Genomic DNA, 55,024 nt, shown 5'->3' with positions numbered 1-55,024 from the left:
GCGTGTTCGGGACGAGATAGAGCGTGCCGGCGGTCATGCGCGGTCTCCTTGGGGTGCGGCGAACAGCGGATAACCGACGGCGCGCAGCATCCGCGTGAGCGCGATCAGCGGCAGGCCGACGAGCGCCGTCGGGTCGTCGGAGTCGATGGCATCCAGCAGCGCGATGCCGAGCCCTTCGGACTTCGCGCTGCCGGCGACGTCGTACGGCGTTTCCGCGCGCAGGTACGCATCGAGTTCGGCCTCGGGCAGCGAGCGAAAGCGCACGTGCGTGACGACGTCCTCGCTCTGCGTTTCGCCGGTGCGGCTGTCGTACAGGCTGAGCGCGCTGTGGAATTCGACGTCGCGGCCCTGCATCGACAGCAGCTGCGCGAGCGCGCGCTCGTGCGTGCCGGGCTTGCCGATCTGGTGGCCGTCGAAGGTCGCGACCTGGTCCGACCCGATCACGAGCACGCCGTCCGGCGCGTCGATCGTCGCGGCGACCGCGCGCGCCTTCGCACCGGCGAGGCGCAGCGCGGTCGCGGCCGGCGCTTCGTCCGCGAGCGGGGTTTCGTCGAGGTCGGGCGACACGACGTCGAACGGCAGGCCGAGGCGCTCGAGGAGCGCGCGGCGGTAGCGGGAACTGGAGGCGAGAATCAGCCGCGGCGGGCGGCAAACGGTATCCGGCATGGTCGGTTGGGTCGGTGAGTCGTCGGGTGTGGCGCGGTGTTGCAAGGGCGCAAGCATAAGTGATTGACCGCAAAAGGTAAAACAGGTATGCTTTCCCGCTTTTCGTCGGCAGGCTTTCCGCAGTGGTGGCGCCTGCCGGGTCTTCGGAAGTAAAGTACGTAATCGTGCGAGGCGTACGTGGCGTGGATCGCGTACGTGCGCGGCGTCAAATGAGTGGCGCCAGCAAGCCGGATCCCGCAAGTCAGCCTGTAGGCAGGAGCGCAACATGAACACTTCTTCTGGCAAGCCTGCGGCAGCGCTTGATCCGCACGCGGTCGACCTGTTCGAATTCGCCCGCAGCGGGCGGCAGGCAGCGGGTGCCGTGCGCCTGTCGCAACTGCCGCGCATGCTGAACGAAGTGCCGGCGGACGCGCCCGATCGCGACACGGTCTTCACGTGGCAGGCCGAAGGGTTCACCCAGAAGGAGTTGCAGGACGACGGCGCCGATGGGCAGCAGCCGTATCTGCGCCTCGCGGTGCACGGCCATGCGTGGCTCACGTGTCAGCGCTGCATGACCCCGTACGACCAGACGTTCGACGTCGACATGACGTACCGGGTCGTTGCGACCGAAGAAGAAGCTGAAGAATTTCCGCTCGACGACGATGAAGCCGATGTGATCGTGGGCTCACGCCAGTTCGATCTCGTCGACTTGATCGAAGAGGAATTGCTGCTTTCGTTGCCGCTCGTGCCCAAGCACGAGGTTTGCCCGGCAGTTCACGAAAGCCTCGTGTCGGGTGCGAGCGGTCCTTCGGAAGACGCGGACGACGAGTCCGCCGAAGACGAGGACGAAGGCAAACGGCCGAATCCGTTCGCAGCGCTGGAAGCGCTGAAGAAGGACGGGGACGGCAGCAAGAAACACTAAGCAGTTGTGGCGCGGGAAGGCGTAAGGGCTTTGGGCCAGGGTAGTTAAGCGCCGGATCGGGCTGTGTTAGAATCCGGAAAATTATTTAGGAGTTAGTCATGGCAGTCCAGCAAAACAAGAAGTCGCCGTCGAAGCGCGGCATGCATCGTTCGCACGATTTCCTGACGGCAGCGCCGCTGGCAGTCGAGCCGAGCACGGGTGAAGTGCACCTGCGTCACCACGTCAGCCCGAACGGCTACTATCGCGGCAAGAAAGTCGTCAAGACGAAGAACGACTAAGCGTCAAGTCACGCGTTGCGCGCTACGATCGCCGTTCGCGTGACAACTGGTTCGCTTGACACTTTCCTGGCGCAACAAAAAGGCGGCATTCAACTGCCGCTTTTTTGTGCCTGAAATTCGTCGCATTCCATGACCGTAAAGCTCACAATCGATTGCATGGGAGGCGACCACGGCCCGTCCGTGACCGTTCCCGCGGCAGTCAAGTTCGTCCGCGCGCATCCCGATGCGCACCTGATGCTCGTCGGCATCGAAAGCGCGATCCGCGCTCAGCTGAAAAAGCTGAAAGCCCTCGACGATCCCGCGCTGACCATCGTGCCCGCCACCGAAGTCGTGGCGATGGACGACCCTGTCGAAGTGGCGCTGCGCAAGAAGAAGGATTCTTCGATGCGTGTCGCGCTCAACCACGTCAAGGAAGGCGCGGCCCAGGCCTGTATTTCCGCCGGCAACACCGGCGCGCTGATGGCCGTTTCCCGTTATGTGCTCAAGACGCTGCCCGGCATCGAGCGGCCCGCGATCGCGTTCGCGCTGCCGAACCCGACCGGCTACACGATGATGCTGGACCTCGGCGCGAACGTCGACTGCGAGCCGCAGCACCTGCTGCAGTTCGCGGAGATGGGGCACGCGCTCGTCGCCGCGCTCGAAGGCAAGGAGCGTCCGACGATCGGCCTGCTGAACATCGGCGAAGAGGTCATCAAGGGCAACGAGACCATCAAGCGCGCCGGCGAACTGCTGCGCGCCAGCACGCTGAATTTCCGTGGCAACGTCGAAGGCAACGACATCTACAAAGGCACGGTCGACGTGATCGTCTGCGACGGCTTCGTCGGCAACGTCGCGCTGAAGACGTCCGAAGGGCTCGCGCAGATGCTGTCCGACATCATCCGCGAGGAGTTCGGCCGGTCGCTGATGTCGAAGCTGATGGCGCTGCTCGCGCTGCCGGTGCTGATGCGTTTCAAGAAGCGCGTCGATCACCGCCAGTACAACGGCGCGGCGCTGCTGGGGCTGAAGAGCCTCGTGATCAAAAGCCACGGTTCGGCCGACGCCTACGCGTTTGAGTGGGCGATCAAACGGGGTTATGATGCCGTCAAAAACGGCGTGCTGGAGCGCCTCACGCGTGCGATGGCGGACAATTCGGTGTCGCTCGGCGACGGCGAACACGACGCGGGCGGCGCGGGCCCGACGAGCCCGGCCGCAGGCCACCACGCCGAACCTTCCGCTGCGCAATCCTCTAAAGCATAAATGGCCCAATCGACTCTCTATTCCCGCGTGCTCGGCACGGGCAGCTACCTGCCGCCCGACCGGGTCACGAACCAGCAGCTCGCCGACCGTCTCGCGAAGGAAGGCATCGAGACGAGCGATGAGTGGATCGTTGCGCGCACGGGCATCCATGCGCGCCATTTCGCCGCACCGGACGTCACGACGAGCGATCTCGCGCTCGAAGCGGCGCGCCGTGCGATCGAGGCGGCCGATATCGATCCGCAGTCGATCGATCTGATCATCGTCGCGACTTCGACCCCCGATTTCGTGTTCCCCAGCACGGCTTGCCTGCTGCAGAACAAGCTCGGCATCAAGAACGGCGGCGCGGCATTCGACGTGCAGGCCGTGTGCTCGGGCTTCGCCTATGCGATGGCGACGGCCGACAGCTTCATCCGCAGCGGCCAGCACCGCACGGCGCTCATCGTCGGCGCGGAGACGTTCTCGCGCATTCTCGATTTCAAGGACCGCACGACCTGCGTGCTGTTCGGCGACGGCGCGGGCGCGGTGATCCTGTCCGCATCGGAAGAGCCGGGCGTGCTCGGCAGCGCGCTGCACGCGGACGGCAGCTATTCGAACATCCTCTGCACGCCGGGCAACGTCAATCGCGGTGTGATCGACGGCAGCGCGTTCCTGTACATGGATGGGCAGGCCGTGTTCAAGCTCGCGGTCAACGTGCTCGAAAAGGTCGCGATCGAGGCGCTCGCCAAGGCGAACCTCGCGCCCGAGCAGGTCGACTGGCTGATTCCGCACCAGGCCAACATCCGCATCATGACCAGCACCTGCCGCAAGCTCGGCCTGCCGCAGGAGCGCATGGTCGTGACGGTCGACCAGCACGGCAACACGTCGGCGGCGTCGATCCCGCTGGCGCTCGACGCCGCGGTGCGTGACGGCCGCATCCAGCGCGGTCAGCACGTGCTGATCGAAGGCGTCGGCGGCGGCTTCACGTGGGGCGCGTCCGTCTTCCGCTACTGATCCGCGGCGCGCAACTGCTGCGCGCGGATCCCGAACCGGCGCGCCGTTCGTGCGCGCCGTCCGAATCGATTCAATTGGGGACGATATGAAATTCGCATTCGTTTTTCCGGGGCAGGGCTCGCAGTCGGTCGGCATGCTCAACGCATTCGCCGATCTCGCCGTCGTGCGCGAGACGCTCCAGGAAGCATCCGATGCACTCAATCAGGATCTCGGCAAGCTGATCGCCGAAGGTCCGGCCGAAGAGCTGAATCTGACCACCAACACGCAGCCTGTGATGCTGACGGCCGCCTACGCGTGCTATCGCGCATGGCAGCAGGCCGGCGGTCCGGCACCGTCGATCGTCGCGGGCCACAGCCTCGGCGAATACACGGCGCTCGTCGCCGCGGGCGCGATCGCGTTCAAGGACGCGGTGCCGCTCGTGCGCTTCCGCGCGCAGGCGATGCAGACGGCCGTGCCGGTCGGCCAGGGCGGCATGGCGGCGATCCTGGGTCTCGATGATGACACGGTGCGCGCCGTGTGCGCCGAAGCCGCGGAAGCGGGCATCGTCGAAGCGGTGAACTTCAACGCGCCGGCGCAGGTCGTGATCGCGGGCGCGAAGGCGGCCGTGGAGAAGGCCTGCGAGATCGCGAAGGCGAAGGGCGCGAAACGCGCGCTGCCGCTGCCGGTATCGGCGCCGTTCCATTCGTCGCTGCTCAAGCCGGCGTCGGACCAGTTGCGCGACTATCTCGCGAACGTCGACGTGAAGGCGCCGCAGATTCCGGTCGTCAACAACATCGACGTCGCGGTGGTCAGCGATCCGGCCGCGATCAAGGATGCGCTGGTGCGCCAGGCCGCGGGCCCGGTGCGCTGGGTCGAATGCGTGCGGCACATCGCGGGCACGGGCGTCACGCACGTGATCGAATGCGGTCCGGGCAAGGTGCTGGCAGGCCTGACGAAGCGCATCGACGGCAACCTGGTCGGCGCATCGGTGTTCGATCCGGCTTCGCTCGACGAAGCACTGAAGCTGGCGACCGCCTGACGCGGCGCCTTTCCTCAAGAGACGGATATTCGATTCATGGAAAAGACTCTCGATAAACAGGTCGCGATCGTGACCGGCGCATCGCGCGGCATCGGCCGGGCGATCGCGCTCGAACTCGCGCGCCTGGGCGCGACGGTGATCGGCACGGCGACGAGCGAATCGGGCGCCGCCGCGATTACCGCCGGGTTCGCGGAAGCGGGCGTGACGGGCCGCGGCGCGGTGCTGAACGTCAACGACGCGGCGGCAGCCGAAGCGCTGATCGACGCGACCGTGAAGGAATTCGGCGCGCTCCACGTACTCGTCAACAACGCGGGGATCACGCAGGACCAGCTCGCGATGCGGATGAAGGACGAGGACTGGGATGCGGTGATCGACACCAACCTGAAGTCGGTGTTCCGCCTGTCGCGCGCGGTGCTGCGCCCGATGATGAAGGCCCGCGGCGGCCGCATCATCAACATCACGTCGGTGGTCGGCTCGGCCGGCAACCCGGGCCAGGTCAACTACGCGGCCGCGAAGGCCGGCGTCGCGGGCATGACGCGTGCGCTTGCACGTGAAATCGGCAGCCGTGGCATCACGGTGAACTGCGTCGCGCCGGGCTTCATCGACACCGACATGACGAAGACGCTGCCGGAAGAACAGCAGGCCGCGCTCAAGACCCAGATTCCGCTCGGCCGCCTCGGCAGCCCGGCAGACATCGCCCATGCCGTCGCGTTCCTCGCATCGCCGCAGGCCGGTTATATCACCGGCACGACGCTGCACGTGAACGGCGGCATGTACATGTCGTAACGGTTTTCGTTTACCATCCGCGCCGTATCCCGTTTTTCAGGCGGATCGGTGCTTGATCGACCATCAAGCCAACGCGCGTTTTGCCGTCAGCAAACCTGATAAAATGCGCGCACTTGTAAATCTGAACTTTCCCTCGGAGGGGTAATGGATAACATCGAACAACGTGTCAAGAAGATCGTCGCTGAGCAACTGGGCGTCGCGGAAGCCGAGATCAAGAACGAAGCATCGTTCGTGAACGATCTGGGCGCGGATTCGCTCGACACGGTCGAACTGGTGATGGCTCTGGAAGACGAGTTCGGCATGGAAATCCCGGACGAAGAAGCAGAGAAGATCACGACCGTTCAGCAAGCGATCGACTACGCTCGCGCAAACGTCAAGGCGTAAGCGCGTTTCGCGCTTGTCCGCCACGTCGCCGCGATCTTCGCGATTGACGCGCCATCCTGCCGGCTTCGTGCCGGACGGACTAACAGCCACAGGGCTCGCAGGGCTGGTTCCTGTGGCCACTGTGGCTTTTGTTTTTGTCATCCAATAATGGAAAAGAGGTTACCGTGAGCCGCCGTCGTGTTGTTGTTACAGGCCTGGGGCTGATTTCGCCTGTTGGCAATAATGTTGCCGACGGCTGGGCCAATCTCGTCGCCGGCAAGTCCGGTATCGCCACCGTCACGAAGTTCGATGCGTCGAACCTCGCCTGCCATTTCGCGGGCGAAGTGAAGGGTTTCAGCGCCGAGGAGTACATCCCGGCGAAGGAAGCCCGCAACATGGATACGTTCATCCATTACGGCATCGCAGCCGGCGTCCAGGCGATCCGGGACAGCGGCCTCGAAGTGAACGAAGCCAATGCGGAACGCATCGGCGTGCTGGTCGGCTCCGGTATCGGCGGCCTGCCGATGATCGAAGACACGCACCAGACCTACGTCGATCGCGGCCCGCGCCGGATTTCGCCGTTCTTCGTGCCGGGTTCGATCATCAACATGATCTCGGGTCACCTGAGCATCATGTTCGGCCTGAAGGGCCCGAACCTCGCGGCCGTGACGGCCTGCACGACCGGTCTGCACAGCATCGGCCTCGCGGCGCGCCTGATTCAGGCCGGCGACGCCGACGTGATGGTCGCGGGCGGCGCCGAATCGACGGTGTCGCCGCTGGGCATCGGCGGTTTCGCGGCCGCGCGCGCGCTGTCGACCCGCAACGACGATCCGGCCACCGCGTCCCGTCCGTGGGACAAGGACCGCGACGGCTTCGTGCTGGGCGAGGGTGCAGGCGTGATGGTGCTCGAGGAATACGAGGCGGCGAAGGCACGCGGCGCGAAGATCTATGCGGAAGTCTCGGGCTTCGGCATGACGGGCGATGCGTACCACATGACCGCGCCGAACATGGACGGTCCGCGCCGCTGCATGGTCGCGGCACTGCGCGACGCCGGCGTGAACGCGGACGAGGTCCAGTACCTGAACGCGCACGGCACGTCGACGCAGCTCGGCGACAAGAACGAGTCCGATGCGGTGAAGGCGGCATTCGGCGAGCACGCGTACAAGCTCGTGGTGAACTCGACGAAGTCGATGACGGGTCACCTGCTGGGTGGCGCGGGCGGCCTCGAGTCGGTGTTCACGGTGCTGGCGCTGCACAACAACGTGTCGCCGCCGACCATCAACATCTTCAACCAGGACCCCGAGTGCGATCTCGACTACTGCGCGAACACCGCGCGTGACATGAAGATCGACGTGGCCGTGAAGAACAACTTCGGCTTCGGCGGTACCAACGGCACGCTGGTGTTCAAGCGCGTCTGACGCTGAAATCGCTTGACGAGTCCATTCGATGCTCCGGCCGGGCGTCCGCAATGCTTTGCATTGCGGGCCTCGGCCGTGTCGTATGTGGTGCTGGCCGCGTTCGTCGCGGCGGCGGCCGCCTCCGCGTACCTGTTCTGGGCGCCGCGGGCCGGTGCCGCCGCCGGCGCGTGCGTGTCGGCGGCGACGGCCGCGCTGCTTGCCGTGTGCGCCGCGCGGGCCTGTGCCCGCCGGCTGCCGGCCGAGTTGCGGATCGATGCATTCGGGGAGATTGCGGCGTTTGGCCGCACCGGGCGCTTGCTGGCCCGGGGCCGCGTGACGGGCCATGCACATTGGAGCAGCCTGCTGCTCGTGCTGTCGGTCGGGCAGGGCGCCCGGCGCGCGCGGCCGTTGCTGATTCCGGCCGATGCGCTCGACGCCGCGTCGTTCAGCGCGCTGTCCGTGCTGGCGCGTACCGCGGGCACGGCGGGGCGGGCATGACGGCGGCGCGGTTACCAGCCGTAACCAGCGGCCGGCGCCGGAACGCTACAATAACGCTCCGCGTTGCATCCCTAGTTAACGGATTTGTCAGGTGAGTGAAAAAGAAATCGATCAGGCTCTGGTCGAGCGCGTACAGAAAGGCGACAAGGCAGCGTTCGAACTCCTGGTCTCCAAATACCACCGCAAGATCATTCGGCTGATCTCGCGCCTCGTGCGGGATCCCGCCGAGGTCGAGGATGTGGCCCAGGACGCGTTCATCAAGGCGTATCGTGCGCTGCCGCAATTTCGCGGCGAGTCGGCGTTCTACACGTGGTTGTACCGGATTGCCGTCAATACGGCGAAGAACTACCTTGCGACGCAGGGCCGGCGGGCACCGACCTCCACCGAGGCCGATGCCGAGGAAGCGGAAACTTTCTCCGACGCAGACCAACTAAGGGATATCAACACGCCTGAGTCGATGTTGATGAGCAAGCAGATTGCCGAGACGGTTAACGCTGCAATGGCCGTCCTGCCCGAAGAGCTGCGCCAGGCGATTACGCTGCGCGAGATCGAGGGCTTGAGCTACGAAGAGATCGCGGAAATGATGGATTGTCCGATCGGGACGGTCCGGTCGCGGATCTTCCGGGCGCGCGAGGCAATCGCTGCGAAATTGCGTCCGCTGCTCGATACGCCCGAAGGCAAGCGCTGGTAAGCGCGACGGGTGCAACGACGCGGGTCGGGGTCTATTACGGATAGAGTCGTGAAATCACGACGGGGTGTGTGCAAGATGGGGAGCATCATGGGGTCGGTCAATACGCAGTCGCAAGCGTGCTCGCGCAGCGAGCGCCTTTCCGCTCTGGTCGACGGTGAACTGTTCGACGGCCCGGATCACGGGCAGTTTCTGGCTGAGCTCGACCGCGCGGATCGCGCTGCGTGGGCCCATTACCACCTGATCGGCGATGCGCTGCGCTCGGACGAGCTCGCGCTGTCGCCCGCGCTGAGCGTCGCGTTCACCGCGCGCATGTCCGCCGCGCTCGAAAGCGAGCCGCACCTGCTCGCGCCGGCCGCCGCGCCGGTCGCGCGCAAGCTGCTGTCGCTGCGCCGGCGTGTCGTGCCGGCGTTCGCGGTGGCCGCCGCGGCAGCCACGCTGACGTGGATCGTCGTCCCGCAGATGCAGACGGCCGGTGTGCCGGGCGCCGTCCAGGTCGCATCGGCAGGCGCGCCGCAAGGCGGCAACCTGCAGCGCGTGACGGTTGCGCAGGCATCCGCGCAGCCGGGCCTGCAGGACGTCAACATCATCCGCGACGCAAGTCTCGACCAATACCTTGAAGCGCACCAGCAATTCGCGCAGCAGCCCGTCGTCACGGGCTCGATGCCGCTGATCCGCGCTGCCGTGACCACCACGCCAGGCCAATAAACCCGATGCGGACATTGCAGTTGAATCACGCCATCTCCGGATGGAAGCGGCTGCCGGCTCTCCTGCTTTGCGCAGCCGCCCTGTTGTCCGTTCAGTCCCTGCCTGCCAGCGCCCAGCAACCGGACGATCCCGTCGCGACCCGCAAGGGTGCGGCGGACTGGCTCGACCGCATCCAGCAGGCGGCGCAGCAGCAGAGCTACGAGGGTACGTTCGTCTACCAGCGCGGCGCGTATGTCCAGTCGTCGCGCATCGCGCATGTGGCGTCCCGCGACGGCGAGTTCGAGCGGATCGAGTCGCTCGACGGCAAGCCGCGCAAGGTGCTGCGGCATAACGACGAGCTGTACACGTTCGTGCCCGAGCGCAAGCTGTGCGTGGTCGAGCGCCGCCAGACGCGCGATTCGTTCCCCGCGCTGCTCGGTGCCGGCGGCGAGCACGTGATGTCCGTCTACGACGCGAAGCTGCTCGGCAAGGACCGTGTGGCCGGAATCGACGCGCAGGTGGTCGAACTCGTGCCGAAGGACGCGTACCGCTTCACCTACAAGTTGTGGGCCGACGCCCGCACCGGGCTGCTGCTGCGTTCGCAGACGCTCGATGCGAGCGATCACGTGCTCGAGCAGGTCGCGTTTTCGCAGCTGCAGACGGGCGGCGCGACCGGTGACAAATCCGCGATCGCGGCCGGCATGCGCAACCTGAGCGGCTGGACGGTGGTCCGCCCGCCGGTCGCGGCGGTCGACATGGAGGCGCAGGGCTGGCAGATCGCGCCGACCATCGCCGGCTTCCGGAAGATTCGCGAGGTGCGCCGGCCGATGGCCGCGCGCGACGCCGGCGATCCGCCGATTCCGGTCGACCAGGCCGTCTTCACCGACGGCCTCGCGACGATCTCCGTCTTCATCGAGCCGGCCGAAAAGAATACGCGCAAGGAAGGCGCGGGCAGCACCGGCGCGACCCACGTGCTCGTGAAGCGTCGCGGCGACTACTGGATCACCGTGCTCGGCGAAGTGCCGCCGGCCACGTTGCAGCAGTTCGCGTCTGCCATAGAATACAAGGCTTCCAAGTAACGCTACGGCTTCCGACATGACGAAACTCACGCTGCGCAAAGTGTTCGCGGCGGCGGTGCTGTGTGCCTGCCTGCCGCTCGCCCCGCATACCGCGGCCGCGGTCACGCCTCCCGCTGCCAGCCTTCCCGATTTCGCCGATCTGGTCGAAAAGGTCGGGCCGGCTGTCGTGAACATCCGGACCACCGCGAACGTGCCGACGCCCGGCCCGCGCGGCGTGCTCCCGCCAGGCTTCGATAATGGCGACATGTCGGAATTCTTCCGGCGCTTCTTCGGCATTCCGCTGCCGCAGGCGCCCGGCAACGGTGGTGGCGGCGGCAATGGCAATCCGAAGAACGCGCCGGCGCCGGACAATCCGCCCGACACCGAGCAGAACCGCGGTGTCGGTTCGGGCTTCATCGTGTCGGCTGACGGCTACGTGATGACCAACGCGCACGTCGTCGACGACGCGGACACCATCTATGTGACGCTGACCGACAAGCGCGAATTCAAGGCGAAGCTGATCGGCGTCGACGATCGCACGGACGTCGCGGTCGTCAAGATCCAGGCGTCGAACCTGCCGGTCGTCGCGATCGGCGATTCGAACAAGGTGCGCGTCGGCGAGTGGGTCGTCGCGATCGGTTCGCCGTTCGGCCTCGACAACACCGTGACGGCCGGTATCGTGAGTTCGAAGAGCCGCAACACGGGCGATTACCTGCCGTTCATCCAGACCGACGTCGCGGTGAACCCCGGCAACTCGGGCGGCCCGCTGATCAACATGCAGGGCGAGGTGATCGGCATCAACTCGCAGATCTACAGCCGCACCGGCGGTTTCATGGGCATTTCGTTCGCGATCCCGATCGACGAGGCGATGCGCGTGGCCGACCAGCTGAAGGCGACCGGCAAGGTCACGCGCGGCCGCATCGCGGTGGCGATCGGCGAGGTGACGAAGGACGTGGCCGACTCGATCGGGCTGCCGAAGGCGGAAGGCGCGCTCGTCAGCAGCGTCGAACCGGGCGGTCCGGCCGACAAGGCCGGTATCCAGCCGGGCGACATCATCCTGAAGTTCAACGGCCGGCCGGTCGATACGGCGTCGGATCTGCCGCGCATGGTCGGCGACACAAAGCCGGGCACCAAGGCGACCGTCAGCGTGTGGCGCAAGGGTCAGGCGCGCGATCTGCCGATCACGATCGCCGAGACGCCGGCCGAGACGACGGCGAAGGCCGAGCAGCGCAAGAGCGCGCCGCAGAAGCCGCGCCAGGCGAATTCGCTCGGCTTGACGGTCAGTGACCTTTCCGCGGATCAGCTGAAGTCGCTGAAGCTCAAGAACGGCGTGCAGATCGACGGCGTCGACGGCCCGGCGGCCCGAGCGGGGCTGCAGCGCGGCGACATCGTGCTGCGCGTCGGCGACACCGACATCACGAGCGCGAAGCAGTTCGCCGACGTGACCGCGCAGCTCGATCCGCAGAAGGCGGTCGCGGTGCTGGTGCGGCGCGGCGACAACACGCAGTTCGTGCCGGTGCGCCCGCGCCCGGTTCAGAAGTAACGCGCCGATGTTCACGCTCTACGGCCGCGGCTGGTGTCATCTGTGCGACGACCTGCGCGATGCGCTGGCGCCGGTGGCGGCCGAATTCGGCGTCGCGGTCGACTACGTCGACATCGATGCGGATCCGGCACTCGTTGCGCGTTACGACGAGGACGTGCCGGTGCTGTTGCTGGACGGCACGGAAGTGTGCCGCCACCGGTTCGACGAGGCGAGGGTGCGCGGCGCGCTCGCGGCCCGGCGCTGAACACGGCTCCGCTGCCGGCCGGCCGGCAGCGCGTTGCGCGGGGCTTCCGGCGGCGGACCCGCCGGCCAGGGCCTCCGGCGGGGCGTCCCTGACCGGGCGTCCCAAATTACCGCCCGGCAAAGGCCTTTTCGGCTAAAATAAGCCGTTTTTTCACCGACTTACAAGGCGTGCTCCGCAGTCGTCGAGCGCGCCTTTTTCGCTTGATCGGCACTGAATGGATCATATTCGCAATTTCTCGATCATCGCGCACATCGACCATGGCAAGTCGACGCTCGCGGATCGCATCATCCAGGTATGCGGCGGCCTCGCCGACCGTGAAATGGAAGCGCAGGTGCTCGACTCGATGGATATCGAGCGCGAGCGCGGCATCACGATCAAGGCGCAGACGGCTGCACTGAGCTATCGCGCCCGCGACGGCAAGGTCTACAACCTCAACCTGATCGATACGCCGGGGCACGTCGACTTCTCGTACGAAGTCAGCCGTTCGCTGTCCGCGTGCGAAGGTGCGCTGCTCGTGGTCGACGCGAGCCAGGGCGTCGAGGCGCAGACGGTCGCGAACTGCTACACGGCGATCGAGCTCGGCGTCGAGGTCGTGCCGGTGCTGAACAAGATCGACCTGCCGGCCGCGAACCCCGAGAACGCGATCGAGGAAATCGAGGACGTGATCGGCATCGACGCGACCGACGCGACGCGCTGCAGCGCGAAGACGGGTCTCGGCGTCGAGGACGTGCTCGAAGCGCTGATCGCGAAAGTGCCGCCGCCGAAGGGCGATCCGGCCGCGCCGCTGCAGGCGCTGATCATCGACTCGTGGTTCGACAACTACGTCGGCGTCGTGATGCTCGTGCGGATCGTCAACGGCACGCTGCGTCCGAAGGACAAGATCAAGATGATGGCGACCGGCGCGCAGTATCCGGTCGAGCACGTCGGCGTGTTCACGCCGAAGTCGCGCAATCTCGACTCGCTGTCGGCGGGGCAGGTGGGCTTCATCATCGCCGGCATCAAGGAACTGACGGCCGCGAAGGTCGGCGACACCGTCACGCACGCGACCAAGGCGGCCGCCGAGCCGCTGCCGGGCTTCAAGGAAGTGAAGCCGCAGGTGTTCGCGGGCCTCTATCCGGTCGAGGCGAACCAGTACGATGCGCTGCGCGAATCGCTCGAGAAGCTGAAGCTCAACGATGCATCGCTGCAGTACGAGCCGGAAGTGTCGCAGGCACTCGGCTTCGGTTTCCGCTGCGGCTTCCTCGGGCTGCTGCACATGGAAATCGTGCAGGAGCGACTCGAGCGCGAGTTCGACATGGACCTCATCACGACCGCACCGACGGTCGTCTACGAGGTCGTGCAGAGCGACGGCTCGACGATCATGGTCGAGAACCCGGCGAAGATGCCGGAGCCCGGCCGCATCGCCGAAGTGCGCGAGCCGATCGTCACCGTGAACCTGTACATGCCGCAGGACTACGTCGGTTCCGTGATCACGCTGTGCGAGCAGAAGCGCGGCTCGCAGATCAACATGCAGTATCACGGCCGCCAGGTGCAGCTCACGTACGAAATCCCGATGGCCGAGATCGTGCTCGACTTCTTCGATCGCCTGAAGTCGGTATCGCGCGGCTACGCGTCGATGGACTACGAGTTCAAGGAATACCGTTCGTCGGACGTCGTGAAGGTCGACATGCTGATCAACGGCGACAAGGTCGACGCGCTGTCGATCATCGTGCACCGGTCGCAGTCGCAATACCGCGGTCGCGAGGTCGCCGCGAAGATGCGCGAGATCATTCCGCGCCAGATGTACGACGTGGCGATCCAGGCCGCGATCGGCGCGCACATCGTCGCACGCGAGAACATCAAGGCACTGCGCAAGAACGTGCTCGCGAAGTGCTACGGCGGCGACATCACGCGAAAGAAGAAACTGCTCGAGAAGCAGAAAGAAGGTAAGAAACGCATGAAGCAGGTGGGTTCGGTCGAGATCCCGCAGGAGGCGTTCCTCGCGATCTTGCGCGTCGAAGACAAATAACAGGACTGATCCTTTTATGAATTTTGCGCTGATTCTTTTTGTGCTCGTCGTCGTGACGGGCGTAGCGTGGGTGTTGGACAAACTGGTGTTCCTGCCGCAGCGGCGCAAGGCGGCCGACGCGGCGATCGAGGAGTTCGATCGTCAGCAGTCGCGTATCGACAAGCGTTTCGCGGACGAAAACGCGGGGCAGACGCGTTCGAAGCTGCGCGACGAAAAGCTGCGCCAGCCGTGGTGGCTCGAGTACACCGCGAGCTTCTTCCCGGTGATCCTGGCCGTGTTCGTCGTGCGTTCGTTCATCGTCGAGCCGTTCAAGATCCCGTCGGGCTCGATGGTGCCGACGCTGCTGGTCGGCGACTTCATCCTCGTCAACAAGTTCGAATACGGCCTGCGCATGCCGATCACGAACACCAAGATCACGCAGGGCAGCCCGCTGTCGCGCGGCGACGTCGTCGTGTTCCGTTATCCGAAGGACGAGTCGGTCGACTACATCAAGCGCGTGATCGGCCTGCCGGGCGACACGGTCGCTTACCAGGACAAGCAACTGACGATCAACGGCCAGCCGGTGCCCGAAACGCCGCTGCCGGATTTCTTCGACGACGAGCGCCAGAACTACGCGAAGCAGTTCGAGGAAACGATCGGCACGAAGAAGAACGCGATCCTCAACAATCCCGCCGTGCCGCCGTTCGTGATGGGCGCCTACGACTATCCGTATCGTGACAACTGCACGTACAACAGCCGCGGCGTGATCTGCAAGGTGCCGCCCGGTCACTACTTCATGATGGGCGACAACCGCGACAACAGCGCGGACAGTCGCTACTGGGGTTTCGTGCCGGACAACAACATCGTCGGCCGTGCGTTCTTCATCTGGATGAACTTCGGCGACCTGAAGCGCATCGGTTCCTTCAACTGACCGTATTCGATTCACACGCAATGCGCGACGCACGGGCCGCGTCGCGTATTGCCGAACTACTTTAAGAACCGGCGGCAACACCGCCCCGTCACGCCTTTTCGCGTCCGGCCGTGCCGTTTCGGCCCGACCGGCGCCCGCGTTATACTCCTGCACATGCCCCTATCCCAGTTGGAAAGCCGGCTGCGCTACGAATTTCGCAATGCGGAATTGTTGCGCCAGGCTTTGACCCATCGCAGTCACAGTGCCACGCACAACGAACGGCTCGAGTTTCTCGGCGATTCCGTTCTGAATTGCGCGGTGGCCGCCCTTTTGTTCCAGCGTTTCAGCAAGCTGGACGAAGGCGACCTGTCGCGCGTGCGCGCCAACCTCGTCAAGCAGCAGTCGCTGTATGAAATCGCTCAGGCCCTGAATATTTCCGAAGGGTTGCGGCTGGGCGAGGGCGAGTTGCGCAGCGGCGGCTTCCGTCGCCCGTCGATCCTCGCGGACGCGTTCGAAGCCATCATCGGGGCGGTATTCCTCGATGGCGGCTTCGAAGCCGCCCAAGGGGTCATCAAGCGCCTCTATATCCCGATTCTCGACCACATCGATCCGCGCACGCTCGGCAAGGACGCGAAGACGCTGCTGCAGGAATACCTGCAGGGGCACAAGATCGCGCTGCCGACCTACACGGTCGTCGCGACGCATGGTGCGGCGCACAACCAGCAGTTCGAGGTCGAATGCACGGTGCCGAAGCTCGACGTGAAGGTGTCGGGCTCCGGCGCGAGCCGGCGGGCGGCCGAGCAGGCCGCCGCGAAGAAGGCGCTCGACGAGGTGCTGGCAGCCGCGCCGATGCTGGCTGCGAAGCCGAAGCGTTCGAAGAACGCACGCGGGTCGAAGCATGTCGAGCCTGAAATCGTGCCCGGCGTGAAGGGTGTGCAGGAAGCGCTCGACCTGCGTTCTCCGGAACGCAAGGAGCGTGCGGCGGCGCGCGACGCGAAGGCGGCCGCTGCCGCGTCCGCAGCGGCCGATGCCGGCGCACAGCCGGGCGACCGGCCGGCGCAGGCGCCGATGGCCGCGATTCGCGCGGCGCATGTCGATACCGCCGCGGACAAGGCCGACCGGCCCGCGAAACCGACGGCCGACAAGCCTGCCGACAAGGCGACCGACAAACCGTCAGACAAGCCCGCGGATCGCAACGAACCCGGCACGCGCGCGGCCGACAAGCCTGCCGAACGCGCCGACAAGCCAGCCGAAGGCGCGCCCCGTGCAGCCGACAAGCCGGCGGGGCAGGCGACCGATCCGGCCGTGTCGCCCACCGACAAGCCTGCTGCCGGTTCCGACGCCGCTTCGCGTGCGACGCCGCGCGCCCGCGACGCCGCGGCGCCCGGCCCCGAGGCGCCGCAGGGCGGCGCAAGCCTCGCTGCCGCGCAGGCGCGCGTGGCCGATGCCGATCACTGAATTGCCCATCGATCGTGCCGCGCGTCGCGCGGCCGTTTCCGAACCTGTCTCCCAAACGATATGAACACTCCCGCTCCTACCGGTTTCCGTTGCGGCATGATCGCGATCGTGGGCCGCCCGAACGTCGGCAAGTCGACGTTGATGAACGCACTCGTCGGCCAGAAGATCAGCATCACGTCGCGCAAGGCGCAAACCACGCGCCATCGCATCACCGGCATCAACACGTTCGACGACGCGCAATTCGTGTTCGTCGACACGCCGGGCTTCCAGACCCGTCACAGCACCGCGCTGAACCGCTCGCTGAACCGCGCGGTCACGTCGACGCTCACGTCGGTCGACGTGATCCTGTTCGTGATCGAGGCCGGCCGCTTCGGGCCCGACGACCAGAAGGTGCTCGACCTGATCCCGCCCGGCATGCCGACGCTGCTGATCGCGAACAAGATCGACCGCGTGAACGACAAGGCCACGCTGTTCCCGTTCATGCAGAAGGTGAGCGAGCTGCGCGAATTCACCGAGCTCGTGCCGCTGTCGGCGCAGAAGCCGGAAGACATCAAGCGCCTGCTGGACACGATCAAGCCGTACCTGCCGGAAGGCGAGCCGATCTACGGCGAGGACGAGCTGACCGACCGCAGCTCGCGCTTTCTCGCGGCCGAAATCCTGCGCGAGAAGGTGTTCCGCTGGACCGGCGACGAACTGCCGTACACGAGCACCGTCCTGATCGACAAGTTCGAGGAGGAAGGGCGCCTGAAGCGCATCTTCGCGACGATCCTCGTCGAACGCGATTCGCACAAGGCGATGGTGATCGGCAAGAAGGGCGAGAAGCTCAAGCAGATCAGCACCGAGGCGCGGATGGACATGGAGAAGCTGTTCGACGGCCCCGTGTACCTCGAGACCTTCGTGAAGGTGAAGAGCGGCTGGGCCGACAACGAGGCGGGGCTGCGCGCCTATGGGTACGAATGACGCGCTGACGTCGACCGAAGATGCGGTGACCGCCGGCGCGAACGACGCGCCGTTGCCGGCACCGCCCGAACCGCCGCGTCGCAAGGCGCGGCGCGCGACCTCTCGCACGTCCGATTTCCGCGTCGCCGAGCAGCCGGCGTTCGTGCTGCACAGCTATCCGTACCGTGAAACGAGCCTGATCATCGACGTGCTGACGCGCGATCACGGCCGGCTCGCGCTCGTCGCGAAGGGCGCGAAGCGCCCGCACTCCGCGCTGCGCGGCGTGCTGCAGACGTTCCAGCCGCTGCTGCTGTCCTGGTCGGGCAAATCCGAAGTGCGCACGCTGACGGGCGCCGAATGGGTCGGCGGGATGCTGCCGCTCGGCGGCGACGGGCTGCTGTGCGGCTTCTACGCGAACGAGCTGCTCGTGAAATTCTGCGCGCGCGAGGATCCGCAGCCGCCGCTCTTCAATCATTACGTGCTGACCTTGACGCGCCTCGCGCACGGCGAGCCCGCGGTGCAGGTGCTGCGCTCGTTCGAGCGCGTGCTGCTGCGCGAGACCGGCTATGCGATGGCGCTGAACCGCACGGTCGCGCGCCGGGCGGTCGAGCCCGATCGCCGCTACGTGTTCGATCCCGAGCGCGGCGTGCGCAATGCGGACGACGACGTGCCGTCGCACTGGCCGGTGATTACCGGACAGACGTTGCTCGACATGGAGCAGGACGATTACCATCGAGCCCAGACGGTTGCGCAAAGCAAGACGCTGATGCGCTTCCTGCTGAACACCTATCTCGGCGGTACGCCGCTTGCCACGCGTCAGATCCTGATCGACCTGCAAAACCTATGAGCTTCTTCCTGACAACGCCCACCGTCATCGACCTCGGCGTGAACATCGACCACGTCGCGACGCTGCGCAACGCGCGCGGCACGGCCTATCCCGATCCGATCCGCGCGGCGCTCGCCGCCGAAGAGGCCGGTGCGGACGCGATCACGCTGCACCTGCGCGAGGACCGCCGCCACATCGTCGACGCCGACGTGCGCACGCTGCGCCCGCTGCTGAAGACGCGGATGAACCTCGAATGCGCGGTGACGGCCGAGATGCTCGACATCGCATGCGAAGTGCGTCCGCACGACGCGTGCCTCGTGCCCGAGAAGCGCGAAGAACTGACGACCGAAGGCGGTCTCGACGTCGCCGGCCGCTTCGAGGCCGTGCGTGCGGCATGCAGGCAGCTCGCCGACGCCGGCGTGCGCGTGTCGCTGTTCATCGATCCGGACGAAACACAGATCCGTGCCGCGCACGAAGCCGGCGCGCCGGTGGTCGAGCTGCATACCGGCCGCTATGCCGATGCGCACGACGAAGGCGAGCAGCAGCGCGAATACGAACGCATCGTCGCGGGCGTGCAGGCCGGCGCGCAACTGGGCCTGAAGGTCAACGCCGGTCACGGACTGCATTACACGAACGTGCAGCAGATCGCCGCGATCGACGGCATCGTCGAGCTGAACATCGGCCACGCGATCGTCGCGCACGCGATCTTCGCGGGCTGGGACAACGCGGTGCGCGAGATGAAGGCGATCATGGTCGCCGCGCGTGTGGCCGCGCTGCATGGCGGCGCGCACTGACGATGCATTCCGTGCGCGCGCGCTTCGCTCGTCACCCGGCGTCGTCCGTGCGTCACGGCGGGCGCTGACATGGCGATCTACGGCATCGGTACCGACATCGTCCAGGTGAGCCGCATCGCGGCCGTGCTCGAGCGCACGGGCGGCCGGTTTGCCGAGAAGGTGCTGGGCCCCGACGAGCTGCGCGTGTTCCATGCGCGCCGCGCGCGCTCCGAGGCGCGCGGCATCGCGTTTCTCGCGACGCGCTTTTCCGCGAAGGAAGCGTTCTCGAAGGCGATCGGGCTCGGCATGCACTGGCCGATGACGTGGCGCGCGCTGCAGACCCTCAACCAGCGCAGCGGCGAACCGTACGTCGTCGCGTCGGGTGAACTGGCCGACTGGCTCGCCGCGCGCGGCATCACGGCGCGCGTGACGGTCAGCGACGAACGCGACTACGCGGTGTCGTTCGTGGTCGCCGAGACCGACGCAGCGCCGCCTGCACCCGCACCTGTTTCCCGAACCACTCCCTGACGGACTTTCCGATTCGATGAAAACGACTCCCGGCCCGGTCATGCTCGACGTCGTCGGCACGGCCCTGTCGCGCGACGATGCGCGGCGCCTTGCGCATCCGAACACCGGCGGCGTGATCCTGTTCGCGCGGCATTTCCAGAACCGTGCGCAGCTCACCGCGCTGACCGACTCGATCCGCGCGGTGCGTGAGGACATCCTGATCGCCGTCGATCACGAAGGCGGCCGCGTACAGCGATTCCGCACCGACGGCTTCACGGTGTTGCCGGCGATGCGTCGCCTCGGCGAACTGTGGGACCGCGACGTGCTGCTCGCGACGAAGGTCGCGACCGCGGTCGGCTACATCCTGGCGGCCGAGCTGCGCGCATGCGGCATCGACATGAGTTTCACGCCGGTGCTCGATCTCGACTACGGGCACTCGAAGGTGATCGGCGATCGTGCGTTTCATCGCGACCCGCGCGTCGTCACGCTGCTCGCGAAGAGCCTCAACCACGGGCTGTCGCTCGCCGGCATGGCGAACTGCGGCAAGCATTTCCCGGGGCACGGCTTCGCGGAAGCCGATTCGCACGTCGCGCTGCCGACCGACGACCGGCCGCTCGACGCGATCCTCAAGCAGGACGTCGCGCCGTACGACTGGCTCGGCCTCGCGCTGACCGCGGTGATTCCCGCACACGTGATCTACACGCAGGTCGACAAGCGGCCGGCCGGCTTCTCGCGCGTGTGGCTGCAGGACATCCTGCGCGGGCAGCTCGGCTTCACGGGCGCGATCTTCAGCGACGACCTGTCGATGGAGGCGGCACGGGAGGGCGGCACGCTCACGCAGGCGGCCGACGCGGCGCTCGCCGCCGGTTGCGACATGGTGCTCGTCTGCAACCAGCCGGATGCGGCCGAAGTCGTGCTGAACGGCCTGAAGGCGCAGGCGTCGGCCGAGTCGGTGCGGCGCATCAAGCGGATGCGGGCGCGCGGCAAGCCGCTCAAGTGGGACAAGCTGATCGCGCAGCCTGAGTATCTGCAGGCGCAGGCGCTGTTGAGCAGCGCACTGGCGTAAGCGGGAAGGGCGGCGCGAGGCTGCCGGTCCCGTTGCCGAAGCAAAAAAGCCGCGCTTTTGCGCGGCTTTTTCCATTGACGGCGAAGCGCGGGGCGACACGTCCTTGCGCAACTAACCGTCAGCTCCGGTCGGCGCCCCGAACAACGGCGGCCCGGTCAGTTGACCTTCATCCGCTGCAACTTGTTGTACAGCGTCTTGGGGCTGATGCCGAGCAGCGTCGCCGCGCGATGGCGCGTGCCGCCGACCGCGTCGAGCGTCGCGCGGATCAGCAGATCCTCGACGTCGGACAGCGGGGTGCCGACCTTGATCTGCACGCTGCTGCCGTTCAGCGCGGCGCCGGCCGCGAAGCTTGCCTCGCCCGCGCGCAGCGTTTCGATGAAATCGCCGGATGCGTCATAGGCGAAGCGCACGCGCTCCTGGAGTTCGCGCACGTTGCCGGGCCATTCGTAGGACACGCATTCGCGCACGAAGCCCGGCGCCGCGCGCTTGTCGGTCGTGCTGCGGCCGGTGCCGCGCGCTTCGCGGTTGAGGTCGTCGATCAGCGCGTCCGCGATGGCGAGGACATCGCCGTCGCGTTCGCGCAGCGGCGGCATCGTGATCGACGCCGCATCGAGACGCAGCCACAGATCCTCGCGCAGCATGCCGTTCGCGACCGCCTCGCGGGCCGGGCGGCGCGTGGTCGCGATCAGCCGGAAGTCGCTCGCGATCGAGCTCGTGCCACCGATCCGCATGAAGTTCTGCGAGTCGAGCGCATGCAGCAGCGCCTCCTGCAGCACGAGCGGCAGTGCGGTGATCTCGTCGAGGAACAGCGTGCCGCCGCCGGCCTGTTCGAACAGGCCCGACTCGCGCCGCTCGGCACCGTCGAACGCGCCGCGTTCATGGCCGAACAGCACGCTGTCGAGCGACGCGCCGTGGCGTCCGGCCTGGGCGATCGTGCGGCAGTCGAACGACACGAACGGCCCTTTGCGGCGCCGGCTCAGGTCGTGCAGCGTGCGCGCGGCCAGCTTCTTGCCGGTGCCGGCTTCGCCGGTGAACAGCACGGCCGTTTCGGTGCCCGCGTTGTGCTCGATCATGTCGTACACGTGCTGCATCGCCTCGCTGCGGCCGACCAGCGCGCCGAAGCGGCCGAGGTGGCGCAGCGACGCGCGCAGCGTCCGCACTTCGTCGATCAGTTCGTAGGGGCGCGGAATCCGGGCCAGCAGGCTGCGCAGGCGCGGAATGTTGATCGGCTTCAGCAGGTAGTCCCAGATGCCGTGACGCAGGCCTTCGATCGCGCTCTCGACCGTCGCGTTGCCCGTCAGCACGATCACCGGCAGCGAGCCGTTCGGTTGCTGCTGCGGCAGGTGCTGGAGCAGGTCGAATCCGCTGCCGTCCGGCAGGTTCAGGTCGACCAGGACGACATCGGGAATCGAGCGGCCGAGCGCCGTGCGTGCCTCGGCGAGCGACGTGGCCGTGTCGACCGAGAAGCCGTCTGCGGCGAGCAGCGCGGTCAGGCCGGACAGACTGTTGGGATCGTCTTCGACAATCAGGGCGTGTGGCATGGTGGACGCGAGTCGAGTCAAGAGAGGCGGGCTGTCGGCCATCGAGCCGGCCGCAGCCGCATGTCAGATTAAAAACTGATTTTATGCCCCGCTGAACGCCTGACGTGCATTATTTCTTTCACGCTATAAAACAGTTACCGATGATACAAATTGAATACCTTTAATGCTGGATTTCGTGCTGTCCATGGTGCCGACGCCCGCTGCTGTTGACGCCAGACAAACAAAAAGCGCCCCGAAGGGCGCTTTGTTCGATCCGGCAATCGCAGGCGATTACGCGCGGCTGCGATATTCGTTCGTACGCGTATCGATTTCGATCTTGTCGCCGGTATTGCAGAACAGCGGCACTTGCAGTTCGAAGCCCGTTGCGAGCTTGGCGTTCTTCAGCACCTTGCCCGACGACGTGTCGCCCTTGACGGCCGGTTCCGTGTAGGTGATCTCGCGAACCAGGATCGTCGGCAGTTCGACCGAGATCGCCTTCTCGTTGTAGAACACGACTTCGCACGCCATGCCGTCTTCGAGGTAGTTCAGCGCTTCGCCCATCATTTCCGCTTCGACTTCGTACTGGTTGTAGTCGGCGTCCATGAACACGTACATCGGGTCGGCGAAGTACGAGTACGTCACTTCCTTGCGGTCGAGCACGACGACGTCGAACTTGTCGTCAGCCTTGTAGACCGATTCCTGGCCTGCGTTCGTCAGCAGGTTCTTCATCTTCATCTTGACGACGGCGGAGTTGCGGCCCGACTTGTTGTATTCCGCCTTTGCGATGACCCATGCTTCGCTGCCGATCTGCACGACGTTGCCTACGCGGAGTTCCTGTGCGGTCTTCATAAAAACTGTCCTGATCCAATCAAATAAATAGGTGCCTGAGCGTTGCGCAACGGCTGACGGCGCAAGCGGCGGTGCGTTCCGGTAGGTGCCAAGAGCCCCAAACGCGAGCGCTTGCGTGGTCAGCCGTCGGATAACCGCTTATTTTAACTGAGATTTTGCGTATTCCGCCAGCTTTCCGGCGAGATCGCCGACGCTCGCCAGCGCGTCGGCCCAGCGCGCCGCGTTCGCGTCCAGTGCGGCACGATGTTGCAGCAAATCGGCCCAGTCGGGCGTGCCGGCGCCGTTCCATGCATGCCAGAAGCGCCCGAGTGCCGCGCGCGATGCGTCGGCGAGGCCGGCCGACAGATGCGCGAGCGCGGCGTCGAGCTTCGGCAGGTGCGCATCGTCGGCCTGCGGGTAGATGTGCCATACGAACGGCTTGCGCGCCCATTGCGCGCGGACGAACGAGTCCTCGCCGCGCACGAAGTTGACGTCGGCCACCCACAGCAGCGGGTCGTAGTCGGCCTGCGGGACGAACGCGAGCCCGTACGCGGTCAGATTGCCGCGGCTTGCACGCGCGCCGGCGCCGAACGATTCGACCCCGAAGAAGCGGGCGACGGCCGGCGACACGCGGCCGGCGGGTACGAGCGCGACGACGGGCGACGGGCCGTCGCGCCACTGCGCGAGCAGCGCGTCGACGCCCGGATTCTCATACGCGAACAGGCTGACGACGGTCGTGCCCGGCGCCGGTGGCGCGTCGCCCGTCGCATGCCGCCACCAGGCGGTGCGCGCCGCCGCGTCGGCTTCGAAGGCCGTGCGGCGCGCGTCGAGGTCGCGTTCCTTCAGCACGCCGCCCGTGCCGGCCGACAGTCCCGGGAAGAAGAACGTCTTCAGCAGCGGATAGCGCGGATGCGGCGACGGCCGCAAATGGAAATCGGCGACCCAGTCCTCGGCGCTCAGGTATTCGAGGTTGATCCACACCGGGCGGCGCGCGCGGCGCGCCATCGCGGCGAGATAGGCGCCGGGCAGCTCGCACGCGAAGGCCTCGATCACGACGTCGGCGATCTCCAGTGCGTCGCCGACTTCCGCATGCCAGTGTTCGATCACGATGCCGTCGAGCGTCTGCCGCCCGGCATCGGGATCGACCCCCGGCAGCAGCCGCGCGAACGTGCGCAGGTCGTCGATGAACAGGCGCACCTGCCAGCCGTGCTCGTGCGCGAGCTGGCGGGCGAGGCGCCAGCACACGCCGATGTCGCCGAAGTTGTCGATCACGGTGCAGAAGAGGTCGCACGCGATCGGTTCGTCGGGCGCGAGCGGCGCAGCGGAGGCAGGGGAGGCGGGGGCGGTGCGGGGCATCGAAGCGGACCGGTGAATGCTCTAAACTGGCGATTCTAATGGACCCGTTCCGCGCCACAAGGCACCCGAATCGCGCATGACATCCCCAGAAGCCGCCGACACCCCGTTCGAACCGAAGAAGATCCTCGTGCAACTGCCGCACATGCCGGGCGTCTACCGCTACTACGATGCGGCGGGCGCCGTGCTTTACGTCGGCAAGGCGCGCGACCTGAAGAAGCGCGTCTCGAGCTATTTCACGAAGACGCAGCTGTCGCCGCGCATCGCGATGATGGTCACGCGCATCGCGCGCATCGAGACGACCGTCACGCGCTCGGAGGCGGAGGCGCTGCTGCTCGAGAACAACCTGATCAAGGCGCTCGCGCCGCGCTACAACATCCTGTTTCGCGACGACAAGTCGTATCCGTACCTGAAGCTCACCGCGCACCGCTTTCCGCGCATGGCGTACTACCGCGGCTCGGTCGACAAGCAGAACCAGTATTTCGGGCCGTTCCCGAGCGCGTGGGCCGTGCGCGAGAGCATCCAGATCCTGCAGCGCGTGTTCCAGCTGCGCACCTGCGAGGATTCGGTCTTCAACAATCGTACGCGGCCGTGCCTGCTGCATCAGATCGGGCGCTGCACGGCGCCGTGCGTCGGCGCGATTTCCGAGGACGACTACGCGATCGACGTGTCGAACGCCGCGCGCTTCCTGCTCGGCCGGCAATCGGAAGTGATGAAGGAACTCGAGCAGAAGATGCACGCGTTCGCGGCCGAGCTGAAGTTCGAGCAGGCGGCCGCCGTGCGCAACCAGATGAGCTCGCTCGCGACGGTGCTGCACCAGCAGGCGATCGAGGTCGGCAGCGACAGCGACGTCGACATCCTCGCGGTGGTCGCGCAGGGCGGACGCGTGTGCGTGAACCTGGCGATGGTGCGCGGCGGCCGGCATCTCGGCGACAAGGCCTATTTCCCGGCGCACGTCGAAAGTGCGCTGACGCTGGCCGAAGGCGGGCTCGGCGACGAGGCCGAGGGCGAGGCCGACGCAGCGGAGGCTGCCGACGACACCGCTGCGGCGTTGCCCGAGCGGCCCGCGGAAGACGCTGCCGCCGCGCGTGACGCGGGCGCGTCGGTGGAGTCCGAGGTGCTCGATGCGTTCATCGCGCAGCACTATCTCGGCAATCGCGTGCCGCCCGTGCTGGTCGTGAGCCACGCGCCCGCGAGCCGCGACCTGCTCGAGCTGCTGTCCGAGCAGGCCGGTCACAAGGTCTCGCTGGTGCGGCAGCCGCAGGGGCAGCGGCGCGCGTGGCTGTCGATGGCCGAGCAGAACGCGCAGATCGCGCTCGCGCGGCTGCTGTCCGAGCAGGGTTCGCAGCAGGCGCGCACGCGCGCGCTCGCGGAAACGCTCGGCTTCGAAAGCGACGATCTCGCGACGCTGCGGATCGAATGTTTCGACATCAGCCATACGATGGGCGAGGCGACGCAGGCGTCGTGCGTCGTCTATCACCATCACAAGATGCAGTCGGGCGAGTACCGTCGCTACAACATCACCGGCATCACGCCGGGCGACGATTACGCGGCCATGCGGCAGGTGCTGACGCGCCGCTACGAGAAGATGGTCGAGCAGGCCGCGCAGGCGGCGGCCGCCGACGATGCGGCCGGCATCGACGGCGAATCGACGCGCCAGGCCGAGGCATCGAGCCTGCTGCCGAACATCGTGCTGATCGACGGCGGCAAGGGGCAGGTCGAGATCGCGCGCCAGGTGTTCACCGAGCTCGGGCTCGATACGTCGATGCTGGTCGGCGTCGCGAAGGGCGAGGGGCGCAAGGTCGGTCTCGAGACGCTCGTGTTCGCGGACGGCCGCACGCCGCTCGAACTCGGCAAGGAGAGCGCCGCGCTGATGCTCGTCGCGCAGATCCGCGACGAGGCGCACCGCTTCGCGATCACCGGGATGCGCGCGAAACGGGCGAAGGCGCGCCAGACCTCGCGGCTCGAGGAGCTCGAAGGGGTCGGTGCGAAACGCCGGCAGCGGCTGCTTGCGCGGTTCGGCGGGCTGCGCGGTGTCGTCGCGGCGAGCGTCGAGGAGCTGGCGAGCGTCGACGGCATCTCGCACGCGCTCGCCGAGCAGATCTACAAGCAGCTTCACTGATCCGGCCGTGCGACCGGCCACGCCCGAGCGCGATCTCGCGTTCTTGTGGCAGGCCGGTCGACACGGCACAATTGCGAATCCTTTACTGACCCGCATGCCATGCCGTTCAATTTCCCGATTTTCCTGACGTGGGTACGGATCGTGCTGATCCCGCTCGTCGTCGGCGTGTTCTATCTGCCGGACACGGTGATGGGCGGCGCGCACCGCAACCTCGCGGCGGCGGCGATCTTCATCCTCGCCGCGCTGACCGACTGGTTCGACGGGTTTCTCGCCCGCAAGTGGAACCAGACGTCGTCGTTCGGCGCGTTCCTCGATCCGGTCGCGGACAAGCTGATGGTGACGGCCGCGCTGCTGATCCTCGTGCAGATTTCGCGGGTCGATGCGGCGATCGCGCTCGTGATCGTCGGCCGCGAGATCGCGATTTCGGCGCTGCGCGAATGGATGGCACAGATCGGTGCGTCGAAGAGCGTCGCGGTGAACCAGCTCGGCAAGTTCAAGACCGCGTGCCAGATGGTCGCGATTCCGATGCTGCTGTACTACGGCCCGCTGCCGCTCGGCATCGCGACGATCGACACGCGCGTGTGGGGCGAGTGGCTCATGTACCTCGCCGCGGTGCTGACGATCTGGTCGATGCTGTACTACATGAAGCTCGCATGGCCGCAGATTCGCGAGCGCGGCGGCGCGTGATCGGCCCCGCACGGTCGGTTTGCAGTTTTTTGGAAAAAGGGCTGGAAAAGCCCTTGACACACGAATGTGCCTTCGACATAATCTCGCTTCTCCGCTGCACGACGAAGTAAGTGTGTGACGGGGAAGCAGTAGAAGTAGCGCAGCAATACGCGGGAGTAGCTCAGTTGGTAGAGCGCAACCTTGCCAAGGTTGAGGTCGCGAGTTCGAGACTCGTCTCCCGCTCCAGATTTTTTCTGGCAGCGTGTTGTACGGCAAAGCGCTGCAGATGCAGGACACATGCGGGAGTAGCTCAGTTGGTAGAGCGCAACCTTGCCAAGGTTGAGGTCGCGAGTTCGAGACTCGTCTCCCGCTCCAGATTTTTCTGGCAGCGTGTTGTAAGGCAAAGCGCTGCAGGTGCAGGACAATGCGGGAGTAGCTCAGTTGGTAGAGCGCAACCTTGCCAAGGTTGAGGTCGCGAGTTCGAGACTCGTCTCCCGCTCCAAGTCATGGGGAAGCCACGCTTCCCTTTTTATTTGATGGACTGATGGTCCTCGAATAAGAAATCTGTCGCTTGCCTCAACGGCATCCGGACAGTCCGCTTTTGGCGCGATAGCAAAGCGGTTATGCAGCGGCCTGCAAAGCCGTTTAGGCCGGTTCGACTCCGGCTCGCGCCTCCAGCAAGAAAAGAAAAGCCCCGCTTCGGCGGGGCTTTTCTTTTTTCAGCGCTCGATCCGCGCGGCTACTCCGCCGGATACGTCAGCGTCACCCGCTCGCACTTCGACGTGCTCTTGCCGTCGTAGTCGTAAATCGCGAGCAGATGCCGGCCCTTGCTGTTCAGGATCGGCAGCGTGATCGTCCTGCGATTCGGATTGTTGCCGTCGGCCGGTTCGTCTAAAACCTGTTTGCGAATTTCCGATTCGAGATCCGACGGGGTGTCGATGCCGTTTTCCGGACCGCGGCTGCGGCCGCCCGCGTCATCATGCGCGTGCCAAACATTCGGCGATGCCGATCAGCCATCGACCGGCCGAGCCGGCGTGTCGAGCCTCAGCTGATAGAACGCCGCATCGAGCCAGCGGCCGAACTTGAAGCCCGCTTCGGTGATCGTGCCGGAGTGCACGAAGCCGAGGCGCGTGTGCAGCGCGACGCTGCCGCCGTTGGTCGCATCGATGCAGCCGACCAGCACATGCACTTCGGCTTCACGCGCACGCCGGATCAACTCGCGCAGCAGCAGTTCGCCGAGCCCGCGGCCGCGATGGTCGCGGTGGACGTACACGCTGTGTTCGACCGTGTACTTGAACGCGGGGAACGCGCGGAACGTGCCCCAGCTCGCGAAGCCGACCAGCGTGCCCGATTCATCCACCGCGCCGACGACCGGAAAACCGCCGGCGCGCTTCGTCGCGAACCACGTGACCATCGCTTCCGGCGGGCGCGGCCGGTAGTCGTACAGCGCGGTCGAATTCACGATCGCGTCGTTCAGGATGTCGAGGATGGCCGCGGCATGCTCGGCCTCGCTGCAATCGATCAGGCGCACGTCTTCGCGCGGTTTCGGGGAATTCATGCGGGCTCCTGCGCCTGTCGGCCTTGAACGGATGAAACACTCCGCGCGCCGGCGGCGGCGGGGACATCGCAGATCGCGACGACATAGCGCGCGACGTGCGACGACGGATTGCTGAAAATCAGCGGCTGATCGACGCGCATGGCCAGACAGTCGCCTTCGTGAAGTTCGTGAAGCAGGTCGCCGCACGTGACGTCGACGCGCCCGTGGATGACCCATATTTGTTGATGCAGCGCGCTTTCGCGCCCGCCGGAGTCGTACGCGACGTGCGCGCCGGGCGGGAAATCGACCTCGACGAGCTGGATCGGCGACGGCCAGCCGGGGGGCGACAGATTGCGCCGCACGTAACCGGACGCCGGATCGCGCCATTCCGCCTGCTGCGCGCGCCGCACGAGCGGTTGCGCGGGCGCGTCGTCGCGATCGCCGCCGAACAGCCCGGCCAGCGACACGCCGAGACCGGCCGCGAGCTTGTCGAGCACGACGGCCGTCGGGCTCGCCGACGCGCGCTCGATGAGCGAGATCATCGAGCGGCTGACGCCGGAACGCGCGGCGAGCGCATCGAGCGTGTAGCCTCGTAGCGTGCGCAGCTCGCGCACGCGCCGGGCGATGCGTTCGTTGATGCCGGTGTCGTCGGCAGGGGCGTTGACTGGTTCTTTCATGATGGATTTATTTTCCAGCAAGTTGGAATTCGATGTCAACGGGACCCCGGATCGGCGATTCGCAGGCAGCCCGGCGCTTGCCCGGCGACCGGAGTGAGCGTAATATACGAAACGACTATATTTCGTTTAATTAGAGACATATGGGAATCATCAAGATATCCGAGCACATGCACGAACGGCTGCGCTCGACCAGTACCGCGCTGAGCCGTTCGATCAATGCGCAGGCGGAGCACTGGCTGCGCGTCGGGATGCTGGCGGAACTCAATCCGTCGCTGTCCTACGGCGATATCTGCCGGCTGCTGATCGAGACCGAAGCGCGCGGCGGCGATGCCGGCGGCACGGAATCGGTCGTCGCCCACGGCATCGAGCAGGTGGCGTAATGGCGAGGCGCGAAATCCCGATCCGCGGTGCCGCGGAAATCGCCAAGTCGCGCGAGGCCGCGAAGCTCGCGTCCCAGGTGCTGACGATGATCACCGAACACGTGAAACCGGGCGTCACCACCGACGAGCTCGACGTGCGCTGCCGCGAATATATCGTCGACGTGCTCGGCGCGATCCCGGCGAACATCGGCTATCACGGCTATCCGAAAACCCTGTGCACGTCGGTCAATCACGTGGTCTGTCACGGCATTCCGTCGTCGCGGCCGATGCGCGACGGCGACATCGTGAATCTCGACATCGCGGTGATCAAGGACGGCTGGTTCGGCGACACGAGCCGCATGTACTTCGTCGGCGAGCCGGGCGAACTCGCGCGGCGCCTCGTCGCGACGACCTATGAGGCGATGCATGCGGGCATCCGCGCGGTTCGTCCCGGCGCGACGCTCGGCGACGTCGGCTATGCGATCCAGCAGGTCGCGCATCGTGAGGGATTCAGCGTGGTCCGCGAGTACTGCGGACACGGGATCGGCGACGTGTACCACGACGAGCCGCAGGTGTTGCATTATGGCCGCCCGGGCACCGGCGTGCCGCTGCGGCCGGGGATGATCTTCACGATCGAGCCGATGCTGAATGCGGGCAAGCGCGATACGCGCGTGCTGGCGGACGGCTGGACGGTCGTCACGAAGGATCATTCGCTGTCCGCGCAGTGGGAGCACATGGTCGTCGTGACGGAGCAGGGCTTCGAGATCCTGTCGGACGACGTGAGGCCGCCGGCGTTCGCGGCGCTTTCCGGCACGCACGCGGCCTGACGCGCGGCGCGCAGCGACGCAACGAAAACGGGCCCCGCGTGAATGAGCGGGGCCCGTTTTCGTTGGCGGCCAAGCGGCGCGATCAGCAGGCTGCGGCCTCCGCAGCCGCCGCCGGCAGCGTCACGCGGCTCGACCGCGCGCCTTCTGCCACGCGTGTTCGACGAACACGCGGCACAGCGCTTCCATTCCGTTGCGGTCCTCGTCGTCGAAACGCGCGGCGACGGGGCTGTCGACGTCCCACACACCGATCAGCGTGCCGTCGGCAGCGACCAGCGGCACGACGATTTCCGATTCCGACGCGGCATCGCAGGCGATATGGCCGGGGAATGCATGCACGTCGCGCACGACCTGCGTCTCGCGGGTCTGCGCAGCCGTGCCGCACACGCCCTTGCCGAGCGCGATCCGCACGCACGCGGGCTTGCCCTGGAACGGCCCGACCACGAGTTCCGAACCGTCGAAGAAGTAGAAGCCGGCCCAGTTCAGGCGGTCGAGCGAGTGATAGACGAGCGCGGAGAAGTTCGCGGCGTTCGCGGTCAGGTCGCGTTCCGATTCGACGAGCGCGCGTGCCTGCTCGACGAGCGTCGCATAGAGTTCGGCCTTGGAGGCGTGAGGGTCGGTGGACAGCGTGAACATGGCTGAAAGGCGAAAAGAGGTTGTGAACAGCGGGGTTGTGAAAACGGCGTGAAAAGCGCGATGCGCGTCCCGCAGTCTACGGCACGCGCGGCCGGTCTGCAGCGTCCGGTTCGCGACGCACACGCCGAAACGCCGAACGCGGGGTGACCGCCGTGGCGATGCCGCTCAATCGGGCTCGAGTTCGGCGAACCGCTCGGCCAGGAAATCGAGCAGCGCGCGCACCGCGGGCAGCAGCCCGCGCCGCGACGCGAACACCGCATGCACGATCTCGCGGCGCGGCGCCCAGTCCGGCAGCACGGTCGCCAGTTCGCCGCGCGCGACTTCGTCGCGCACCATCATCGTCGGCAATTGCACGACGCCGACCCCCGCGACGGCGGCCGCGCGCAGCGCGAGCATGCCGCCCGTGACGAGCCGCGGCTGATGGTGGATTTCCGCCTGCGCGCCGTCGGGGCCGCGTAGCCGCCACACGTGCGTGGCCTGCGGCACGCCGTGATCGAGGCTCGGCAGGCGGGTCAGGTCGGCGGGGACGGCCGGCACGCCGCGCTCGCGCAGCAACGCGGGGCTCGCGACGAGGCACTGGCCGCGCTCGGCCAGCACGCGCAGCGCGAGATCGCTGTCCTCGAGCGGCGGCGGGCGCACGCGGATCGCGACGTCGATCCCTTCGCCGACCACGTCGACGCGCCGGTTGGTCGCTTCCAGGTGAATCTCGACGCGCGGGCATGCGACCATGAACGCGGCGATCATCGTGCCGACCAGCGAATCGAGCAGCACGACCGGGCAGCTGACCCGCACGATCCCGCGCGGCTCCTCGTGCAGCAGCGCGATCGCCTCGTCGGCGGCGTCCGCCTCGACGAGCATCGCGCGACAATGCGCGTAGTAGGTCTGGCCGACGTCGGTGACGGTGAAACGGCGCGTCGAACGCTGGATCAGCCGCATCCCGAGCCGCGCCTCGAGCAGCGCGATGCGGCGGCTCAGCTTCGACTTCGGCATGTTCAGCGCGCGCCCGGCCGGCGCGAAGCCGCCGTGCTCGACCACCTGCACGAAGTAATAGAGATCGTTCAGATCCCGTTCGTTATCGTTCATGAAATAGAACGCTGAGTGCGATTTTGGCAGTCTACCGGATCGATCGTTCCACCTCTATATTCCTACTCAGGTTGCGAAACACGTGTTTCGCCGCAATTCGGAGAAGGCAAATGAAGAAGATCCAGGGTGTGTACAGTGCGCCGCGCGGTCATTGGGTCGGCGACGGTTTCCCGGTGCGTTCGATGTTCAGCTACCAGTCTCACGGGACGCACCTGAGCCCGTTCCTGCTGCTCGACTACGCGGGTCCCGCGAACTTCGAGCCGGCTTCGGCACCGCGCGGGGTGGGCCAGCACCCGCACCGCGGGTTCGAAACGGTGACGATCGTCTATGACGGCGAAGTCGCGCACCGCGACTCGACCGGTGCGGGCGGCGTGATCGGCCCGGGCGACGTGCAGTGGATGACGGCCGCAAGCGGGATCCTGCACGAGGAATTCCACTCGGAAGCGTTCACGAAGCGGGGCGGTCCGCTCGAGATGGTGCAGCTGTGGGTGAACCTGCCCGCCGCCGACAAGATGGGTGCGCCCGGCTATCAGACGATTCTGGACGCGGACATCCCGGTGGTCGAACTGCCGGACGGCGCAGGTCGCGCGCGGATCATCGCGGGCGAATTCGACGGCCGGCGCGGCCCGGCCCGCACGCACACGCCGATCGACGTGTGGGACGTGCGGCTCGCAGCCGGCGGCCGTGCGCGGTTCCCGATCGCCGAAGGGCGCACACTCGCGGTGGTTGTGCTGAGCGGTACGCTGCTGGTGAACGGCGAGACGGTCGCCCGCGAAGCGCAGTTCGTGCAGTTGAGCCGCGACGGCCGCGACGTCGAGATCGAAGCGAACGGCGACGCCAAGCTGCTGATCCTGAGCGGCGAGCCGATCGATGAGCCGGTCGTCGGTTACGGGCCGTTCGTGATGAACTCGCAAGAGGAAATCCGGACCGCGATCGACGATTTCAACAACGGCCGCTTCGGCCAGATGCCGGCATGACGGACAGGCCCCGCGCGATGCGGGGCCTTTTTTTCACGCGCGGAAGGGCGGCACGCGTGCCGGGTGCGCTTCGAGGCATAATCGACGGTTGCCGCGCGCCGGCCGGCGCGCCCGAATCAGGACCGACCATGAATGCTTCCGCACCCGCCGCATCTCTGCATGCCGACGATCTCGACTGGCACTGGAAATTCTTCGACGCGCTGACGGCGCGCGAAGTCTATTCGATCCTCGACGCGCGCAGCGCCGTGTTCGTCGTCGAGCAGAACTGCGTCTATCGCGACATCGACGGTGCGGACGAGGCTGCGTGGCACCTGGCCGCATACGATCCCGCGGGCCGCCTCGCCGGTTACCTGCGCGTGCTGCTGCCGGATGCGCAGCACACCGACGTGCGCATCGGCCGCGTGCTGACGACCGCCGCGTTTCGCGGTGCGGGCCTCGGTAACGCGCTGCTCTCGCGCGCGCTCGGGCACATCCGCGCGCAGTGGCCGGATGCGCAGGTGAGCCTGCATGCGCAGGCGCACCTGCAGCGCTTCTATGGGGCATTCGGCTTCACGCCGAGTTCGGACGTGCACGACGAGGACGGCATCCCGCACGTGTGGATGACCAGCGCGCGCGGCTGACGCGCGGCGCGCCGTCAGTGGGCGGCGCGCGTCACCGGCGGGCGTGCCGCGTGCAAGGCTGCAGCCCGCTCTTCGATCAAGCGGCCGCGCGCGGACAACCGCAACCAGTGCCGCAGCGCGATCAGCGCGCCGATCACGCTCATCATCGAACCCGGAATCCACAGCAGCAGGCCGCCGATCTGCTGGTCGCGCAGCGGGCTGAGCCACGTGAACGCGCGTCCGCAGATCGAGTAGATCGGATACAGCTCGTGCGGCGTGAAGAAGATCAGCGCGCCGAGCGCGATCTGCGGCGGAATCGCCGCGACGACGATCAGGATCCGGCGGCCCGGCGACAGCCGCGCGGGCGGCGCGGGACGCGGATCGACGACGAGCCACCAGAACAGCAGCCCGTCGATCACCATGCTCCAGTTCATCACGCGATACAGGCGCCAGTCCAGCATCGCGACGAAATGGATCGGCGACAGCAGCCAGAAATAGATCAGCCCGACGAACAGCACGACCGCGACGACCGGATGGAACACCACGTCGAGCGTCGCGCGCACGGGTGCCCACGCGAGCGCGGGGCGCACGAAGCGCTGCCGCCAGCGAAACGGGATACCCGCGCGGATCGCGGCGCCCGGGTAGGCCAGTGCGATGAAGAACGGCCCGAGGTGATGCAGCACCAGGTGCTGCGCGCGGTGCAGGAAGAATTCGTGCTCGAAGAAGTAGTCGAGCCGCGTATGCAGTGCGATATAGAGTGCCGTCAGCCCGAGCCAGAACGAGAACTGCCGCAGCGGCGACACCTTCGCCTTCTTCACGCCGCGCGCGAACAGCACGGCGGCCGCCAGCACCGCGATGACCACGGTCGGCGACGGTTCCCACGGATCGAGCCAGTACAGGACGTTCATCGCGCGCGCATCACTTCGCCTTGGCCGGCGATTTCACGGCGAACGGCGTGTCGACCGTTTCGCCGTCGGAGAACTTCAGGCGCAGGCGCACGGTGTCGCCGGGCTTGATCGCGTGCTTCGGTTCCTCGAGCATGAAGTGATAGCCGCCCGGTGCGATGTCGACCTTGCCGCGCGCGGGGATCGTCAGCTTGTCGACCATTTCCATCTTCTGCGTCGAGCCGTTCGACACGGTCTGGTGCAGCATCGCCATCCCGTAGTCGGGGCTGTCGACGTCGACGAGATCGACCGGCTTGTCGCCCGTGTTGACGAGCGTCACGTAGCCGCCCGCGGGCAGCCGGTTCGGCAGCCAGCGCACCCATGCATTCTGCGCGGTGATCGCGCCCGCGGCACAGGCTTGCGCAGCGGTGCACAGCGCGGCAAGGAGGGCGAACGTCTTGAGAGTCGTCTTCATGTCGGAGTTCGGAATTCAGGAGGAGGTGGAGGCAGTGTCGATGATCCGGCGGACATCGGCGGCGATCGCGTCGGGCGAATCGCGGTCGGTCGCGAGCAGGCGCGCGCGGCCGGTCGCGTCGAAGATGTACACGGCCGAGCTGTGCGTGACTTCGTAGCCGCCGGACGGGTCGCGTTTTTCCATCTGGTACGCGACCCGATAGCGTTTCGCGAGCGATTCGATCTGGCCGTCGGTGCCGGTCAGGCCGCGCGCGTGTGCGGCATCGAACGCGGCGACGTACGACTGCATCGCCTGCGGCGTGTCGCGCGCGGGATCGACCGAGACGAACAGGATGCGCACGCCGTTCGCCTGCGGGCCGAGCTTCGCGAGCACTTCCATCAGCCGCGCCATCGTTTCGGGGCAGACGTCGGGACAGTGCGTGTAGCCGAAGTAGACGAGCGCGATGTGGCCGCGAAACGCGTTCGCGTCGACCGTGCGGCCGTCGCCGCCGGTGAGCGTGAACGACAGGTCGGGCAGGTGGCCCGTGACGTTGGTCAGGCGCCAGCTCGGCTCGTCGTGCGTGCAGGCCGCGAGCGCGACGGCGGCGGTCAGCGCCGCGGCCGTGCGGACGAGGCGGGTCAGGCTGAGGAAGCGCCAGTGCGGCGCGGGACGGGCAGACGACATCCTGGGGCTCGATCGGACGGAACGGTCGTCGGCCGGCGCGGCGCCATGCGTCGCGCGGCCGGCGGTTGCCGACTGTAGCGCAATTCCCGCGCCCGCGTCCTTTCGAAACCCGTACGGCACGGGCGAGCGGGGCAATATGTCGCAGTTGACGCGGGCGGCGGCGCGAGGCAAGCCCCGCACCGGTTTCGCCCATCTCGGTACGCAGGCGCGGTAAGATGCGCACAATTCCATTCTCGCAGCGGCGGCCCCCGCGTTGGCAGGCCGCTCTCAGACCATCGAATCGATGCAATCCGTTCCGGCTTCCCTGTCCCTGACCGATACCGCGTTCTTTTTCGACTTCGACGGCACGCTCGTCGAGCTGGCGCCGACGCCCGACAGCATTCACGTGCCGCCGTCGCTGCTGACGCTGCTCGATGAGCTGCGGCGCCGTTCGCACGGTGCAGTCGCCATCGTGTCGGGGCGCGGCATCGACAACCTCGACACGTTCCTGAACATGCCGGACCTGCCGATCGCCGGCCTGCACGGCGCCGAGCGGCGCGACGCGAACGGCGACACGCAGCGCATCGGCTTCAACGACGAACGGCTGCTGCGCATCGAGCGCGAACTCGCGGCCGTCGTCGACCGTCATCCGGGCATGCTGCTCGAAATCAAGGGCGCGGCCGTCGCGCTGCACTACCGCAACGCGCCCGAGCGTGAGCCGGTTGCGCGCGCAGCGGCCGAGCGCCTCGTCGCCGAATACGCGGATGCGTACGTGCTGCAGCCCGGCAAGATGGTGTTCGAGATCAAGCCGAAGGGCGTCGACAAGGGGCGCGCGCTGGCCGCGTTCCTCGACGAGCCGCCGTTCGCGGGCCGCGTGCCGCTGTTCGCGGGCGACGACCTGACCGACGAGAAGGGCTTCGCGGTGGTCAACGCGCGCGGCGGCCTGTCGATCAAGGTCGGCGCGGGCGAGACGTCGGCCCGCACGCGGCTCGACTCGGTCGACGCGCTGCACGTGCAGATCGCCCGCTGGCTTGGCGCGGAGCTGCAGGGCGCATGAGTCGACTCATCATCGTTTCGAACCGCGTCGCCCCGATTTCGGAAGGCGAGCCGGCGGCGGGCGGTCTCGCGATCGGCGTCTACGATGCGCTGAAGGAGACGGGCGGCATGTGGTTCGGCTGGAGCGGCGAGGTGGTCGCGTCCGGTGCGCCGCAGATCCGCATCGAGGAGCGCGGCCCCGTGACGTTCGCGACCGTCGGGCTGTCGCGCCGCGATTACGACCAGTACTACCGCGGTTTCTCGAACGCGACGCTGTGGCCCGCGTTCCATTACCGCGCGGACCTGATCCAGTACGACCGCCACGAGTTCGACGGCTACGGCCGCGTGAACGTCTGGCTCGCGCAGCAGCTCGTGCCGCTGCTGCAGGACGACGACGTGATCTGGGTGCACGACTATCACCTGATCCCGTTCGCGCGTGCGCTGCGTGCGGCCGGCGTGAAGAACCGCATCGGCTTTTTCCTGCACATTCCGTTTCCGGCCGCGCAGGTGCTCGTCAACGTGCCGCCGCATCGCGAGCTCGTCGAGTCGCTGTGCGCGTTCGATCTGCTCGGCTTCCAGACCGAGCCGGACCTGCGCGCGTTCTGCGACTACATCGAGTTCGAGGCCGGCGGCGAAGTGGCGCGCGAAGGGCACACGGTGCGCGTGAGCGCGTTCGGCAACACGCTGCGTGCGGCCGCCTATCCGATCGGCGTGTATCCGGACGAGATCGCGTCGCTCGCGCAGGCGGGCGAGCACGGCAAGGCCGCGCGCATGGCCACGTCGCTGCGCGGGCGCCAACTGATCATGAGCGTCGACCGGCTCGATTATTCGAAGGGGCTCGTCGAGCGGTTCCGCGCGTTCGAGAAGTTGCTGGAGCACCAGACCTCGATCCGCAACCGCGTGTCGTTCCTGCAGATCGCGCCGTCGACGCGCGCCGACCTGCGCGCGTACCAGGACATCCGCCTGCAGCTCGAAGCGGAGTCGGGGCGCATCAACGGCCGCTATGCGGAGCTCGACTGGGCGCCGATCCTCTACATTCATCGCCAGTACGATCGGCAGGTGCTGGCCGCACTGTATCGCCTCGCACGCGTGGGCTTCGTGACGCCGCTGCGCGACGGGATGAACCTGGTCGCGAAGGAGTACGTGTCCGCGCAGAATCCGGACGATCCGGGCGTGCTGGTGTTGTCGCGCTTCGCGGGCGCCGCGCGCGAGCTGACGGGCGCGTTGATCGTCAATCCGATCGACATCGACGGGATGGCAGATGCGCTGTCGCAGGCGCTGACGATGCCGCTCGCGGAGCGGCGCGCGCGTTATGCGGACATGATCGCGCAGCTGCGCGAGAACAACGTGTCGGTGTGGCGCGACAACTTCCTGCGCGACCTGCAGCGCGTGTGATCCGCGTGCCGCGCGGCGACGGTCGCGCGGCGCCATGAAAAAAACCGCCGTGCTTCGCGCACGGCGGTTTTTTTATCGGCTGCCAGGACGGGATGCTGCCTGGGCGGCGTCAGGCCACGCGTTCGCCGGTCGGCGCGGTGCCGTCGGGGGCGTGATGGCGGCCGTGCTGCTTCGCGAGCAGGTCGCGGTACAGGCCCGGACGGTTGCGCAGCACGTCGGGGCTGCCGTCGTCGATCACCTTGCCGTTGCTCATCACGATGATCCGGTCGAAGTTGCGCAGCGTCGACAGCCGGTGCGCGATCGCGATCACCGTGCGGCCGACCATCAGGCGGTCGAGCGCGCTCTGGATCGCTTCCTCGGATGCGCTGTCGAGTGCGGACGTCGCTTCGTCGAGCAGCAGGATCGGCGCGTCCTTCAGGATCGCGCGCGCGATCGCGATGCGCTGGCGCTGGCCGCCCGACAGTTTCACGCCGCGGTCGCCGACGATCGTGTCATAGCCTTCCGGCATCGCCTCGATGAACTCCGAGCAGCGGGCGTCGCGCGCGGCGGCGAGCACTTCCTCGCGGGTCGCCTCGGGGCGGCCGTACGCGATGTTGTCGTAGATGGTCCGGTGCAGCAGCGAGATGTCCTGCGGCACGAGCGCGATCGCATGGCGCAGGCTGTCCTGCGTGATCGCCTTCACGTCCTGGCCGTCGACCATCACGGCGCCGTCCTGCGTGTCGTAGAAGCGCTGCAGCAGCGCGAGCACGGTCGACTTGCCGGCGCCCGACTTGCCGATCAGGCCGACGCGCTGGCCCGGTTCGATATGGAGATCGAAGTGATCGAGGATCGCGCGGCGATGCGGATACGCGAACGTCACGCGTTCGAAATCGACGCGGCCGCCCTTGGCCGACAGCGGCTGCGCGTCGGAGCGGTCCGGCATCCCGTGCGGCTCGAGCAGCGTCTTCACGGCTTCGGACAGGCGTGCCACGTGCTGCGTGACGTCGACGAGCGCGACGGCGAGGTCGCGGGTGCCGTGCAGGATCGTGAAGCCGAGCGAGCTGACGAGCACGATGTCGCCGGAGGTCGCGCGGCCCTGGTCCCACAGCCACAACGCCCAGCCGAGCAGGCCGGCGGACAGCATCGCGGTGATCACCGCGTGCAGCAGGCGCAGCTTCTCGAGGTAGAACAGGCTTTGCTGGCGCGCGTCCATCTCGGCCTTCACCGTCGCGCCGAAGCGCTTCTGTTCGCGCAGCGTCATCCCGAATGCGCGCACGAGGCCCATGTTGCCGATCACGTCGACGAGCTCGCCGTCGACCGCGGCGGCCTTCGACGCGAACGCGTGATGGCGCGCGGAGCCGCGCCCGGCGAGCTTGAACAGCACGACGGAGAGCACGGCCGAACAGCCGAGCAGGCCGGCGGCCATCAGCGGGTTCACGACGATGATCATCAGGATCGCGCCCATCACCGCGATGCACGGCGGCAGCACGTTCCACGCCATCGTGTTCTCCGACGTATAGACGGCGTTCGACGTGGCGGTGATGCGGCTCGCGAGCGTGCCCGGCTGCTTTTCCGAGTAGTAGGTCGGCGAATGGCCGATCAGGTACTGGAACAGGTCGCGCCGCAGGTCGCCGGTGACCGCGACGAACGTGTGCGCGGCGGCCCAGCCGCCGACGCGCCACAGCAGGTTGTCGGCCGCGATCAGGCCGACGAGCAGCGCGAACGCGCTCCACAGCGGGCCCGGATGATGGCGCCCGGTCGCGAGCACGTCGATCAGGTGCTTGATCGCGTATTGCGAGCCGAGCGCGCAGCCGACGGCGGCCAGCACGCTGCAGAGCACGACCAGGTGCGCGACCGGATGCAGGCGGATGTAGCGGAACAGGAACGCGATCGGCCGATGCGCGTAGCTCGACAGCTTCGCGTTGTGGGCGTTGCGCTGGGCAGGGGTGAGAGATTCCAAAATATGCGTGCGGTGATTCGGTGGTTGAGCGGATCGTCAGGATCGCAGCCCACGGCCGCCCGGACTGAATAATCCGGCATTGTAAACAAGGCCGTGCATTGCGCAGCGCGAATCTTGCCTTGGTCAGGGGCGCGCGATCAATTTTGAGATAAAATCCGGCATCCGTCCTGCCGCGTGCACCGGAATCACGATGCCGGCCGTGGCGGATGACTCGGAACGCCAAAAAGAGCCTTCCACTCTAGAACGGACACCCAAGTCCGCGGGTTGCAAAGTGTTGCGCCTTTGTAACAAAGCAAAGAGTTTGAAATGTTGTGCGCCGTATCGGGATTAACCCTAGATAATCGGCTCCGGGTTCGATTCCAGGTTTTTACGAACCCCTGTCAACGGGTCTTCGTTTCAAACGTTCTATGCCTGTCGCGTCGCCGACGCTCCTTGAGCAGCGCGGGTTCGACGCCCCCGGCAGGCTGATTCGTCCGATTTTTCGGATGAAATGCATCCAGCCCGGACCGCCGGCAGGTTGCCGACCCATACCTGGTTTTTAGCCGATTTTTTAGGAGTTACGCATGCGAATCGCCCAAATCGCTCCGTTGCACGAAGCGGTGCCCCCGAAACTGTACGGTGGTACCGAGCGAGTGGTGTCCTACCTCACCGAAGCACTTGTCGAGATGGGGCATGACGTCACGCTCTTCGCGAGCGGCGATTCGCAAACGTCGGCGAAGCTCGAAGCGTGCTGGCCGCAGGCACTGCGCCTCGACCCGACGATCCGCGACGTGATGGCTCCGCACATGCTGCTCCTCGAGCAGGTGCGCCGCCGCGCGGAAGAGTTCGACGTGCTGCACTGCCACATCGACTACTACCCGTTCTCGCTGTTCTCGCGCCAGCCGGTCCCGCATCTGACGACGATGCACGGCCGTCTCGACCTGCCGGAACTGCAGCCGATCTTCAATGCGTTCAGCGACGTGCCGGTCGTGTCGATCTCCGACAACCAGCGCATCCCGCTGCCGCAGGCGAACTGGTTGTCGACCGTGTACCACGGCCTGCCGGAAAACCTGCTGACGCCGATCCCGAACGTGAAGCCGAGCTACCTCGCGTTCCTCGGCCGCATCTCGCCGGAGAAGCGCGTCGACACCGCGATCCGCATCGCCGAGCAGGCCGGCCTGCCGATCAAGATCGCCGCGAAGCTCGACAAGGCTGACCGCGCTTACTACGAAGAGAAGATCAAGCCGCTGTTCGCGCTGCCGCACGTCGAGTACATCGGCGAAATCAGCGAGTCGGAAAAGACCGAATTCCTGGGCAACGCGCACGCGCTGCTGTTCCCGATCGACTGGCCGGAGCCCTTCGGCCTGGTGATGATCGAGGCGATGGCGTGCGGCACGCCGGTGATCGCGTTCAAGCGCGGCTCGGTGCCGGAAGTGATCGAGAACGGCGTGTCGGGCTTCGTCGTCGAAGACGAACTGTCGGCCGTCGCGGCGCTCAAGCGCCTCGATACGCTGCCGCGCGAGAAGGTGCGCGCCGCGTTCGAAGCCCGTTTCTCGTCGAAGGTGATGGCGCAGAACTACGTGAAGGGCTACGAGGAGCTGCTGCGCCAGAAGCGCCGCACGGTGCTGCGCGAAGTCAACGCAGGCTGATGCCGGGCCGCCGGCCGCACCGCGGCTGAGGTCCAGTCATCGACGCCCCGTCCGGGTCTCCGGCGGGGCGTTGTCACATCTGCGGCGCGGATCTGTTGTATTCTCGCCGCGCCCGGCGCCGCGAACGGCCGCGGAAGCGGTCCGGCACGCCATCCGGCCGTCTGTCCAGACGGTAATGTCCCTATAATGGCCGTGCCGTGAAATCCGGCCCCGCACGAACATCGAGAGGAGAGCAGTCTTGGCGAGAACGAAAACCACGCGCGCAGCACCGGCCCCCGGCGCCGGCGTGATCTTCGCGTTGCGCGCGATCGGTCTCGTGCTGCTCGCGCGCTGGCTGTTCTCGATGTCCCAGATGGGCTATCGCGCGTCGCTGTCGGCGATGGTGTCGTCGCCCTGGGCGTTCGTCTATCTCGTCCTGATCTTCCTGCTGCTCGCGCTGCCGGGCGCCGTCGCGCGCGCCGAGCGGCCGTTCCATCCGCTGCCGCAGTGGCTGCGCCAGGCGCTGCGGGTCTTCGCGCTGATCGGTTTCCTGTTCGCCGTGTGGTCGATCGGCGCGTTCGCGTGGGCGGCCGGCTGGCGCCGCGCGCTGCACGCGGTGACGGCGACCAACGGCTGGCTCGTCGCCGCGCCGGCGCTGTATGCGGCGATCGTCTGGATGTGCCGCCCGCGGCCGCTGTGGCGCACCAACGTGGCCGCGCGCCGCTTCGCGGTCGGCCGCTACGCGATCTCGCTCGACACGCTCACGCGTACCGCGATCGTCTGGATGGAGAGCCGCAAGGTCGGTCAGTACGACGCGCGCGAACTGTCGGTGCGCTGGCCCGGCCGGGTCGCGCCCGCCGCGGGCGAGCAGGGTGCGCAGCCGGCCGCCGTGCCGCCGCGTCGCGGCAGCCTGTTCCGGCGGCCGAAGGTGGAGCTGCTGTGGGATTCGCCGGCGGCCGTCGGCCATAACCGGCAGATCGTGATGCGCGCGCCGCTCGCGACCGAGGGCGACCGCGTCGCGGTGCTCGCGCTCGACGCGGCGCTCAAACAGATCGTCTGACAAGGCCTGCGCGGCGCGCGGGCGACAAGGAGGCGCAATGATCGTCCGCTGGTTGCTGGCAGCCGTTCACCTGATGGCATTCGGCGTCGCGTTTGCCGCGATCGCGGGCCGCAACCGTGCGCTGCGCCGGGTCATCGCGTCGGCGCAGGCCGCCGACCTGCCCGGCGTGTTCAAGGCCGACGCGGCCTGGGGATTGTCCGCGCTGGTACTGATCGCGACCGGGCTCACGCGCGCATTCGGCGGCTTCGAGAAGGGCTCGGCGTACTACCTTCATGAGCCGCTCTTTCACCTCAAGATGACCGCGCTCGTGCTGATCCTGCTGCTCGAGATCGTGCCGATGCTCGGGCTGATCCGCTGGCGCATCGCCGCGCGGCAGCAGCAGATGCCCGATCTGGGCCGCGCACGGACCTATGTGCGGATCGGCCACTGGCAGGCCGTGCTCGTGATGGTGCTCGTGCTCGCCGCGTCGGGGATGGCGCGGGGGATTGGGCTGGCCGGGTAGGTGCGGCCGGCTAGGTGCGGCCGGCTAGGCCCGGCCGGCCGCGCATGTCGACCGGGCGGACCCGCCGCCCGTTTCGTCCCGCGCTCAGCGCACGAGGCAGGGGCGCTTGTTGTTGAACGTCCACCCCGGAATCAGATACTGCATCGCGGCCGCGTCGTCGCGCGCGCCGAGCCCGTGCTGCTTGTACAGTTCGTGCGCGACCGCGACCGCCTCCATGTCGATGTCGATGCCGAGGCCCGGACGCTTCGGCACTTCCACGAGCCCGTTCTCGATCTTCAGCGGCTCGCGCGTCAGCCGTTCGCCGTCCTGCCAGATCCAGTGCGTGTCGATCGCGGTGACCTGGCCGGGCGCGGCGGCCGCGACGTGCGTGAACATCGCGAGCGATACGTCGAAGTGGTTGTTCGAATGCGAGCCCCACGTGAGGCCCCAGTCGCGGCACATCTGCGCGACGCGCACCGAGCCCTGCATCGTCCAGAAGTGCGGATCGGCGAGCGGGATGTCGACCGCCTGCAACTGCACCGCGTGGCCCATCTGGCGCCAGTCGGTCGCGATCATGTTGGTGGCCGTCGGCAGCCCGGTCGAGCGGCGGAATTCGGCCATCACCTCGCGGCCCGAATAACCGTTCTCCGCGCCGCACGGATCTTCCGCATACGCGAGCACGTGATGCAGGTCGCGGCACAGCCGCACGGCCTCGTCGAGCGACCACGCGCCGTTCGGATCGAGCGTCACGCGCGCTTCGGGGAAGCGCTCGGCAAGCGCCGTCACGGCGTCGACCTCGCGCGCGCCTTCGAACACGCCGCCCTTCAGCTTGAAGTCATTGAACCCATAGCGCGCATGCGCGGCTTCGGCGAGGCGCACGACCGCCTCGGGCGTCAGCGCGGCTTCGTCGCGCACGCGGGTCCAGTCGTCGGTCGCGCCGCGGCCGTCGCGATAGGGCAGCGCAGTTTGCGTGCGATCGCCGATGTAGAACAGATAGCCGAGCATCTCGACGCGCTCGCGCTGCTGCCCTTCGCCGAGGAGGGCCGCCACGGGCACGCCGAGATGCTGGCCGAGCAGGTCGAGCAGCGCGGCTTCGAGCGCGGTGACCGCGTGGATCGTGGTGCGCAGGTCGAAGGTCTGCAGGCCGCGGCCGCTCGTGTCGCGATCGGCGAAGGTGCGCCGCACGTCGTTGAGCACCGCATGGTAATTGCCGACCGGCTGACCGACGACGAGCGCGCGCGCGTCCTCCAGCGTGCGGCGGATGCTTTCGCCGCCCGGCACCTCGCCGACGCCGGTCCGGCCCGCGCTGTCCTTCAGGATCACGAGGTTGCGGGTGAAGAACGGGCCGTGCGCACCGCTCAGGTTGAGCAGCATGCTGTCGTGGCCGGCGACCGGAATGGCTTGCAGGTCGACGATGCGCGGCGTGTCGTGGGAAGGCGAGGCAGTGACGGCGTTCATGGCGGCGATGGCAAAAGAGTGGGCAATGCCGTGCGGCAAAATCTTTGCTGCGCGCGGCGGGAGGTGCGATCATTCGACAACCGACGTGCGCGGTGCGCAAGCCCCGCATGTCGACAGCAACCCGAAAGGATGGGGGCGACCCGCTCGATGCCGGTGTCGCGACAGGCCGGAGCACGCGCGCAAGCGCGCTTCGATCGGTCGCGAAACCGGGCGCCGGCAGCCGCGCAGAAGCGCGAATGCCGGCCGATCGCGAACCACGGGACCGGGGGCAGCGCTGGAGCGCCAGCCTCGGTCGACAGGAGATCCGTGTCGCTATCATCAGTCGTCGGATGACTTGTGACGCAGTATAATGAATCATCGGCGTTCGCTCAAACCCCGCGTAAACCCTCGGCTCACATTACGATCATTCAAAAAGGAACCGGCCTCATGTCCGTGCCCACGCTTCCCGCAGCGCCGCGCCGTCGCGCACGCAGCCTCGCACAAGATGTCGTCGACGCGCTGACCGCGCAGATCGAAAACGGCACGCTGCGTCCCGGCGACAAGCTGCCGACCGAAACCGAAGTCATGGCGGCGCAGGGCGTCAGCCGTACGGTCGTGCGCGAAGCGATCTCGCGGATGCAGGCGAGCGGCCTCGTGGAGACGCGCCACGGCATCGGCAGCTTCGTGCTCGAGCCGGCGCGCCGGCAGACGCTCGGTATCGATCCCGCGACCATCACGACGCTGCGCGACGTGCTGGCGGTGCTCGAGCTGCGCATCAGCCTCGAAAGCGAATGCGCGAGCCTCGCCGCGCAGCGTGCGAACGATACCGACCTCGCCGCGTTGCGGCGTGCGCTCGACGCGATCGCGTCGGGGGCGGGCGGCGGCCGCGACACGGCACCACTCGATTTCCAGTTCCACCTGCAGATCGCGCAGTCCACCGGCAACCGCTATTTCGTCGACATCATGACGCAGCTCGGCGCGTCGATCATTCCGCGCACGCGCGTGAATTCGGCGCGCTTCGCCGGCGACGACCTCGAGCGCTATGTCGCCCGGCTCAATCACGAGCATGAAGACATTTACGAGGCGATCGCGCGTCACGACCCGGAAGCCGCGCGCGCCGCGATGCGCACGCACCTGACCAACAGCCGCGAGCGGCTGCGCCGTGCGCACGAGGCGGCCGAGGCGGAACGCGACACGCAGGCCAGCTGACGCGTGGCCGCTGACATGGTCTGCGCGGCGCCGCAGGCCTTGACGAATATCCCCGCAACATCAGTCATCGTATGAGATCGGTGCGATTGCGCCGATCGTTTTAGCGCCGGCTGCGGATCGTCCGGTCACCTGCATCGTGGGAGGGGCGCCGGGGCGGCGTTCCCGCCGTCGCCCGCGCCCCGGGCGCGGCCCGGCTATCCGGACCGCCGATCCTGCCCGATCAGCCCCCCTTCGTCACGATGGTCTTCCACGCGCCGCTCTTCACCTGGTACAGCGTCGACATCCCGCTCTTCAGCGAGCCGTCGTTCGCGAACGAGATGCGGCCGGTGACGCCTTCGAAGTCGACCCTCTTCAGCGCCGGGCGATAGACCTTTGGATCGGTCGAGTTGGCCGCCTGCATCGCCTTGATCGCCGCCCATGCCGCGTCGTAGCCGAACTGCGCGTACGACAGCACGTCGACGCCGAAGCGCTTCTTGAAACGCTGCTCGAAATCCTTGCCCTGCGGCAGCTCGTCGAGCGGCCGTCCGTATTCCCACGCCATCGCGCCTTCCGCGGCCGGGCCGGCGATCTTGATGAACTCGTTGTCCTTCACACCGCCGCCGCCGACGAACTGCGCGTTCAGCCCGAGCTGGCGCATCTGCTTGATGAAGTTCGCGGCGAGCGAGTCGAGACCGCCGAAGAAGATCAGGTCGGGGTTCTTGCCCTTCAGGCTCGTGATCTGCGCGCGGAAGTCGACCGCCTGGTTGCTGGTGAACTCGCGGCCGATGATGTTGCCGCCGGCCGCCTTCACGGCCTTCTCGAACTCGTCCGCCTCACCCTGGCCGAACGCGGTGCGGTCGTCGATGATCGCGATGCGCTTCGCCTTGGTCACGTCGACCGCGTACTTGCCCGCGTTGCCGGCGTTCTGGCCGTCGGTCGCGATCACCATGAACATGTTCGCGAGCCCGCGCGACGTGAGCGTCGGGTTGGTCGCGGCCGGGTCGATCACCGGAATGCCGGCCTTGTCGTAGACCACCGACGCCGGAATCGTCGTGCCCGAGTTGAAGTGGCCGACCACCACCGACACGTTCTGGTCGACGAGCGCCTGCGCGGCCTGCACGCCGATGCGCGGGTCGGCCTGGTCGTCCTGCACGACCAGGTCGAAATGCACGGGCTTGCCGGCGATCTGCACCTTCTGCGCGGCGGCGTCGTCGAGCGCGAGCTGCACGCCGTTCTGGAGATCCTTGCCGTAGCCGGCGTTCACGCCGGTGAGCGGCGCGGCAAAGCCGACCTTCACGTCGGACGCGTCGGCGGCCTGGGCGGCGTGTTGCGAGAGAAGGGCTACCGCGGATACGACCGATACCGACAACAGGGAATGACGGAATGTCATGTTCGTTCCTCTTGTTCTAACACCAGCGGGTGGGTACCGCACGCAGCCGGCGGGCCGGGCGCGTGCGACGGGCGGGCGGTTCGACCGCTTCTCGGAATCGGACGTGGAGGTCGGCTTGCTGATGCTTCCCGGAAAGGACCTCCCGTCAGGCTCTGCGAGGAGCCCCGATCGTCTCGATATATAGGTCGCCGATATGCGCGGGTCTTGGCAATTTGCCGCGCATTCGATGCGGATTTGCGCATAGCTTCCGCGCGAGCGCGGGCGGCCGGTATCGGGAGTTTCCCGTCACGAACGGACGGGAGGCGGGTGCGGGCGCGCGGCGCAGCCCCCGGCGGGGCCGCGCCGCGTTCGCCGTCGTCAGTCGGACAGGGCGTCCGACGCGGCTTCGGCGTCGTCATGCGACGCGCTCGTGCGGATCGCCGGGTCGCTCGTGCTCGGGCGGCCGGTCTCCACGTGGCCCGCGAAACGGCGCAGGAAACCGAGCGGGCGGCCGTCGCTGACGGTCAGGTCGTACCAGCCGTGGCTGCCGCGCAGATCCCAGTAGTCGTCGACGTGCGTACCCGGCTTGAGGTCGAACTCGCGCGCATGGCCGTGGCCGTATGCGCTCGTCACCTTGAGCCGCACGGCCTGGTGGCCGCGGTTCATCAGGCGCAGCGTGATGTTGCCGTTCGCGACGTCGTAGCCGTAGATCACCTCGGGATTGACGCTCGCGGGGACGACCGCCGCTGCCGCGGGGCTGCGGAAGTGGCAGTAGAAGCCGTTCGGGCCGTACACGTCGAGGTCGTACAGGCCGAGCGACGGCGCCGGGCTCCACAGGTCGGAAACCCGCTTGCCGGCGTCGACCGTGTAGGTCCACGGGCCGTCGACACGATTGCGCGCCTGGACCTGGAACGCCGCGCCCGCGGTGCCGGTGTTCGCGAAGGTCAGCCGGAACTGGCCGCTCGCATTGTCGATCCGGCCGTGCACGAACAGTTCGTACGGCAGCGCGCGCGCCGGACGCAGGCCGGCCTCCTGCTTCGGCAGATGCTGGACGACCGGCGGCACCGGGATGTAGTCGGGGTGACGGTTGCGGTCGGGCGGCGCGTAGCCGCTCGTGTCCGGGAGCTGCGGCCAGCTTGCGTCGGGCGTCGCGAAGTCGAACGCGGACGTCAGGTTGCCGCACACCGTACGGCGCCACGGCGACACGTTCGCCGCGGTGACCGCGTACTGCGCGCCGAAGCGTGCTTCGATGAATTGCAGCAGCGACGTGTGATCGAAGGTCTGCGAGCAGACCCAGCCGCCCTTGGTCCACGGCGACACCACCAGCATCGGCACGCGCGGCCCGAGCCCGTACGGGCCGGCCATGTGCGACGCGTCGCCGGCGAATGCCTCGTTGGTCGTCGCGACCGTCGACAGCCCGTTGTCGCGCGACTGCGGTGCGAACGGCGGCGGCACGTGGTCGAAGAAGCCGTCGTTCTCGTCGTAGGTGATGAAGAGTGCGGTCTTGCTCCACACGTCCGGATTCGATACGAGCACCTTCAGCACCTGCTCGATGTACCACGCGCCGTAGTTCGCCGGCCAGTTCGGGTGCTCCGAGTACGCTTCCGGCGCGCAGATCCACGACACCTGCGGCAGCGTGCCGTTCTTCACGTCCTGCTGCAGCACGTCGAACAGCGTGCCGCCGGCGCTGATGTTGGTGCCGGTGCGCGCCTTGTCGTACAGCGGCGTGCCGGGCAGCGCACTGCGGTACTGGTTGAAGTAGAGCAGCGCGTTGTCGCCGTAGTTGCCGATGTACGGGTTCTGCGTCCAGCCCCACGAGCCGTTCGCGTCGAGCCCCGTGCCGACGTCCTGGTAGATCTTCCATGACACGCCGGCCTGCTCGAGCACTTCCGGATAGGTCGTCCAGCCGTAGCCCTTTTCCTCGTTGCCGAGCACCGGGCCGCCGCCCGTGCCGTCATTGCCGACGTAGCCGGTCCACATGTAGTAGCGGTTCGGGTCGGTCGAGCTCGGGATCGCGCAGTGGTACGCGTCGCAGATCGTGAATGCGTCGGCGAGCTGGTAGTGGAACGGGATGTCGTCGCGCTTCAGGTACGCCATCGTCGTGGTGCCCTTGTTCGGCACCCACTGGTCGTAGCGGCCCTTGTTCCATGCGGCGTGCATGTCCTGCCAGCCGTGCGGCAGGTCCTGCAGGAACTGCAGGCCGAGCTTGTCGGCGCCCGGGTGGAACGGCAGCAGCTCGGCCGGGCCGACCGGCTGATGGAACACCGACTTGCCGTTCGCGAGGCGCAGCGGGCGCGGGTCGCCGAATCCGCGGACACCACGCATCGTGCCGAAGTAATGGTCGAACGAACGGTTCTCCTGCATCAGGATCACGATGTGTTCGATATCGCGGATCGTGCCGGTACGGCGGTTCGCGGGGATGGCGAGCGCATCGCGGATCACGGGCGGGAACAGGTTCAGCGCGGCTGCGCCGGCGGTGCCGGCGGCGACGCGCAGGAAGTCACGACGGTTCGATCGGGTCATGGTCGTTATCGTGCGTTAAAGGGGGGAGCCGGTTGGCGGGACATGCGGAAAATGGACGCGCCCCGTGGCGCAGGATGCGGCTGCGCCGGGTCGTGCCGCCGCGAGCATAGCGAGAAATCGGTGTCATTCATGTGAAGTCCGGAAACGTTTGCAGGCGCGGCGTTGAACGGACAACGGCCGACGGTCGCGGTGCAACGGGCAGCGGGGACGCGGATAGCGGGAAAGCGGACAGCGGGACAGCGGACAGCGGGAAAGCGGGAAAGCGGGAAAGCGGGAAAGCGGGAAAGCGGGAAAGCGGGAAAGCGGGAAAGCAGGAAAGCAGGAAAGCAGGAAAGCAGGAAAGCAGGAAAGCAGGAAAGCAGGACAGCAGGACAGCAGGACAGCAAATGGCGCTTGACGCGCGCCTGCGATGCGGATGCAGCGGCGTCAGGCGTCCGTCACCCACGCGCCGAACCATTCGCTCGGGCGCGCGATTTCGTCCTGCGCGGCGACGAGTTCGAGCTCGTAGCGGCGTGCGTCGTAGGTTGCCTTCACGACCGCGTGCACCGCCGCGAGCGTGTGCTCGAACGCGGCGCGCACCGAGTCGCCGCGCAACCGGCGCGCGACGAAAATGGCGCTGGTGAGGTCGCCGACGCCGACCGGATGGCGCGGAAACGCATACAGCGGGCGCTGGCCGATCCACGCTTCGGTCTCGGTGACGGCGAGCATGTTGAAGCGGTCGGCCGGGCTGCTGCGGTCGTGCAGGTGCTTGACGAGGATGATTTTCGGGCCGCGGCGGATCAGCGCGCGGCACGCGTCGACGGCTTCGGCGACGGTCTCGATGCGCCGCCCGGCGAGCTTCTGCAGCTCGGTGTGGTTCGGCGACATGCCGTCCGCGAGCGCCGGCATCTCCGCGACGATGAATTCCTCGACGCCGGGTTCGGGGCGGATGCCGCCCGTCTGGCCCATCGCCGGATCGCAGAAGTACCACGCGTTCGGGTTCATCGCCTTCACCGAGCGCACGATCTCGACCGTCGCGCGCGCCTGCGCCGGCGAGCCGACGAAGCCGGACAGTACCGCGTCGCAGCGCTTGAGCGCGCCGATCGCGGCGACGCCGTCGACCAGCTGCTCCATCTTCGCGGCGTCGATCGCGCTGCCGGCCCAGTGGCCGTACTGCATGTGATTCGACAGCTGGACGGTGTTGAGCGGCCAGACGTTGACGCCGAGGCGCTGCATCGGGAACACGGCCGCGCTGTTGCCGGCGTGTCCGTAGATGACGTGCGACTGAATGCTGAGGACGTTTTTCATGAGCGTTCGCCTGCAGGCGTTTCAGGGTCTCGTCACACGATACCCGAGTTCGTCGCGTGCGCGGAAGTCGCTCGGCCGACGAGTGTTGCGCGCCGTCGTCAGCCCGACCGCGTAGAATCGCGGGGCGTGAAGCCGCCCGGCTGACCGCGTGCATTTCCCATTACCGTGAGCGCCATGCCTTCGAATTGCAAGATGTTCTCCCTCGCGCGCGCGGCCGTGCTCGGCGCGAGCGTCGCCGCCGCATGCGCGACGTCGGTCGCGGCCAACGTCCCGGCACCGGCCGGCAACGACGGGCCCGCGTACGGCCCTCGCCTGGAAGGCTTCGCCTATCCGGAGCCGGTGCATCGCTACGCGTTCGTGTCGCAGCGCGACACCCTCGAGATGATGTACATGGACGTGCAGCCGGCGCACCCGAACGGCCGCACCGTCGTGCTGCTGCACGGGAAGAACTTCTGCGCGGCGACCTGGGAAGACACGATCGGCGTGCTGAGCCGCGCCGGCTATCGCGTGATCGCGCCGGACCAGATCGGCTTCTGCAAGTCGTCGAAGCCCGAGCGCTACCAGTACAGCTTCCAGCAGCTCGCGCGCAACACGCATGCGCTGCTCGAGTCGGTCGGCGTGAAATCGGCGACGATCGTCGGCCATTCGACGGGCGGGATGCTCGCGATGCGTTACGCGCTGATGTACCCGAAGGCGACCGAGCAGCTCGTGCTGGTGAACCCGATCGGCCTCGAGGACTGGAAGGCGCTCGGCGTGCCGCCGCTGTCGGTCGACTACTGGTACGCACGCGAGCAGAAGACGACGGCGGACGGCATCCGCCGTTACGAGCAGGCGACCTACTACGCGGGCAAGTGGGCGCCGTCCTACGAGCGCTGGGTGCAGATGCTCGCCGGCATGTATCGCGGCTCGGGCCGCGACGCGGTCGCGTGGAACTCGGCGCTGATCTACGACATGATCCTCACGCAGCCGGTGGTCTACGAACTCGGCGCGATACGCGTGCCGACGCTGCTGCTGATCGGCGACAAGGACACGACCGCGATCGGCAAGGACGTGGCGCCGCCGGACGTGCACGCGAAGCTCGGCCGTTACCCGGAACTCGCGAAACGCACGCAGGCGGCGATTCCCGGCGCGCAGCTCGTCGAATTCCCGGCGCTCGGGCACGCGCCGCAGATCCAGGATCCGGACGCGTTCCACAAGGCGCTGCTCGACGGGATGGGGGCGGTGCACCCGCAGTGACGCGCAGGCGGGCGCACCCGCCTGGGTGGGCCGCCCGCCGGGTCAGCGGGTTTCGTTCGCGAGTTCGTCGCGGATCTGCGCGGCCAGCTCGAACGAGCGCACGCGCGCGGCGTGATCGTAGATCTGCGCGGTGATGATCACCTCGTCCGCGCCGGTTTGCGCGATCCGGTCGCGCAGCTTGTCGCGCACCGTGTCGCGCGAGCCGACGGCCGCGAACGACAGCGCATGCGCGACGTTCGCGAGTTCGAATTCGCTCGCCTCGAGCGCGTCGACGGGCGGCGGCAGCTTGCCGGGCGTGCCGCGGCGCAGGTTGATGAACTGCTGCTGCAGCGACGTGAAGAGGCGCCGCGCCTCGTCGTCGGTATCGGCCGCGAACACGTTGACGCCGACCATCGCATGCGGCTTCGGCCACGCGGCCGACGGCCGGTACTGCGCGCGATAGACTTCGAGCGCGCGCATCAGGTAGTCCGGCGCGAAGTGCGACGCGAACGCGAACGGCAGCCCGAGCATCGCGGCGAGTTGCGCGCTGAAGAGGCTCGAACCGAGCAGCCACACGGGCACGTCCAGCCCCGCGCCGGGCACCGCGCGCACGCGCTGGCCGGGCACCGGTTCCGCGAAGTAGCGCTGCAGTTCGGCGACGTCGTCCGGAAACGAGTCGGCGCTGCCGATCAGGTCGCGGCGCAGCGCGCGCGACGTGGTCTGGTCGGTGCCGGGCGCGCGGCCGAGCCCGAGGTCGATGCGCCCCGGATACAGCGACGCGAGCGTGCCGAACTGCTCGGCGATCACGAGCGGCGCATGGTTCGGCAGCATGATCCCGCCCGAGCCGACGCGGATCGTCTTCGTCGCACCCGCCACGTGGCCGATCACGACGGCCGTGGCCGCGCTCGCGATGCCGGGCATGTTGTGATGTTCGGCGAGCCAGTAGCGGCGATAACCGAGGCGCTCCGCGTGCTGCGCGAGATCGACGGTGTTGCGGAACGCCTGCGCGGCGTCGGCGCCGGCGGGAATGGGGGCGAGATCGAGTACGGAAAACGGAATCATCGGGTGGCCTTCGGAAGGGAGGGGCGCGGTGATGCGCATGCGCAACAGATGGCGATGATTTTGCCAAAGGGTTCCGGAACGCGCTGGCGACGCGCGGATACCCATGCGCCTTTCAGGGGCGCAAGGTGGCGCGGACAACTGTTGCAAAAATCAATCTAATCGCCGAATAATTACCGATCTTTACGGCGATTGGGCATGTCTTCGCATCGACATACAAATTTCCACGAAACGTTTGATTTTCAAGACTGCAATCCGCCTGCAAAGTGCTTACGCTAACGTGAACGAGGTGGCACCGGAATGGTTCCCCGGCCGCACAGCTTTGCCGAAATCGCAGTAGTCCGTTTCGCGTGGTGCCAAGCGCGGGGTGGCGCGGGCTGCTAAAATCCGGCGCCTGTCCATGTTGTGCCGACGGTAGCCATTAGAATCTTCCCGCATCCCGTCCGGGCATCGCGCGAGGATGTGCCACGCGATGCCGGGCATGGCCGCTTTCGGGGAAATGGGCCGTGCCTCCCCATTTACACAGACGCTGCTGGAACAAGGAGTCGGGTCGTGCCCGCGTTCGTTGCTGTCGGAATACCCAATCACGTTCAACCCGGTTCGATCGGTCGGCAGGGCGCCCGCGTCGCCGGAGGGCGTCGCGCATGACGCCGACCGTCACGCTGCTCGACTGGCTCCTGACCGTGTTCACGCTGGCTGCGGCCGGCTATGCGTTCGTCGCGGCGTTCGCGCCGCGCCCGCGCACGCCGCGCACCGCCGCGCGCGACGGTTTCGAGCCCGTCAGCGTGCTCAAGCCGCTGTGCGGCGCCGAGCCGCACCTGTACGAGAACCTCGCGACGTTCTGCGAACAGCGCCACCCGCGCCATGAAGTGCTGTTCGGGGTCGCGTCGGCATCCGATCCGGCGGTCGCCGTGGTCGAGCGGCTGCGCGCCGACTATCCGGAATGCGACATCACGCTCGTGATCGACGCGCGCGTGCACGGCAAGAACCTGAAGGTCAGCAACCTGATCAATCTCGCCGAACGCGCGAAGTACGGCCGCATCGTGATCGCGGACAGCGACATCGCGGTGAAGCCGGACTATCTGGAGCGCGTGACGGCGCCGCTCGCCGACGCGTCGGTCGGGGTCGTCACGTGCCTGTATCATGCGCGCAGCGTCGGCGGGTTCTGGACGCGGATCGGCGCGCAGTTCGTCGATGCCTGGTTCGCGCCGTCGGTACGGATCACGCACCTCGGCCGCTCGAGCCGCTTCGGCTTCGGCGCGACGCTGGCGCTCACGCGCGACACGCTCGACCGGATCGGCGGTTTTCTCGCGTTGAAGGACGAACTGGCCGACGACTTCTGGCTGGCCGAGCTGCCGCGCCGCCTCGGGCGGCGCACCGTGCTGTCCGAGGTCGAGGTCGCGACCGACGTGATCGAGCCGTCGTTCG

The 55,024-nt window shown here is 67.2% G+C and carries 54 protein-coding genes and 4 tRNA genes (2 of these 58 only partly in view); 40 read left to right on the top strand and 18 right to left on the bottom strand.

Annotation, left to right across the window (positions count from 1 at the left end; all coding sequences use genetic code 11):
* A protein-coding gene (locus tag U4Z64_RS26710; RefSeq protein WP_257767826.1) for an SAM-dependent methyltransferase crosses the window boundary here: on the bottom strand, window positions 1-37 show its beginning. The gene continues 686 nt to the left of window position 1, outside the view; only the first 37 of its 723 coding nucleotides appear in the window; the start codon lies at window positions 35-37; its stop codon lies beyond the left edge, outside the window.
* On the bottom strand, window positions 34-666 hold the full coding sequence (locus U4Z64_RS26705; RefSeq protein WP_044844778.1) for a Maf-like protein: 633 nt from the start codon (window positions 664-666) through the stop codon (window positions 34-36). The genes U4Z64_RS26710 and U4Z64_RS26705 overlap by 4 nt, the downstream gene beginning before the upstream one ends.
* Before the next feature lie 265 nt (window positions 667-931).
* Here U4Z64_RS26705 and U4Z64_RS26700 point away from each other — a divergent pair, with 265 nt between their 5' ends.
* From U4Z64_RS26700 to nagZ, 22 genes are all read left to right on the top strand, one after another.
* Window positions 932-1,567: a YceD family protein gene (locus U4Z64_RS26700; protein ID WP_044844777.1), complete on the top strand. Its 636-nt coding sequence runs from the start codon at window positions 932-934 to the stop codon at window positions 1,565-1,567.
* Between the two features lie 98 nt (window positions 1,568-1,665).
* Window positions 1,666-1,845, top strand: coding sequence for a 50S ribosomal protein L32 (rpmF, locus tag U4Z64_RS26695; protein ID WP_006051932.1), 180 nt, complete (start codon window positions 1,666-1,668; stop codon window positions 1,843-1,845).
* Between the two features lie 129 nt (window positions 1,846-1,974).
* The gene (gene plsX, locus U4Z64_RS26690; protein WP_044844776.1) at window positions 1,975-3,081 is read left to right on the top strand and encodes a phosphate acyltransferase PlsX; all 1,107 of its coding nucleotides are present in this window, start codon (window positions 1,975-1,977) and stop codon (window positions 3,079-3,081) included.
* A complete protein-coding gene (locus U4Z64_RS26685; RefSeq protein ID WP_044844775.1) occupies window positions 3,082-4,071 on the top strand; it encodes a beta-ketoacyl-ACP synthase III in 990 nt (329 codons plus the stop codon).
* 85 nt (window positions 4,072-4,156) lie between these two features.
* A complete protein-coding gene (fabD, locus tag U4Z64_RS26680) occupies window positions 4,157-5,089 on the top strand; it encodes an ACP S-malonyltransferase (protein ID WP_044844774.1) in 933 nt (310 codons plus the stop codon).
* Window positions 5,090-5,125: 36 nt separating this feature from the next.
* Window positions 5,126-5,875, top strand: a complete 750-nt coding sequence (gene fabG, locus U4Z64_RS26675; protein ID WP_044844773.1) for a 3-oxoacyl-ACP reductase FabG — start codon at window positions 5,126-5,128, stop codon at window positions 5,873-5,875.
* A gap of 144 nt (window positions 5,876-6,019) precedes the next feature.
* Window positions 6,020-6,259, top strand: coding sequence for an acyl carrier protein (acpP, locus tag U4Z64_RS26670; RefSeq protein ID WP_004197638.1), 240 nt, complete (start codon window positions 6,020-6,022; stop codon window positions 6,257-6,259).
* A 164-nt stretch (window positions 6,260-6,423) separates the two neighbouring features.
* Window positions 6,424-7,656 (top strand): beta-ketoacyl-ACP synthase II, encoded by a 1,233-nt coding sequence (fabF, locus tag U4Z64_RS26665; protein WP_044844772.1) that lies wholly within the window; start codon window positions 6,424-6,426, stop codon window positions 7,654-7,656.
* Window positions 7,657-7,668: 12 nt separating this feature from the next.
* Complete coding sequence (locus U4Z64_RS26660) at window positions 7,669-8,133, top strand: hypothetical protein (protein ID WP_044844771.1); 465 nt, start codon at window positions 7,669-7,671, stop codon at window positions 8,131-8,133.
* Window positions 8,134-8,224: 91 nt separating this feature from the next.
* Entirely contained in the window at window positions 8,225-8,824 is a 600-nt protein-coding gene (rpoE, locus tag U4Z64_RS26655; RefSeq protein WP_006752490.1) for an RNA polymerase sigma factor RpoE, read from the top strand.
* Window positions 8,825-8,911: 87 nt separating this feature from the next.
* Window positions 8,912-9,529: a sigma-E factor negative regulatory protein gene (locus tag U4Z64_RS26650; RefSeq protein WP_321798558.1), complete on the top strand. Its 618-nt coding sequence runs from the start codon at window positions 8,912-8,914 to the stop codon at window positions 9,527-9,529.
* Between the two features lie 5 nt (window positions 9,530-9,534).
* Window positions 9,535-10,587: a MucB/RseB C-terminal domain-containing protein gene (locus U4Z64_RS26645; protein ID WP_321821528.1), complete on the top strand. Its 1,053-nt coding sequence runs from the start codon at window positions 9,535-9,537 to the stop codon at window positions 10,585-10,587.
* A 16-nt stretch (window positions 10,588-10,603) separates the two neighbouring features.
* A complete protein-coding gene (locus U4Z64_RS26640; RefSeq protein ID WP_321821527.1) occupies window positions 10,604-12,109 on the top strand; it encodes a DegQ family serine endoprotease in 1,506 nt (501 codons plus the stop codon).
* Between the two features lie 7 nt (window positions 12,110-12,116).
* Window positions 12,117-12,353, top strand: coding sequence for a glutaredoxin family protein (locus U4Z64_RS26635; protein ID WP_257767790.1), 237 nt, complete (start codon window positions 12,117-12,119; stop codon window positions 12,351-12,353).
* Window positions 12,354-12,567: 214 nt separating this feature from the next.
* A complete protein-coding gene (lepA, locus tag U4Z64_RS26630; protein WP_044844766.1) occupies window positions 12,568-14,361 on the top strand; it encodes a translation elongation factor 4 in 1,794 nt (597 codons plus the stop codon).
* Between the two features lie 16 nt (window positions 14,362-14,377).
* Window positions 14,378-15,271 (top strand): signal peptidase I, encoded by an 894-nt coding sequence (gene lepB, locus U4Z64_RS26625; RefSeq protein ID WP_124487453.1) that lies wholly within the window; start codon window positions 14,378-14,380, stop codon window positions 15,269-15,271.
* Window positions 15,272-15,424: 153 nt separating this feature from the next.
* The gene (gene rnc / locus U4Z64_RS26620) at window positions 15,425-16,708 is read left to right on the top strand and encodes a ribonuclease III (RefSeq protein ID WP_321821550.1); all 1,284 of its coding nucleotides are present in this window, start codon (window positions 15,425-15,427) and stop codon (window positions 16,706-16,708) included.
* A gap of 60 nt (window positions 16,709-16,768) precedes the next feature.
* Window positions 16,769-17,668, top strand: coding sequence for a GTPase Era (gene era, locus U4Z64_RS26615; RefSeq protein WP_006476493.1), 900 nt, complete (start codon window positions 16,769-16,771; stop codon window positions 17,666-17,668).
* The gene (gene recO / locus U4Z64_RS26610; RefSeq protein WP_014897645.1) at window positions 17,655-18,494 is read left to right on the top strand and encodes a DNA repair protein RecO; all 840 of its coding nucleotides are present in this window, start codon (window positions 17,655-17,657) and stop codon (window positions 18,492-18,494) included. Before era ends, recO begins: the two co-directional genes overlap by 14 nt.
* On the top strand, window positions 18,491-19,267 hold the full coding sequence (pdxJ, locus tag U4Z64_RS26605) for a pyridoxine 5'-phosphate synthase (protein WP_321821526.1): 777 nt from the start codon (window positions 18,491-18,493) through the stop codon (window positions 19,265-19,267). The genes recO and pdxJ overlap by 4 nt, the downstream gene beginning before the upstream one ends.
* A 69-nt stretch (window positions 19,268-19,336) precedes the next feature.
* Window positions 19,337-19,774 carry a holo-ACP synthase gene (gene acpS / locus U4Z64_RS26600; RefSeq protein ID WP_044844762.1) on the top strand — a complete coding sequence of 146 codons (438 nt, stop codon included), beginning with the start codon at window positions 19,337-19,339 and terminating at the stop codon, window positions 19,772-19,774.
* Between the two features lie 16 nt (window positions 19,775-19,790).
* Window positions 19,791-20,819 carry a beta-N-acetylhexosaminidase gene (gene nagZ, locus U4Z64_RS26595; RefSeq protein ID WP_124521372.1) on the top strand — a complete coding sequence of 343 codons (1,029 nt, stop codon included), beginning with the start codon at window positions 19,791-19,793 and terminating at the stop codon, window positions 20,817-20,819.
* Window positions 20,820-20,974: 155 nt separating this feature from the next.
* Here the strand turns inward: nagZ and U4Z64_RS26590 are convergent, their stop codons facing one another.
* The 3 genes from U4Z64_RS26590 to earP form a co-directional block, all read right to left on the bottom strand.
* On the bottom strand, window positions 20,975-22,360 hold the full coding sequence (locus tag U4Z64_RS26590; protein ID WP_044844760.1) for a sigma-54-dependent transcriptional regulator: 1,386 nt from the start codon (window positions 22,358-22,360) through the stop codon (window positions 20,975-20,977).
* Window positions 22,361-22,630: 270 nt separating this feature from the next.
* Complete coding sequence (efp, locus tag U4Z64_RS26585) at window positions 22,631-23,188, bottom strand: elongation factor P (RefSeq protein WP_044844759.1); 558 nt, start codon at window positions 23,186-23,188, stop codon at window positions 22,631-22,633.
* 138 nt (window positions 23,189-23,326) lie between these two features.
* Entirely contained in the window at window positions 23,327-24,523 is a 1,197-nt protein-coding gene (gene earP / locus U4Z64_RS26580) for an elongation factor P maturation arginine rhamnosyltransferase EarP (RefSeq protein WP_321821525.1), read from the bottom strand.
* A 76-nt stretch (window positions 24,524-24,599) separates the two neighbouring features.
* Between earP and uvrC the strand changes: the two genes are divergently transcribed.
* The 6 genes from uvrC (at window position 24,600) to U4Z64_RS26550 (ending at window position 27,985) form a co-directional block, all read left to right on the top strand.
* Complete coding sequence (uvrC, locus tag U4Z64_RS26575) at window positions 24,600-26,642, top strand: excinuclease ABC subunit UvrC (protein WP_321821524.1); 2,043 nt, start codon at window positions 24,600-24,602, stop codon at window positions 26,640-26,642.
* A gap of 99 nt (window positions 26,643-26,741) precedes the next feature.
* Window positions 26,742-27,329, top strand: coding sequence for a CDP-diacylglycerol--glycerol-3-phosphate 3-phosphatidyltransferase (gene pgsA, locus U4Z64_RS26570; protein WP_006757520.1), 588 nt, complete (start codon window positions 26,742-26,744; stop codon window positions 27,327-27,329).
* A gap of 149 nt (window positions 27,330-27,478) precedes the next feature.
* Window positions 27,479-27,554, top strand: a tRNA-Gly gene (locus tag U4Z64_RS26565).
* A 53-nt stretch (window positions 27,555-27,607) separates the two neighbouring features.
* A tRNA-Gly gene (locus U4Z64_RS26560) sits at window positions 27,608-27,683 on the top strand.
* 51 nt (window positions 27,684-27,734) lie between these two features.
* Window positions 27,735-27,810, top strand: a tRNA-Gly gene (locus U4Z64_RS26555).
* Between the two features lie 101 nt (window positions 27,811-27,911).
* Window positions 27,912-27,985, top strand: a tRNA-Cys gene (locus U4Z64_RS26550).
* Window positions 27,986-28,317: 332 nt separating this feature from the next.
* Here U4Z64_RS26550 and U4Z64_RS26545 read toward each other — a convergent pair.
* The gene (locus U4Z64_RS26545) at window positions 28,318-28,866 is read right to left on the bottom strand and encodes a GNAT family N-acetyltransferase (protein ID WP_044844756.1); all 549 of its coding nucleotides are present in this window, start codon (window positions 28,864-28,866) and stop codon (window positions 28,318-28,320) included.
* Window positions 28,863-29,522, bottom strand: coding sequence for a helix-turn-helix domain-containing protein (locus U4Z64_RS26540; protein WP_321821523.1), 660 nt, complete (start codon window positions 29,520-29,522; stop codon window positions 28,863-28,865). Before U4Z64_RS26540 ends, U4Z64_RS26545 begins: the two co-directional genes overlap by 4 nt.
* A gap of 140 nt (window positions 29,523-29,662) precedes the next feature.
* On the opposite strand from U4Z64_RS26540, the gene U4Z64_RS26535 reads away from it, so the two are divergent.
* Both U4Z64_RS26535 and map read left to right on the top strand, forming a co-directional pair.
* On the top strand, window positions 29,663-29,902 hold the full coding sequence (locus tag U4Z64_RS26535) for a ParD-like family protein (RefSeq protein ID WP_044844754.1): 240 nt from the start codon (window positions 29,663-29,665) through the stop codon (window positions 29,900-29,902).
* Window positions 29,902-30,708 (top strand): type I methionyl aminopeptidase, encoded by an 807-nt coding sequence (gene map / locus U4Z64_RS26530; RefSeq protein WP_321821522.1) that lies wholly within the window; start codon window positions 29,902-29,904, stop codon window positions 30,706-30,708. The genes U4Z64_RS26535 and map overlap by 1 nt, the downstream gene beginning before the upstream one ends.
* A 120-nt stretch (window positions 30,709-30,828) precedes the next feature.
* Here map and U4Z64_RS26525 read toward each other — a convergent pair whose 3' ends face one another.
* Both U4Z64_RS26525 and U4Z64_RS26520 read right to left on the bottom strand, forming a co-directional pair.
* A complete protein-coding gene (locus U4Z64_RS26525) occupies window positions 30,829-31,341 on the bottom strand; it encodes a GAF domain-containing protein (RefSeq protein WP_124487423.1) in 513 nt (170 codons plus the stop codon).
* A 165-nt stretch (window positions 31,342-31,506) separates the two neighbouring features.
* A complete protein-coding gene (locus tag U4Z64_RS26520) occupies window positions 31,507-32,424 on the bottom strand; it encodes a LysR family transcriptional regulator (protein ID WP_321798471.1) in 918 nt (305 codons plus the stop codon).
* Between the two features lie 110 nt (window positions 32,425-32,534).
* Here U4Z64_RS26520 and U4Z64_RS26515 point away from each other — a divergent pair, with 110 nt between their 5' ends.
* Both U4Z64_RS26515 and U4Z64_RS26510 read left to right on the top strand, forming a co-directional pair.
* Entirely contained in the window at window positions 32,535-33,401 is an 867-nt protein-coding gene (locus U4Z64_RS26515; RefSeq protein ID WP_321821521.1) for a pirin family protein, read from the top strand.
* A 128-nt stretch (window positions 33,402-33,529) separates the two neighbouring features.
* Window positions 33,530-34,021, top strand: coding sequence for a GNAT family N-acetyltransferase (locus tag U4Z64_RS26510; RefSeq protein ID WP_321821520.1), 492 nt, complete (start codon window positions 33,530-33,532; stop codon window positions 34,019-34,021).
* 14 nt (window positions 34,022-34,035) lie between these two features.
* Here U4Z64_RS26510 and U4Z64_RS26505 read toward each other — a convergent pair whose 3' ends face one another.
* From U4Z64_RS26505 to U4Z64_RS26495, 3 genes are read right to left on the bottom strand one after another with little or no spacing between them, the layout of a single operon-like run.
* Window positions 34,036-34,908: a cytochrome c oxidase assembly protein gene (locus U4Z64_RS26505; RefSeq protein WP_321821519.1), complete on the bottom strand. Its 873-nt coding sequence runs from the start codon at window positions 34,906-34,908 to the stop codon at window positions 34,036-34,038.
* Between the two features lie 10 nt (window positions 34,909-34,918).
* Window positions 34,919-35,359 (bottom strand): copper chaperone PCu(A)C, encoded by a 441-nt coding sequence (locus tag U4Z64_RS26500; protein WP_321821518.1) that lies wholly within the window; start codon window positions 35,357-35,359, stop codon window positions 34,919-34,921.
* Window positions 35,360-35,374: 15 nt separating this feature from the next.
* Entirely contained in the window at window positions 35,375-36,022 is a 648-nt protein-coding gene (locus U4Z64_RS26495; protein WP_321821517.1) for an SCO family protein, read from the bottom strand.
* 283 nt (window positions 36,023-36,305) lie between these two features.
* Between U4Z64_RS26495 and otsB the strand changes: the two genes are divergently transcribed.
* Together otsB and otsA are read left to right on the top strand one after the other, a co-directional pair.
* Entirely contained in the window at window positions 36,306-37,058 is a 753-nt protein-coding gene (otsB, locus tag U4Z64_RS26490; protein WP_321821516.1) for a trehalose-phosphatase, read from the top strand.
* Complete coding sequence (otsA, locus tag U4Z64_RS26485; protein WP_321798481.1) at window positions 37,055-38,431, top strand: alpha,alpha-trehalose-phosphate synthase (UDP-forming); 1,377 nt, start codon at window positions 37,055-37,057, stop codon at window positions 38,429-38,431. Before otsB ends, otsA begins: the two co-directional genes overlap by 4 nt.
* 109 nt (window positions 38,432-38,540) lie before the next feature.
* Here the strand turns inward: otsA and U4Z64_RS26480 are convergent, their stop codons facing one another.
* Entirely contained in the window at window positions 38,541-40,370 is a 1,830-nt protein-coding gene (locus tag U4Z64_RS26480) for an ABC transporter ATP-binding protein (RefSeq protein WP_044844743.1), read from the bottom strand.
* A 563-nt stretch (window positions 40,371-40,933) separates the two neighbouring features.
* Here U4Z64_RS26480 and U4Z64_RS26475 point away from each other — a divergent pair.
* From U4Z64_RS26475 to U4Z64_RS26465, 3 genes are all read left to right on the top strand, one after another.
* Entirely contained in the window at window positions 40,934-41,998 is a 1,065-nt protein-coding gene (locus U4Z64_RS26475; RefSeq protein ID WP_044844742.1) for a glycosyltransferase family 4 protein, read from the top strand.
* Between the two features lie 238 nt (window positions 41,999-42,236).
* Window positions 42,237-43,037: a hypothetical protein gene (locus U4Z64_RS26470; RefSeq protein ID WP_124487414.1), complete on the top strand. Its 801-nt coding sequence runs from the start codon at window positions 42,237-42,239 to the stop codon at window positions 43,035-43,037.
* A gap of 37 nt (window positions 43,038-43,074) precedes the next feature.
* Entirely contained in the window at window positions 43,075-43,539 is a 465-nt protein-coding gene (locus tag U4Z64_RS26465; protein ID WP_321821515.1) for a DUF2214 family protein, read from the top strand.
* A gap of 84 nt (window positions 43,540-43,623) precedes the next feature.
* On the opposite strand, the gene gudD is transcribed toward U4Z64_RS26465, so the two are convergent.
* Complete coding sequence (gene gudD / locus U4Z64_RS26460) at window positions 43,624-44,976, bottom strand: glucarate dehydratase (protein ID WP_321821514.1); 1,353 nt, start codon at window positions 44,974-44,976, stop codon at window positions 43,624-43,626.
* Between the two features lie 426 nt (window positions 44,977-45,402).
* Between gudD and U4Z64_RS26455 the strand changes: the two genes are divergently transcribed.
* A complete protein-coding gene (locus U4Z64_RS26455) occupies window positions 45,403-46,164 on the top strand; it encodes a FadR/GntR family transcriptional regulator (protein WP_044844738.1) in 762 nt (253 codons plus the stop codon).
* Window positions 46,165-46,384: 220 nt separating this feature from the next.
* On the opposite strand, the gene U4Z64_RS26450 is transcribed toward U4Z64_RS26455, so the two are convergent.
* From U4Z64_RS26450 to pdxY, 3 genes are all read right to left on the bottom strand, one after another.
* A complete protein-coding gene (locus U4Z64_RS26450) occupies window positions 46,385-47,533 on the bottom strand; it encodes a branched-chain amino acid ABC transporter substrate-binding protein (protein WP_321821513.1) in 1,149 nt (382 codons plus the stop codon).
* A 357-nt stretch (window positions 47,534-47,890) separates the two neighbouring features.
* Window positions 47,891-50,035 carry a phosphocholine-specific phospholipase C gene (locus U4Z64_RS26445; RefSeq protein WP_321821512.1) on the bottom strand — a complete coding sequence of 715 codons (2,145 nt, stop codon included), beginning with the start codon at window positions 50,033-50,035 and terminating at the stop codon, window positions 47,891-47,893.
* A 426-nt stretch (window positions 50,036-50,461) separates the two neighbouring features.
* Complete coding sequence (pdxY, locus tag U4Z64_RS26440) at window positions 50,462-51,322, bottom strand: pyridoxal kinase PdxY (protein WP_044849114.1); 861 nt, start codon at window positions 51,320-51,322, stop codon at window positions 50,462-50,464.
* Window positions 51,323-51,496: 174 nt separating this feature from the next.
* Here pdxY and U4Z64_RS26435 point away from each other — a divergent pair, with 174 nt between their 5' ends.
* Window positions 51,497-52,558, top strand: coding sequence for an alpha/beta hydrolase (locus U4Z64_RS26435; RefSeq protein WP_321812225.1), 1,062 nt, complete (start codon window positions 51,497-51,499; stop codon window positions 52,556-52,558).
* Between the two features lie 42 nt (window positions 52,559-52,600).
* Here the strand turns inward: U4Z64_RS26435 and U4Z64_RS26430 are convergent, their stop codons facing one another.
* Entirely contained in the window at window positions 52,601-53,599 is a 999-nt protein-coding gene (locus U4Z64_RS26430; RefSeq protein WP_044849136.1) for an LLM class flavin-dependent oxidoreductase, read from the bottom strand.
* Between the two features lie 641 nt (window positions 53,600-54,240).
* Between U4Z64_RS26430 and hpnI the strand changes: the two genes are divergently transcribed.
* Window positions 54,241-55,024, top strand: the 5' portion of a protein-coding gene (hpnI, locus tag U4Z64_RS26425; RefSeq protein WP_321812226.1) for a bacteriohopanetetrol glucosamine biosynthesis glycosyltransferase HpnI. It continues 392 nt past the right edge of the window; the window shows 784 of its 1,176 coding nt (coding positions 1-784); its start codon is at window positions 54,241-54,243; its stop codon lies off the right edge, out of view.

This window comes from Burkholderia sp. BCC1996 (assembly GCF_905339955.1).
Taxonomy (GTDB): Bacteria; Pseudomonadota; Gammaproteobacteria; order Burkholderiales; family Burkholderiaceae; genus Burkholderia.
Note: the sequence above shows the minus strand (reverse complement) of the source record. Positions and strands in the feature narration are given on the sequence as shown.

Excerpts from the sequence above, each read along its gene's own strand:
- acpS (WP_044844762.1), top strand. The coding sequence starts at position 19,337 with ATGGCGATCTACGGCATCGGTACCGACATCGTCCAGGTGAGCCGCATC.
- U4Z64_RS26525 (WP_124487423.1), bottom strand. The coding sequence starts at position 31,341 with ATGTTCACGCTGTCCACCGACCCTCACGCCTCCAAGGCCGAACTCTAT.
- earP (WP_321821525.1), bottom strand. The coding sequence starts at position 24,523 with ATGCCCCGCACCGCCCCCGCCTCCCCTGCCTCCGCTGCGCCGCTCGCG.
- fabG (WP_044844773.1), top strand. The coding sequence starts at position 5,126 with ATGGAAAAGACTCTCGATAAACAGGTCGCGATCGTGACCGGCGCATCG.
- U4Z64_RS26435 (WP_321812225.1), top strand. The coding sequence starts at position 51,497 with ATGCCTTCGAATTGCAAGATGTTCTCCCTCGCGCGCGCGGCCGTGCTC.
- U4Z64_RS26520 (WP_321798471.1), bottom strand. The coding sequence starts at position 32,424 with ATGAACGATAACGAACGGGATCTGAACGATCTCTATTACTTCGTGCAG.
- pdxJ (WP_321821526.1), top strand. The coding sequence starts at position 18,491 with ATGAGCTTCTTCCTGACAACGCCCACCGTCATCGACCTCGGCGTGAAC.
- U4Z64_RS26455 (WP_044844738.1), top strand. The coding sequence starts at position 45,403 with ATGTCCGTGCCCACGCTTCCCGCAGCGCCGCGCCGTCGCGCACGCAGC.
- U4Z64_RS26645 (WP_321821528.1), top strand. The coding sequence starts at position 9,535 with ATGCGGACATTGCAGTTGAATCACGCCATCTCCGGATGGAAGCGGCTG.
- otsA (WP_321798481.1), top strand. The coding sequence starts at position 37,055 with ATGAGTCGACTCATCATCGTTTCGAACCGCGTCGCCCCGATTTCGGAA.
- uvrC (WP_321821524.1), top strand. The coding sequence starts at position 24,600 with ATGACATCCCCAGAAGCCGCCGACACCCCGTTCGAACCGAAGAAGATC.
- recO (WP_014897645.1), top strand. The coding sequence starts at position 17,655 with ATGGGTACGAATGACGCGCTGACGTCGACCGAAGATGCGGTGACCGCC.
- U4Z64_RS26515 (WP_321821521.1), top strand. The coding sequence starts at position 32,535 with ATGAAGAAGATCCAGGGTGTGTACAGTGCGCCGCGCGGTCATTGGGTC.
- U4Z64_RS26500 (WP_321821518.1), bottom strand. The coding sequence starts at position 35,359 with ATGAAGACGACTCTCAAGACGTTCGCCCTCCTTGCCGCGCTGTGCACC.
- plsX (WP_044844776.1), top strand. The coding sequence starts at position 1,975 with ATGACCGTAAAGCTCACAATCGATTGCATGGGAGGCGACCACGGCCCG.
- U4Z64_RS26450 (WP_321821513.1), bottom strand. The coding sequence starts at position 47,533 with ATGACATTCCGTCATTCCCTGTTGTCGGTATCGGTCGTATCCGCGGTA.
- U4Z64_RS26505 (WP_321821519.1), bottom strand. The coding sequence starts at position 34,908 with ATGAACGTCCTGTACTGGCTCGATCCGTGGGAACCGTCGCCGACCGTG.
- U4Z64_RS26510 (WP_321821520.1), top strand. The coding sequence starts at position 33,530 with ATGAATGCTTCCGCACCCGCCGCATCTCTGCATGCCGACGATCTCGAC.
- U4Z64_RS26495 (WP_321821517.1), bottom strand. The coding sequence starts at position 36,022 with ATGTCGTCTGCCCGTCCCGCGCCGCACTGGCGCTTCCTCAGCCTGACC.
- U4Z64_RS26705 (WP_044844778.1), bottom strand. The coding sequence starts at position 666 with ATGCCGGATACCGTTTGCCGCCCGCCGCGGCTGATTCTCGCCTCCAGT.
- efp (WP_044844759.1), bottom strand. The coding sequence starts at position 23,188 with ATGAAGACCGCACAGGAACTCCGCGTAGGCAACGTCGTGCAGATCGGC.
- pgsA (WP_006757520.1), top strand. The coding sequence starts at position 26,742 with ATGCCGTTCAATTTCCCGATTTTCCTGACGTGGGTACGGATCGTGCTG.
- U4Z64_RS26430 (WP_044849136.1), bottom strand. The coding sequence starts at position 53,599 with ATGATTCCGTTTTCCGTACTCGATCTCGCCCCCATTCCCGCCGGCGCC.
- otsB (WP_321821516.1), top strand. The coding sequence starts at position 36,306 with ATGCAATCCGTTCCGGCTTCCCTGTCCCTGACCGATACCGCGTTCTTT.
- lepA (WP_044844766.1), top strand. The coding sequence starts at position 12,568 with ATGGATCATATTCGCAATTTCTCGATCATCGCGCACATCGACCATGGC.
- rnc (WP_321821550.1), top strand. The coding sequence starts at position 15,425 with ATGCCCCTATCCCAGTTGGAAAGCCGGCTGCGCTACGAATTTCGCAAT.
- era (WP_006476493.1), top strand. The coding sequence starts at position 16,769 with ATGAACACTCCCGCTCCTACCGGTTTCCGTTGCGGCATGATCGCGATC.
- acpP (WP_004197638.1), top strand. The coding sequence starts at position 6,020 with ATGGATAACATCGAACAACGTGTCAAGAAGATCGTCGCTGAGCAACTG.
- U4Z64_RS26475 (WP_044844742.1), top strand. The coding sequence starts at position 40,934 with ATGCGAATCGCCCAAATCGCTCCGTTGCACGAAGCGGTGCCCCCGAAA.
- U4Z64_RS26445 (WP_321821512.1), bottom strand. The coding sequence starts at position 50,035 with ATGACCCGATCGAACCGTCGTGACTTCCTGCGCGTCGCCGCCGGCACC.
- nagZ (WP_124521372.1), top strand. The coding sequence starts at position 19,791 with ATGAAAACGACTCCCGGCCCGGTCATGCTCGACGTCGTCGGCACGGCC.
- gudD (WP_321821514.1), bottom strand. The coding sequence starts at position 44,976 with ATGAACGCCGTCACTGCCTCGCCTTCCCACGACACGCCGCGCATCGTC.
- U4Z64_RS26535 (WP_044844754.1), top strand. The coding sequence starts at position 29,663 with ATGGGAATCATCAAGATATCCGAGCACATGCACGAACGGCTGCGCTCG.
- U4Z64_RS26650 (WP_321798558.1), top strand. The coding sequence starts at position 8,912 with ATGGGGTCGGTCAATACGCAGTCGCAAGCGTGCTCGCGCAGCGAGCGC.
- map (WP_321821522.1), top strand. The coding sequence starts at position 29,902 with ATGGCGAGGCGCGAAATCCCGATCCGCGGTGCCGCGGAAATCGCCAAG.
- pdxY (WP_044849114.1), bottom strand. The coding sequence starts at position 51,322 with ATGAAAAACGTCCTCAGCATTCAGTCGCACGTCATCTACGGACACGCC.
- U4Z64_RS26700 (WP_044844777.1), top strand. The coding sequence starts at position 932 with ATGAACACTTCTTCTGGCAAGCCTGCGGCAGCGCTTGATCCGCACGCG.
- U4Z64_RS26540 (WP_321821523.1), bottom strand. The coding sequence starts at position 29,522 with ATGAAAGAACCAGTCAACGCCCCTGCCGACGACACCGGCATCAACGAA.
- rpmF (WP_006051932.1), top strand. The coding sequence starts at position 1,666 with ATGGCAGTCCAGCAAAACAAGAAGTCGCCGTCGAAGCGCGGCATGCAT.
- U4Z64_RS26465 (WP_321821515.1), top strand. The coding sequence starts at position 43,075 with ATGATCGTCCGCTGGTTGCTGGCAGCCGTTCACCTGATGGCATTCGGC.
- U4Z64_RS26545 (WP_044844756.1), bottom strand. The coding sequence starts at position 28,866 with ATGAATTCCCCGAAACCGCGCGAAGACGTGCGCCTGATCGATTGCAGC.
- U4Z64_RS26640 (WP_321821527.1), top strand. The coding sequence starts at position 10,604 with ATGACGAAACTCACGCTGCGCAAAGTGTTCGCGGCGGCGGTGCTGTGT.
- lepB (WP_124487453.1), top strand. The coding sequence starts at position 14,378 with ATGAATTTTGCGCTGATTCTTTTTGTGCTCGTCGTCGTGACGGGCGTA.
- fabD (WP_044844774.1), top strand. The coding sequence starts at position 4,157 with ATGAAATTCGCATTCGTTTTTCCGGGGCAGGGCTCGCAGTCGGTCGGC.
- U4Z64_RS26685 (WP_044844775.1), top strand. The coding sequence starts at position 3,082 with ATGGCCCAATCGACTCTCTATTCCCGCGTGCTCGGCACGGGCAGCTAC.
- U4Z64_RS26590 (WP_044844760.1), bottom strand. The coding sequence starts at position 22,360 with ATGCCACACGCCCTGATTGTCGAAGACGATCCCAACAGTCTGTCCGGC.
- U4Z64_RS26635 (WP_257767790.1), top strand. The coding sequence starts at position 12,117 with ATGTTCACGCTCTACGGCCGCGGCTGGTGTCATCTGTGCGACGACCTG.